The sequence below is a fragment of the Xanthomonas sp. D-99 genome (assembly GCF_017746145.1).
GTDB lineage: Bacteria > Pseudomonadota > Gammaproteobacteria > Xanthomonadales > Xanthomonadaceae > Xanthomonas > Xanthomonas cissicola.
The window spans coordinates 1-42,868 of record NZ_JAGHWU010000017.1 but is presented as its reverse complement, the minus strand read 5'-3'; the positions used below and the strand labels follow the sequence as shown (position 1 = coordinate 42,868).

Annotated in this window: 31 protein-coding genes and 3 pseudogenes; 11 read left to right on the top strand and 23 right to left on the bottom strand. The window is 66.8% G+C overall.

Features of this window, described 5'->3' with window-relative positions; translation table 11 throughout:
• Positions 1-200, bottom strand: a 200-nt coding sequence (locus J7360_RS08745) for a transposase (RefSeq protein ID WP_059001059.1), incomplete at its 3' end; no start/stop codon positions are given.
• Positions 201-756: 556 nt separating this feature from the next.
• On the opposite strand from J7360_RS08745, the gene J7360_RS08740 reads away from it, so the two are divergent.
• Positions 757-1,380 carry an HAD hydrolase-like protein gene (locus tag J7360_RS08740; protein ID WP_007962444.1) on the top strand — a complete coding sequence of 208 codons (624 nt, stop codon included), beginning with the start codon at positions 757-759 and terminating at the stop codon, positions 1,378-1,380.
• A 149-nt stretch (positions 1,381-1,529) separates the two neighbouring features.
• Here the strand turns inward: J7360_RS08740 and J7360_RS08735 are convergent, their stop codons facing one another.
• From J7360_RS08735 to mdcA, 10 genes are all read right to left on the bottom strand, one after another.
• Entirely contained in the window at positions 1,530-2,249 is a 720-nt protein-coding gene (locus tag J7360_RS08735; RefSeq protein WP_008576608.1) for a GntR family transcriptional regulator, read from the bottom strand.
• 78 nt (positions 2,250-2,327) lie between these two features.
• Positions 2,328-3,683, bottom strand: a complete 1,356-nt coding sequence (locus J7360_RS08730) for an SLC13 family permease (RefSeq protein ID WP_057663422.1) — start codon at positions 3,681-3,683, stop codon at positions 2,328-2,330.
• An 87-nt stretch (positions 3,684-3,770) separates the two neighbouring features.
• On the bottom strand, positions 3,771-4,691 hold the full coding sequence (mdcH, locus tag J7360_RS08725; RefSeq protein WP_057663424.1) for a malonate decarboxylase subunit epsilon: 921 nt from the start codon (positions 4,689-4,691) through the stop codon (positions 3,771-3,773).
• Positions 4,688-4,921 carry a hypothetical protein gene (locus J7360_RS08720; protein ID WP_139792601.1) on the bottom strand — a complete coding sequence of 78 codons (234 nt, stop codon included), beginning with the start codon at positions 4,919-4,921 and terminating at the stop codon, positions 4,688-4,690. Before J7360_RS08720 ends, mdcH begins: the two co-directional genes overlap by 4 nt.
• A complete protein-coding gene (gene mdcB, locus J7360_RS08715) occupies positions 4,918-5,787 on the bottom strand; it encodes a triphosphoribosyl-dephospho-CoA synthase MdcB (protein ID WP_057663427.1) in 870 nt (289 codons plus the stop codon). Before mdcB ends, J7360_RS08720 begins: the two co-directional genes overlap by 4 nt.
• On the bottom strand, positions 5,784-6,425 hold the full coding sequence (mdcG, locus tag J7360_RS08710; protein ID WP_057663430.1) for a malonate decarboxylase holo-[acyl-carrier-protein] synthase: 642 nt from the start codon (positions 6,423-6,425) through the stop codon (positions 5,784-5,786). The genes mdcB and mdcG overlap by 4 nt, the downstream gene beginning before the upstream one ends.
• Positions 6,426-6,427: 2 nt before the next feature.
• A complete protein-coding gene (mdcE, locus tag J7360_RS08705; protein WP_057663433.1) occupies positions 6,428-7,132 on the bottom strand; it encodes a biotin-independent malonate decarboxylase subunit gamma in 705 nt (234 codons plus the stop codon).
• On the bottom strand, positions 7,123-8,025 hold the full coding sequence (locus J7360_RS08700) for a biotin-independent malonate decarboxylase subunit beta (protein ID WP_176214960.1): 903 nt from the start codon (positions 8,023-8,025) through the stop codon (positions 7,123-7,125). The genes mdcE and J7360_RS08700 overlap by 10 nt, the downstream gene beginning before the upstream one ends.
• A 136-nt stretch (positions 8,026-8,161) precedes the next feature.
• A complete protein-coding gene (gene mdcC / locus J7360_RS08695) occupies positions 8,162-8,479 on the bottom strand; it encodes a malonate decarboxylase acyl carrier protein (RefSeq protein ID WP_005914105.1) in 318 nt (105 codons plus the stop codon).
• A 9-nt stretch (positions 8,480-8,488) separates the two neighbouring features.
• Entirely contained in the window at positions 8,489-10,135 is a 1,647-nt protein-coding gene (mdcA, locus tag J7360_RS08690; protein ID WP_057663440.1) for a malonate decarboxylase subunit alpha, read from the bottom strand.
• A gap of 187 nt (positions 10,136-10,322) precedes the next feature.
• Between mdcA and J7360_RS08685 the strand changes: the two genes are divergently transcribed.
• Both J7360_RS08685 and J7360_RS08680 read left to right on the top strand, forming a co-directional pair.
• Positions 10,323-10,859: a PadR family transcriptional regulator gene (locus J7360_RS08685; RefSeq protein WP_209033671.1), complete on the top strand. Its 537-nt coding sequence runs from the start codon at positions 10,323-10,325 to the stop codon at positions 10,857-10,859.
• 312 nt (positions 10,860-11,171) lie between these two features.
• Positions 11,172-11,966 carry a siderophore-interacting protein gene (locus J7360_RS08680; RefSeq protein WP_057660393.1) on the top strand — a complete coding sequence of 265 codons (795 nt, stop codon included), beginning with the start codon at positions 11,172-11,174 and terminating at the stop codon, positions 11,964-11,966.
• An 82-nt stretch (positions 11,967-12,048) separates the two neighbouring features.
• Here J7360_RS08680 and J7360_RS08675 read toward each other — a convergent pair whose 3' ends face one another.
• The 4 genes and pseudogenes from J7360_RS08675 to J7360_RS08665 form a co-directional block, all read right to left on the bottom strand.
• Positions 12,049-13,320 carry a histidine-type phosphatase gene (locus tag J7360_RS08675; protein WP_057660389.1) on the bottom strand — a complete coding sequence of 424 codons (1,272 nt, stop codon included), beginning with the start codon at positions 13,318-13,320 and terminating at the stop codon, positions 12,049-12,051.
• A gap of 182 nt (positions 13,321-13,502) precedes the next feature.
• Positions 13,503-13,723 (bottom strand): annotated as a pseudogene (locus J7360_RS21640) (hypothetical protein).
• Between the two features lie 128 nt (positions 13,724-13,851).
• Complete coding sequence (locus tag J7360_RS08670; RefSeq protein ID WP_007972283.1) at positions 13,852-14,595, bottom strand: YceI family protein; 744 nt, start codon at positions 14,593-14,595, stop codon at positions 13,852-13,854.
• 231 nt (positions 14,596-14,826) lie between these two features.
• Positions 14,827-15,417 carry a malonic semialdehyde reductase gene (locus J7360_RS08665; protein ID WP_003483243.1) on the bottom strand — a complete coding sequence of 197 codons (591 nt, stop codon included), beginning with the start codon at positions 15,415-15,417 and terminating at the stop codon, positions 14,827-14,829.
• A 133-nt stretch (positions 15,418-15,550) separates the two neighbouring features.
• Between J7360_RS08665 and J7360_RS08660 the strand changes: the two genes are divergently transcribed.
• The 3 genes and pseudogenes from J7360_RS08660 to J7360_RS21360 all read left to right on the top strand — a co-directional run bounded on the left by J7360_RS08660 (position 15,551) and on the right by J7360_RS21360 (position 17,772).
• Complete coding sequence (locus J7360_RS08660; RefSeq protein ID WP_057660387.1) at positions 15,551-16,498, top strand: ELM1/GtrOC1 family putative glycosyltransferase; 948 nt, start codon at positions 15,551-15,553, stop codon at positions 16,496-16,498.
• Positions 16,499-16,541: 43 nt separating this feature from the next.
• Positions 16,542-17,266, top strand: a pseudogene (locus J7360_RS08655) (DUF2145 domain-containing protein).
• 248 nt (positions 17,267-17,514) lie between these two features.
• Entirely contained in the window at positions 17,515-17,772 is a 258-nt protein-coding gene (locus tag J7360_RS21360; protein WP_244242562.1) for a hypothetical protein, read from the top strand.
• A 108-nt stretch (positions 17,773-17,880) separates the two neighbouring features.
• On the opposite strand, the gene J7360_RS08645 is transcribed toward J7360_RS21360, so the two are convergent.
• The gene (locus J7360_RS08645; RefSeq protein ID WP_057660381.1) at positions 17,881-19,755 is read right to left on the bottom strand and encodes a S53 family peptidase; all 1,875 of its coding nucleotides are present in this window, start codon (positions 19,753-19,755) and stop codon (positions 17,881-17,883) included.
• An 863-nt stretch (positions 19,756-20,618) separates the two neighbouring features.
• Between J7360_RS08645 and J7360_RS08640 the strand changes: the two genes are divergently transcribed.
• Positions 20,619-21,170 (top strand): VUT family protein, encoded by a 552-nt coding sequence (locus J7360_RS08640; protein WP_209033669.1) that lies wholly within the window; start codon positions 20,619-20,621, stop codon positions 21,168-21,170.
• Between the two features lie 102 nt (positions 21,171-21,272).
• Here the strand turns inward: J7360_RS08640 and glnE are convergent, their stop codons facing one another.
• The gene (gene glnE, locus J7360_RS08635; RefSeq protein ID WP_209033667.1) at positions 21,273-24,098 is read right to left on the bottom strand and encodes a bifunctional [glutamate--ammonia ligase]-adenylyl-L-tyrosine phosphorylase/[glutamate--ammonia-ligase] adenylyltransferase; all 2,826 of its coding nucleotides are present in this window, start codon (positions 24,096-24,098) and stop codon (positions 21,273-21,275) included.
• Positions 24,099-24,260: 162 nt separating this feature from the next.
• Here glnE and J7360_RS08630 point away from each other — a divergent pair, with 162 nt between their 5' ends.
• Positions 24,261-24,779 carry a hypothetical protein gene (locus J7360_RS08630; RefSeq protein ID WP_007972561.1) on the top strand — a complete coding sequence of 173 codons (519 nt, stop codon included), beginning with the start codon at positions 24,261-24,263 and terminating at the stop codon, positions 24,777-24,779.
• Entirely contained in the window at positions 24,779-25,708 is a 930-nt protein-coding gene (locus tag J7360_RS08625; protein WP_022558134.1) for an SMP-30/gluconolactonase/LRE family protein, read from the top strand. The genes J7360_RS08630 and J7360_RS08625 overlap by 1 nt, the downstream gene beginning before the upstream one ends.
• Before the next feature lie 400 nt (positions 25,709-26,108).
• Here the strand turns inward: J7360_RS08625 and J7360_RS08620 are convergent, their stop codons facing one another.
• The 4 genes from J7360_RS08620 to J7360_RS08605 all read right to left on the bottom strand — a co-directional run bounded on the left by J7360_RS08620 (position 26,109) and on the right by J7360_RS08605 (position 36,031).
• Positions 26,109-28,550 (bottom strand): hypothetical protein, encoded by a 2,442-nt coding sequence (locus tag J7360_RS08620; protein WP_057660373.1) that lies wholly within the window; start codon positions 28,548-28,550, stop codon positions 26,109-26,111.
• 93 nt (positions 28,551-28,643) lie between these two features.
• The gene (locus J7360_RS08615) at positions 28,644-30,821 is read right to left on the bottom strand and encodes a hypothetical protein (RefSeq protein WP_057660370.1); all 2,178 of its coding nucleotides are present in this window, start codon (positions 30,819-30,821) and stop codon (positions 28,644-28,646) included.
• 801 nt (positions 30,822-31,622) lie between these two features.
• Entirely contained in the window at positions 31,623-32,696 is a 1,074-nt protein-coding gene (locus tag J7360_RS08610) for a 3-deoxy-7-phosphoheptulonate synthase (RefSeq protein WP_007972568.1), read from the bottom strand.
• 521 nt (positions 32,697-33,217) lie between these two features.
• Positions 33,218-36,031, bottom strand: a complete 2,814-nt coding sequence (locus J7360_RS08605; protein ID WP_057660368.1) for a TonB-dependent receptor — start codon at positions 36,029-36,031, stop codon at positions 33,218-33,220.
• Positions 36,032-36,531: 500 nt separating this feature from the next.
• On the opposite strand from J7360_RS08605, the gene xopX reads away from it, so the two are divergent.
• Positions 36,532-38,661 (top strand): XopX family type III secretion system effector, encoded by a 2,130-nt coding sequence (gene xopX / locus J7360_RS08600; RefSeq protein WP_057660366.1) that lies wholly within the window; start codon positions 36,532-36,534, stop codon positions 38,659-38,661.
• A 117-nt stretch (positions 38,662-38,778) separates the two neighbouring features.
• On the opposite strand, the gene groL is transcribed toward xopX, so the two are convergent.
• Together groL and J7360_RS08590 are read right to left on the bottom strand one after the other, a co-directional pair.
• The gene (gene groL / locus J7360_RS08595) at positions 38,779-40,419 is read right to left on the bottom strand and encodes a chaperonin GroEL (protein ID WP_017155924.1); all 1,641 of its coding nucleotides are present in this window, start codon (positions 40,417-40,419) and stop codon (positions 38,779-38,781) included.
• 138 nt (positions 40,420-40,557) lie between these two features.
• Entirely contained in the window at positions 40,558-40,845 is a 288-nt protein-coding gene (locus J7360_RS08590; protein WP_057660365.1) for a co-chaperone GroES, read from the bottom strand.
• Positions 40,846-41,273: 428 nt separating this feature from the next.
• Between J7360_RS08590 and J7360_RS08585 the strand changes: the two are divergent.
• Positions 41,274-42,848 (top strand): annotated as a pseudogene (locus J7360_RS08585) (endonuclease); the annotation flags it as partial.
• Positions 42,849-42,868 lie beyond the last annotated feature (20 nt).

The window sequence follows — 42,868 nt, the reverse complement described above, 5'->3', positions numbered from 1 at the left end:
TTGAGCCGGCGGTTCTCCTCCTCCAGCTCCTTCATGCGCGCGACCATGGACACGTCCATGCCGCCGAACTTGCTGCGCCACTTGTAGAACGTCGCCGAGCTGATGCCGTGCTCGCGGCACAGCTCCGGCACGGGCGCACCGGCCTGGGCCTGCTTGAGCACGGCGATGATCTGGCTGTCGGTAAAGCGGGACTTCTTCATGGAACCTCCTCGAGAAAGGGGACGAGAAAATTCCACTTCTGGCGTCTGCTAATGGGCGGGGGGATTACCGTGCCGCACTTCGCCGAAGCCTGAGCGCAGCTGTCCTACCGACGGCGCTCACGGCCGGGTGAGCGCGGCATGGCGCGTACGTGGCATCGGCCATGCAGGCAGTGCGGGCGCTGCGGGCTTTCCTTCAGTGCCGACGACTGCGCGCCACATCGATGTCGCCGCCGACGTCGCCTGCGCGCACATGTGGGGACCTGTGTGCGTGGGTGCCGGGCGCCATCCTGGTTAGAGCGTGTGATGTCCGTTGAGGTGAGTGCGAAGCGTCCTGTGGCGCATCGAGACAAGGCGTGCGCTGCGGCCCAGGCTGGCGGCCTGGGCAAGGCGCGCTGCGGGGTATCGGCGCGCCACAGGACGCTTCCCGGCGGGTTGGCCGCCAGCGGCACGGAGCGGGCGCCACGCAGCACCCGCTCCGCACCGCTGGCGGCCAACGCATCTCATCTCAACGTGCATCACACGCTTTAGGCTATGACGCCCTGCCCTGCGCGTTGTCATGCCCGCACTGATCATTTTCGATTTCGACGGCACGCTTGCCGATTCGTTTGGTTTCTTTCTCAGCACGCAGCGGCTGCTGGCCGAACGGCATGGCTTTCGCGCGGCGCAAGCGCATGAAGTCGACGATGCCCGTCGATTAAGCACGCGCGAATTGCTCAAGGCATCGGGCCTGAGCACGTGGCGCGTCCCATGGGTGGCGGCCGACTTCATCCGGCTCATGCGCGCCGCGCCACCGGTGGCGTTGTTTCCCGGCATTGCCCACACTGTGAGCACGCTGCATGCCCGGGGCACCCGGCTGGCCGTGGTGTCGTCCAACTCCGTGGAGAACGTGCAACGCGCGCTGGGCGCAGAGTTGAGCGCCACATTTGCCGTCATCGAAGGCGGCGCGCATCTGCTGGGCAAACAACGCGCCTTGCGTCGTGTGCTGCGTGCCACCGGGCACACTGCGTCGCAAGCGGTATACGTGGGCGACCAGGTCGCCGACTGGGAAGCCGCACAGGTCGTGGGCCTGCCGTTTGCCGCGGTGGCGTGGGGCTATGCGCATCCGGACGTGTTCGCCGGGTTGGCCGGAACGCAATTGATCGAACGCGTGGAAGACCTGCTTGCGTTGAGCGGACAATAGGCGGCGGGGATGGGGGATTGGCAATCGCTGGGCATTGCCGGTGATGGGTGTCGACGTCCCGTCATCCGCCCTTCGGGCACCTTCTCCGGATTGGAGAAGGAAGCTGCGATCCCGGGGCGCGTGGTGATGCGCCCGGACAGCGCCAACGTCTACACCCCACCGACCCGCGGCAACGGCGCCGGTACGTTCAACATGCCGCCGGCCGCGACATACGCTGCCAGGGCCTGGCCCTGGCTCAACAGGTGCCCGTGCATGGTGCGCTCGGCGCCTTCGGCATCGCCGCGTCGCACGCAGTCCATCAGCTGGCGATGTTCCGCCAGCGATTGCGCCATGCGCCCGGGCGTGAGCAACTGACGGCCGCGGTGCATCTTCAAGATGCGGTGCAGATCGTGCGTCACCCGGATCAACCAGGGATTGCCGGCGTATTGCTGCACGGTTTCGTGGATCAGGTAATTGTTGCGGTAATACTCGGCCACATCGCCGGCTGCCGACGCGGCTTCCATTGCCGCATGCAGCTCTTCCAGGCGCTGCACGCCGGCCGCGTCGATGCGCTTGACCGCATCGTGCGCGCAGCGGCCTTCCAGCATCGCCATCACCGGGAACAACTGGTTGAGGTCTTCCAGCGTCAGCCGGGTGACCCGGCTGCCGCGGCCGGCATCCAGCTGCACCAGGCCTTCGGCAGCGAGCAGCTTGAGACTTTCGCGCAGCGGCGTGCGGCTGATGCCGAGTTCCTCGGCCAGGGCCGGCTCGTCGATCCACTCGCCCGGCGGCAGCGCGTAATCGTAGATCTTCTGACGCAGGCGCTCGGCCACTTCCTCGTACAGCGGCACGCGCTTTTTGGAGGCGCGCGAATCAGGAGCGAGGGTCATGGTAGGCAGGCTGTCGGCATCGGGGCGGGGCGCCCATTCTACGTGGGCGCCCCGCTGCGCTGTGGCGTGTGGCCCGCATCACAGCCAGCCCGGCACCACGAAGACCAGCCACGCTGCCAGCGGCCCCAGCAACACCACCAGGCCGCTGTAGATCAGGAAGCGGCGGAACAGGCCGTCGCGTTCTTCCTTGGCCGCCGAGGCCACCACCAGCGCGCCGTTGGTGGAAAACGGGCTGACATCGACAATGGTGGAGGACACTGCCAGCGCGCAGATCACCCCGGCCGCACCCAACTGGCCCTGCATCAGGAATGGCACCGCCAACGGAATGGTGGCCCCCAGCACCGCTGCCGAAGAGGCGAATGCCGAGACGATACCGCCGACGTAGCAGACCAGCAGCGCGCCCAGCAGCGGCATGCCGATGTGCGAGACACCGGTACCGATGTAGTCCACCGCACCGGACTTTTCCAGCACGGCGATATAGGTCACCACGCCACTGATCAGCAGCACGGTAGACCAGCTGATGCCATCTACCGCGCCCTTCTGTGCGTTGGGCGAAATCAGCGCCAGTGCCACCGCGACCGTGATCGAGACCAGGCCGACGTTGAGGTTGTAGATCAACGCAGCAACGCCCAGGCCCAGCAGGCCGATCAAGGTGATCACGCGGTCGCGGGTGATCGATACCGCCTCCAATGCCAGCGGGTCGGTGGACAGGGTGCCGCCGCCCGGCGCCACCAGTGCACCGTGCCCTTCGATCGCAAAGCCGCGGTGCGACGCCTGGTCGCCGGCAACCGCAACGTACTGCGCATCGGCCAGCGACAGCTCCTGCCGACGCATCAACTTCAGTCCACCGAAGGCGCAGAAGCAGATGATCGCCATCATCAGGTTAAAGCCCAGGCTAGTGAGGAACACCGCCATCTCGCTGACGTCCAGCCCGGCTTTTTCGACCACCTTGTTGGTGATGCCGCCATACACGCTGATCGGCGAAAAACCGCCGCCCTGCGCACCGTGGATCACCAGCAACCCCATCATCAACGGATTGATGCGGTACTGCTTGGCAAAGCGCAGCGCCACCGGCCCGATGATGACCACCGCTGCCGGCCCCAGCGCACCGAAGGCGGTCAGCAGCCCGGTAATGACGAACATCACCCACGGGATGGCGACGATGCGCCCCCGCACCGCACGCACCGCCCAATGCACCAGCAAATCGATGGTGCCGTTCTTCTGCGCGATGGCGAACAGATAGGTAATGCCGACCAGGGTCAGGAACAGGTCGCCAGGAAAGCCGGCCAGCACTTCCTTGCCCTCCAGCCCCACCCACACGCCGCCAATGATGAAGGCCAGCGCGAACGCCACCGCCCCCATGTTGATGGGCAATGCAGTGGCGACGATGAACATGATCACCAAGCCAAGAATCGTTGCAATTTGCGGGGTCATGCGCCCTCCCAGACACCTGATACGCGTACAGCACGGATGGCCGCCCGCCACCCTGGGGTCACACCGTGTGCAGCACCTGCCTGATCGTCATGCCGCGCGCTCGCACGCAGCCGCGACCCATTCGACAACACCGTGGGTGCTGTGGAATTCGTCCACCGAGCGCGCTTCGCACGCCGGCAGTAACTCGCGCGCCATCCGCGCCAATGCGCTGCCAGGACCGAGTTCGAGAAACACGCGTGCGCCGCGTTCGGCGGCTTGCACCAGCACGTCGTACCAGCGCACGGTCTGCGCGATCTGCCTGGACAACGTGTCGACCACCAGGGCGTGCGTGCCGACCGCACGTGCATCGATGCCTGCCAAGACGCGCAGCTTGGGGGCGAGAAGGTCTGCGCTTTCCAGCTCGATGGCAAAGCCTTCGGCGGCCGCGCTCAACCACGGCGTGTGCGCCGGCACGCTCACCGGCAGCAAGGTGACGCGCGCACCTTGTGCGCTGGCCGCCTCGCCAAGCGCCCGCAACGCAACGTGCGGGCCGCCGAGCACGGCGTGATCGTCGCCGTTGATGATCGCGAGCGCTGCGCCGTGCGCCTGGCACAGCGTTTCCAGGGCGCGCAAGGGCACACCGATCACCGCCATCAGCCCCGCCTGCTGCGGGCTGGCCGCATCCATCAGCCGGGCGCGCGTCGCTGCCAGCTGCAGGCAGGTGTCGGTGGACATGCTGCCGGCCACCGCATGTGCGGCAAGCTCGCCAACGCTATAACCGAGCACCAGCAGCGGCGTGGGAAGTTGCGCACACAGTGCCTGCCAATGCGCCAGCGTGCCGGCGCAGACCAGTGGTTGTGCGATGGCGTTGGCGTAGCGGCCCGGATCTGCGGCCAGTGTTTGTGGTGCGACGCCAAGCACGCGCTGTGCGCTGGCGAAGACGGCGGCCGCCGCAGGTGCGTCTGCAACACGCGCGAACATCTCGGCGAGTTGCCCGCCTTGGCCCGGGCAGAGCACGGCCAGGCTCATGCAGTGGCCTGACCGAGTTTGCAGGATTGTCGTGCGCGCACGCTGCCGTATTCAGTATTGCGCGCGATGTGCCGGCAAACCTGGACGCGGAGATTGACCGAGGGACAACGTGCGCGGTTTGTTGCGACGGCAGACAGGTCAACAGCCGTCGTGGCTGCGATCAACATGTCGCGGCCATGCATCTGAGCAGGCAACACTTGTTCTGCAGCCAGGGCGCAAGCGCGGCTCATGCCAGCTCCTGCCGATGCAGGAACCATGCACAGGCCAGCAGATCCGCGCTGCCGCCGGGGCTCAGGCGACGGGCGACGAAGCGCTGCCCGATCGCATGCAACCGCGCGCGCCACTGCGATTGGGCAATGCCGCCGTCGGCAAGGAAGGCTGCCGCCTGCGCCTTGGCGAATGTCAGGCCTTCCGGCCCGCCACGATGCAATAGATTGAGATCGTCCACCTGGGCGATGAGCTGCATCAGGGTCTGCACCAGCGCCGCTTCACGCGTGACGCCACCCGCAAGCGCGGTCCGCAGCGCAGGCAGTGCGATCTCACGCAGCAGTGGATACCCTGTCGCAGCTTGTTCGCGCACGCCACTGATGCGGTATTGCGCACGCACGCGCTGGCCATGGCTGTGCGGGTTCAACGGTGCAGCCCGCAATGCATCGCGCCAGGCGCGTACGCCATCGCAGACCTGTTCTGCCGTGGGGCGCCGCCCCTGCTCACTGCGCAGGCGTGCAGCCTGCGCAGTGAGCAGGCCCAGGCTGAAAATTGCGCCGCGATGGGTATTGACGCCACAGGTCGCGCGCAACATCGCGGACTCGACCGCGATGCCCAGCTCGCGGAGCCGTTCGAATGGCGCGTGGTCGATGCCGGCCTGGGCAATGGCGACAAAATAGCCACGCAAGGCGAACAGGCTACGCACGAACGTGGCTGCATCCATGTCGGTGTGGCTGCCGCTGTCGAACGGCGTTACCAAGCCCGGCTTGGGCGCACAGGCCAGCTCTGCATGCAGGGCGCCAACCGCCAGCCGGCCGAGCTGGTAGGCAGCATGGCGCGGCGGCGCAAGCGCACTGGCAACCCAGTGTTGCTGCAGCTGCGCGCTCATGCCGCACTCCGGACCGGAAACAGCGCAGCACGCGGCAACAGCCGGCAGTCCTGGTTGGATTTCACCAACACCTGTTGCGCGTTGCCGGCGTACTCGCGCCAGTTCACCGCGTTGTCGCCGGGCAGCAGCAGTTCGCCATCGGCACGCAGACCATGACGCTGCTCCCAGCGTTGCAACAGCGCGATCACCACATGCGCCTGCTGTGGAGTTTCGATGGACCACAACAGATCCAGATCCGATTGCGCGTGCACGTACGTCAGGCCGGTCAAGGTCTGCAACGCGAAGCTGCCGAAGACGCGCGGCTGCAATGCGTGCGCGCGGGCGTGCGTGAGCAAGCCCTGCAATGCCGGCTGCAGCGCACCGGGCGCGTGTGTCAGCACTGCATCCAGTGCCAGTGGCACGGAACAGCGCGCGACATCGGCAACGTGCGCTTGTAACGCCAGGCGCTGCTTGCCCTCGCTGGGCGGCAACGGCACACCCAGCCGCAGGGTGCCCGGTGCCTGACTGCCATCGCCACGCGCCACCACCGCTGGCAGGCCGGCCGCGAACCACCGCTGCAGCCGTGGCTGCGCGCCAGGCGTGACGGCCTGCCACTGCGCATCTTCGCGCAACCACACCAGGGCGTGGCGGCCGGCCATGCTCAGGCCTCGCCCGCAGCCACGGCGCTGGCGACATCGCGCGCCAGCGTGCGCCCGCCGCGTTGCGCGCCGCGCGCACGGCGCTGGTCGCCGTCGGCCGGGACGGCCAGTGCGTCGAGCAGCGCCTGCGCCAGATCGCCCTCCCACAGCGATTCCACCGCGCCCATGCGCACGTAATTTTCCACGCCTGGGGCGAACACCGGCGAGCTCTTGCTCAACGCCTGCAAGGTGTCGACCGATTGCTTGGTCACGCGCGCCATCGCGCGCAGATCCATAACCCGGATCTGCGCATCGGGCAACGCATGGATATGGTCGGCCATCAAGCCGAACGACAGGAATCCACCGCTGACCGATTCGCCGTAGACCAGCGTGATCAGCCGCGCGCCGCGCCTGCGTGCCAACTCCAGCGCACGTGCCAGATGTGCGAAGTAGCCGTTGATGCCGAGTAATTCATCGCGCCGTGCCAGCCGCTGCCCGGCAGTGTCGGCCAGCATCACGATCGGGCGCTGCGGGTGTGCGCGGGTACTTGCCAGGACAGTGGCAGCCAGGGCCAAGGCGTGATCGACGCCGACTTCGAGCTTGTTGGCGGTACCGATCACGGTGACGTCGCCGGCGGCGGTGGTTGCGCTGCCGGTCAGCACATCGTCGTTGCGCGCGATGGCGTGACCGAGCGGAAACAGCTGATCGAGCAAGCGGCTCAGTTCCATGGAAGGCTCCGGTCTGCGGTTGCGGCAAGAAAGGCCTCGGTATCGAGCAACGGCAGGCGCTGCGCATCGACAATGCCCTGGCGCTTCCAGATCTCCAGTCCGTCGCGGCAATCGCCGTACGCATCGATGCGCGCTGCCAACTGCTGCTGCGCATGCTCCAGCGCCTGCAATTCGGCTTCACCCGTCGCTTCGGTGAGTGCATCGAGCGTGGCCAGCGCTGCATCGGCGAAGGCATCGATACGATCGGCCACCAGCGTTTGCGCTTCGCCTAGCAGGTAGCGGTGTTTGCCGCCGGTCACGCGCCACACCAGGGCACGGTCGCGCGCGTCGAACTCTTCCACTCCACGCACGGTTTCGATCACGTCCGGGCCGGACAACGACAAGCGGCCTTCTTCGGACATGATCACCGCGCTGCAGCAGCGCGCCACGATGCCCATGCCACCGAACGCACCGTTGCCGCTGCCGATCAAGGCCAGCACCGGCACACCGGCGGCACGCGCGCTCAAGGTGGCACGCATGATTTCGGAGATGGCGATCAGCCCGGCATTGGCCTCATGCAGACGCACGCCGCCGGTGTCCAGCAGCAACAGCACCGCGGCCGGCTGCGTGGTTGCGGCGCGTTCCAGCAGGCCGGTGAGTTTGGCGCCATGCACTTCGCCCACGCCGCCGCCCATGAAGGCGCCTTGCTGCGCAGCGATCAAGACATTGCGGCCACGCAAGCTGCCTTCGCCCACCACGATGCCGTCATCGAACGCGCCGGGTGTCTCCAGTTGTGCCAGATGCGGGCTGATCAGGCGGCGCCGCGGGCCAACAAATTCGCGAAGGCTGCCGGCATCCAGCAGACCATCGATACGTTCGCGGGCATCGGCTTCGTAGTAGCTGCGCTGGGCCATGGGAACGGTGGTGCTCATGGGTGGCTCCCGACGGCATGCGTAGGAGCGCACCTGGGCGCGACCTGGGTATTACCGGCAACGCCCCTCGCGCCCGGGTGCGCTCCTACGGGATGGTTGGGGTGTGCTGGCTGGCGGCTCATGCGTCGGCTCCCTGCAGCACATCCAGCGCTTGTTCCAGGCGCAAACTCACCACCGCCGGCGTGGCGCCGACATCGTTGATGCTGATGCGCACATCGCGCAGTGGGTGACGTGCGGCGAAGTCGTCCAGCACTGCCTGCCAGATCGCGCCAAAGCCGCGTGCGGCGGTGAGGATATCGATTTCCATCGCGCCCTCGAGCGGCACGCGCTCGACCAGCACTTCCAGATTGCCGGACGCCACGACGCCGACCAGCGCGTGTTCCAGCCCGGCGCGTGCGCCACGCTGGCCATCAAAGCGATATCGCAGGGTTTCCATGCTATGCCCTTACCAATTGCGAAAACGTTTCGGCGGGTCGTACAAGCCGCCGGACCAACGCACCAGGTCCTTCACCGTGCGCGCTGCAAGCAAATCGCGCGTGGCATCGCGCGGGCGGATGCCCAGATCGTCCGGCCGCTTGATAACGCCGCGGTCGCGCAGGTTTTCGACCATGCGCCTGTCGCGCCCCAGGCCCACCGCGGTATAGCCCGACACACCGCGGATCGCCTGTTCGCGCTCTTCCGGCGTGCGGCACAACAGCAGGTTGGCGATGCCTTCTTCGGTGAGCACGTGGCTGACATCGTCGCCGTAGATCATCACCGGCGGCAGCGGCATGTTGGCGCGTTCGGCCAGTTCCCAGGCGTCGAGTGTGTCGACGAATGCCGGCGCCATGTGTTCGCGGAAGGTCTCCACCATCTGCACCACCAGCTTGCGCCCGCGTGGCATTTCGCCGGGTCTTGCGGCTTCGCGCCCGGCCTTGAGCCAGGCGTCGCTGGCATGCCGGCGGCCGCGCGCATCCGAGCCCATGTTGGGCGCGCCGCCGAAACCGGCGATGCGGTCGCGTGTGGCGGTGGAGCTGTTGCCCTGCAGATCGATCTGCAGGGTGGAGCCGATGAACATGTCGCAGGCATACAAACCGGCGGTCTGCGACAGTGCGCGGTTGGAGCGCATGCTGCCGTCGGCGCCGGTAAAGAAGATGCCCGGGCGTGCGGCGATGTACGTCTCCATGCCCAGTTCGGAACCGAACGAATGCACCGACTGCACGAAGCCCGATTCGATGGCCGGGATCAGCGCCGGATGCGGATTGAGCGCCCAATGCCTGCAGATCTTGCCCTTCAGCCCCAGCGATTGCGCGTAGGTGGGCAGCAACAGCTCGATCGCGGCGGTATCGAAGCCGATGCCGTGATTGAGCCGGTCCACGCCATATTCGGCATAGATGCCCTTGATGGCCATCATCGCCATCAACACCTGGATCTCGGAGATCTGCGCCGGGTCGCGGGTGAACAACGGTTCGATGTAATTGGGCTTGGGCGCCTGGGTCACGAAATCCACCCAATCGGCGGGAATATCCACGCGCGGCAAGGTGTCGAGGATTTCGTTGACCTGCGCGATCACGATGCCGCCCTTGAACGCGGTGGCTTCCACGATCACCGGCGTGTCTTCGGTATTGGGGCCGGTGTAGAGATTGCCGTGGCGATCGGCGGCCTGCGCGGTGACCAGTGCGATGCGCGGGGTCAGGTCGATGAAGTAGCGGCCGAACAATTCCAGGTAGGTGTGGATGGCACCGATTTCGATGCGACCTTCACTCACCAGCCCGGCCAGGCGCGCGGCCTGCGGGCCGGAGAACGAAAAGTCCAGGCGCTTGGCGATGCCGCGCTCGAATACATCCAGATGCGCGGCAAGCGACAGCACCGATTGCACCATGTGCAGGTCATGCACGCGCGCCGGATCCACCTCGGTGAGGCAACGCGCCAGGAAATCGGCCTGCTTCTGGTTGTTGCCTTCCAGGCACACGCGGTCGCCCGGCTCGATCACCGCTTCCAGCAACGCCACGACATCGTCGGCAGCCACAACACGCCCCTGCGGCGCCAGCGCGGCGGCCCGCTGCAAGCGCCGACGCCGGCTGTCGGCCCGGGTGTCCCACTGTCGACTCATGCCTGTGCCTCGCCGGGACGAGCCCGTAATGTCAAAGTAATTACATCGTAATTATGTGCGGCACGCGTGTCTAGCCGCGTTGCAGCATCCGGTTTCGGCGCCGGACAGGCGGTCAGCCGCCTGAGGCCCGAGCGCTTGTGTATCGGCAAATTTCGATATATCGTTTCTCCATGCTTCGATATATCGAATGAAACAGCGCCCTTCCGTCAGCCCAACGGTCGATCTCGATGCAGCGCCTGCCCGCGCCCGCGGTGCCGGCGCGCGCGCCCGCCCGCTGGAACACGGCGATCTGCGCCTGCTGCTGCTGGCGCTCATCGCCGAGCGTCCGCGCCATGGCTATGAGCTGATGCGGCAGATCGCCGCGCTCTTCAAAGGGTTGTACACGCCTAGCGCCGGTGCGATTTATCCGGCACTGGCGCAGCTGGAAGCCGCCGGCTGGGTGCACACCGATCTGGATGCCGGCCGCAAGCGGTATCAGGTCACTGCCGCTGGCAGCGACTACGTTGCACGGCAACGCGATGCGCTCGATGCCGCACTGGCCCGCACCCATCGGCGCGCGCGTGAGCTGATCAAGTCGCAAACGCCGGCCCCGATTCGCGATGCGATTCATCGCATCAAACACGGCTTGTTCGCGCGCCATGGGCAATGGAGCGAGACAGAGACCGCGCGGATTGCTGCATTACTCAACGCCGCCGCCGACGGCATGGAGCGCGACGACAACTGAGCCGGTGTATCGCGATGACGCCTGGGACCGGCCCGACAGCGATCTGCGAGCCGCGCAGGTCGATAGAACGACAGCACCACCCCGAGTACAGGTAAGGCGATGCACCTGCACGCGGATTCGCACGCCCGTCACCTGCCCCTGGCGGGCACTTCTTCCGCAGAGAGACGGCAAGCCCACTGCGCTGGATGACATCGCACCACCAGGGCAGGTCGCCACTTGCCACGCCAGTGACCGATCACGCATTGATTTCATAACGCTCCATCTTCTCCCGCACCGCCGCGCATCCATGCGGCACTCCAGGAATCGCACCCCATGGCTGCACACACCAATACCCAACTCCGTCGCGACCCACGCCTGCGCTCCGTGCAGGTGCGGCGTTGCGAAGCGATCACCCCGCACATGCGCCGTATCGTGTTCGGCGGCAGCGGCCTGGCCGGCTTTCAAAGTGATGCGCCGGACGATCACATCAAACTGTTCTTTCCCAATGCCGACGGCGCCTTCGTCCTGCCGACCATGACCCCGGACGGCCCGCGCTACGAAGAAGGCGCGCTGCCTTCGCCAGCACGCGACTACACGCCACGCTATTTCGATCCGCAGAGCGGCGAGTTGAGCATCGACTTCGTGTTGCACGGTGACGGCGTGGCGTCCAGTTGGGCCGCGCACGCACAGCCGGGCGACCCACTGAAGCTCGGCGGCCCTCGCGGCTCGTTCCTGGTTGCCGATGACTACGACCACTACGTGCTGATCGGCGACGAAACCGCGCTGCCGGCGATCGGCCGCTGGCTCGAAGCGATGCCCGCCGACGTGCACGCGCAGGTGTTCATCGAGATCGCCGATGCCGCCGAGCGGCAGGAACTGCTCAGCGCAGCCGAGGTGCGGGTGAACTGGCTGGAGCGCAATGGCTTCGATGCCGCCAGCAGCACCCTGCTGGAAGACAGCCTGCGCGACTATGAGCCAGAGGATGGCGATACGTTCTACTGGATCGGCGCCGAATCGATGCGCGCGCGCGCCATGCGCAAATTCCTCGAAGACCACCTGGGTGTGGACAAGGAGTGGGTGCGGGCGAAAGGCTATTGGAAGGCGCGCGGCGAGCACGGCGAGGAGTGAGTACCCTGCGTGCACGCAGCGCGCGTCGGCTCTCAACGCATCACTGCGCCGCTTCGCCCGCACATGCCGTGCATGACATGCGCTACGGCGGCACCGGCCAGGACTGCATGGCCGGCAGCGCCACTTGCACCCGGGCCGGATCGATGCGCGTGCGCAGCCAGGCCAATGCAACCGGCAACGGACACAAGGCCTGACCATGGCAGCCGGGCAAGACCAGCGTGGACGAGGCCAGCGCCTCGTCATCCAGGCGCCCGCTGCGCAACGCCGACAGGCCTGGCATCAGGGTCCGCACGCGTAGCAAGGGCGCGCCGTCGCGTTCGAGCAGGTCCAGCACCAGCGCGCCGCCGGGCGGATAGTCGTCGGGGCGATCGCTGCGATGCCACTGCACGCCGAGCAGCCCACCAAGCGTGGCCAGATTGGTGTCGTGGCCAACCAGCACCAGCAACCGCGTGGAGGACGGCGCCAGTGCCGCCACCGACGGCGTTTGCCCGACCGCGGCCTGCACGGTGGCCAGCAGATGCGCGAGCAGGTTGGATGCCGCCGCCGTGGCAACCGGTAACGGACGCTTGCTCTGTGCGAACGAGGTGTTGTGCAGGGCAATCAATTGCGCCACCGCGGCGCGATCCACCTGGCCCCAGCCCAGCTGCGCCGCATCGAAGCCTTCGACGTCTTCCAGCATCAGGTTCTCGGCCAGTCCACCGGCCAGCTTCAGGGTGCTGGCCGCGGCCGGCGAGCCGTCGCGCGTAGCCGGCTCGTAGAGCAGCCGGGCAGGCGGCGGCGCGGCGCAGCGCCCGTGCTGGCAGCCACTCAACACCGCCTGCAAGTGCGCCAGCTGCGCGCGCGTCTCAGCCTCCAGCCGCACCGGCGGTGCGGGCGCCTTGCCGCCCTCGAACAAGGCGTTGCGCTCGCCCTCCGGCAGGGCCTGATAGTGCACTGCGCAGCCCGGCGCCATGCCCTGCAGCAGCGCCTGCGCGCTGGCGTGGTTGCGGGCGGTGCTGTCGGCGATGGTGACGATCTGTTCGGTGCCCGCGCAGCCGCTGGCCGCTAGTCCGAGCGACGGCGCGAATAACGCGCGATAACGTGCGCCCAGCGCCTGCATGCCCGCCCGTCCATGCGGCGTCAGCTGGCCCGCTCCCACCGGCCAGTGCGGCCATGGCAGCGCGCTGTCGCGATCCAGCGCGCTACCGGGCTGGGTCGGCGCACGGATGCCATGCCGCACCAGCACGATGGTCAGGCGCAGGTGCGCGGTTGCTGCGGCGGTCTGTTTTGCGGAGACCGGTTTTGCCATCGGCAGACAGAGCGCCAGACCGAGCAGTGCGTGCCGCATCGTCCTGGCAAGAGAGCGATTGCGCATGGCGTGCCTCAGAACCCCGCCGACAACGCGAGCACTACCCCGCGTCCAGGCTGACCGACATACCGCGGTGCATGGGTGGAACGCGCGCCGGCGGTGCGTGCCGCGCGTCCGGACATCGCGGTGGCGCAATGGCTGCCCCTGCAGGAACAGCAGCAACAATCTACCCAAGCGCACGACAAGCATCACCGGTCCAGAAAAATGCGCCCAGCCTGCGTGGCCCGGATGACGTGTGGATGACAGCCGCCAAATGCGTTGCCGCGCGGTGCGCCCGGCCGTTGATTCGCGGCGATGGCGATGGCGCGATCTGCGAGACGGCGACGCGGCATCAGGCCACCTGTTTGCCCATGCCACGGTCAGCGTGGTCCACGCTGCCGGCTATGCGGTGAGCGGCGGCGTTTGCCAAGACACGCGCCCGACACGCTGGCGACCCCAGCATGACCTCGCCACACCCGACGGAGTCGCATGTGGTCATCCCCCTCAACGACAAAGGCCCGCCGAAGCGGGCCCTTGCCTGGACAGCAGCCAGACCGCTTACTTGGCTGCGGCATCCTTTGCCGCAGCATCGCCGGCCTTGGCCTGCAGGGCTTCGGTGGTGATACGGATCTTCACTTCGTCGCTGACGTTCGGGGCGTACTGGCCCAGGCCGAAATCGCTGCGCTTGATGGTGGTGGTGGCGTCGAAACCGGCGGCCGGCACCTTCTTCATCGGGTGCTCGCCGGCACCGTTGAGGGTGACGTCCAGCACGACCGGCTTGGTCTGACCCTTGATGGTCAGGTCGCCCGTGACGGTCAACTTGTTGGTGCCGGCAGCTTCCACCTTGGTGCTCTTGAAGGTGGCGGTCGGGAACTTGGCCGCGTCGAAGAAGTCACCGCTCTTCAGGTGTTCGTCGAACTTGGCGGTGAAGCTGTTCAAGCCGGACAGCGGCAGGGTGACCTGCACGGTGGACTTGGTCACGTCGGCCGCGTCGTACACCAGGGTGCCGTCGACATTGCCGAAGTGCGCGCTCGGGTTGGAGAAGCCGAAGTGGCTCCACTGCGCCAGCACGTCGGTATGCGACGGGTCCAGGGTGTAGGTGCCCGATGCCACTTCCACGGCCGGGGCGGTCGAGGCGGCAGCCGCCGGTGCAGGTGCCGGCGCAGCAGCGGCGTCGGCCGGGGTGGTGGCCGCCGCCGGGGTTTCGGCAGCCGGAGCGGCAGTGTTCTCGGCCGGCTTGGAGCAGGCGGCAATGGCCAGGGTCAGGGCGAGCGGCAGCAACAGCTTGTGGGTGGTCTTCATTGGAACTCCATGGGATGAGAGACGCGTCGGATCAACGCGGGTGGGACAGATGCAGACGGACGAGGACTGCAGGAAACGCAAGACACCATGTACGTCGACCCGGCGAGCCAGATCAAGCGGTCGGCCGGCGAACGGCCAACTGCGTCGCTTGAACGTGGCAGGCACACGCAGTGTGCGGGGCCGATGCGCGCCGTCCACGGCGCTGTGCCGCAGCCGGAACGCATGCACCGCCTACTCGAAACGCGCCGCTTCGTCGAAGCTCAGGCGCGGCGAACGCGGGAACAGCCCGGCCGGATCGCCATAGCCGAGATTGACCAGGAAGTTGGACTTGATCGGCGTGCCGGCAAAGAACGCCGCATCCACCTTGGCGTTGTCGAAGCCGGACATCGGGCCGGCATCCAGTCCCAGCGCACGCGCAGCCAGGATCAGGTAAGCGCCCTGCAGCGAGCCATTGCGGAACGCCGATTCGGTGCGGCCCTCGCGCGGGCCGTCGAACCAGCTCTTGGCGTCGGCATGCGGGAACAGGTACGGCAGCTTCTCGTGGAAGTCTTCGTCGTGCGCCACGATCACCGTCACCGGTGCGGCCAGCGTCTTGGCGGCATTGCCCTCCGACAGCGCCGGCTTGAGCTTGGCCTTGCCTTCGGCGCTGGTCACGAACACAAAGCGCGCCGGACAGCTATTGGCCGCGGTGGGCCCCCACTTCACCAGCTCATACAGCTCACGCAGTACCTCGTGGCTGACCGGCGTGTCGGCAAACGCATTTTGCGTGCGGGCGGTGCGGAACAGCTGATCCAGTGCGGCGGCGTTGAGCGAGTCGGACATGAGCACTCCAGAGGAAGGGTGGTGCGACGGTAGGTTGCGGCGTCGGCGCCAGTGTGAAGACCCGCAGTGTAGAGTGGCGCGATTGCCGCCACACGCGTTCAATCTGAAACAAATCTATGTCGGATCTGAAACGATGGGGCTGACCTGGGCACTGAGCGACGGCCGTGCCGGCAATGCGCGCCAGGCCGAGGCGCTGGCGCGTGCATTGCAGCCCGATGCCTACCAGCCCCTGCACCTGCAGCCCAACGCGCCGTGGCGTTGGGCGGCGCCGCGGCGGCTACCCGGCGCACGGCGGGCGTTTGGCGCGCCATTTGCCGGGCAACTGACGCAGCCCCCGGCGCTGGCCATCGGCTGCGGCAGGCAGGCGGCGCTGGCCACCCGGTTGCTGCGTGCCCACGGCAGCCGCAGCGTGCAGATCCTGGATCCGCGGCTGGATCCGCGGCACTGGGACCTGCTGGTCGTGCCCGAGCACGATGCACTGCGCGGCAGCAACGTACTCACCCTGCTCGGCAGCCTGCACCCGGTGGACGATGCGTGGCTGGCGGCCGGGCGGGCGGCCTTTCCCGCACTAGGCGGCTTGCCCGGCCCGCGGCTGGCCCTGCTGGTCGGTGGGACCACCGACCAGGTGCCGTGGACGCCACAGGCGCTAGCGGCGCTGTGCACGCGCTTGAGCGCCCAACTGCGCGCGCTGGGCGGCAGCCTGCTGATCACCACCTCGCGCCGCACACCGGACGATGCAATCGCAACGCTGCGCGCGGCCTGCGTCGGCCTGCCGCATCTGCTGTGGTGCGACGAACGCGATGGGCCCAACCCGTATGCCGGCCTGCTCGGCTGGGCCGATGCCATCGTGGCCAGCGCCGATTCGGTCAACCTGCTCTCCGAAGCCTGCGCCACCCGTGTGGCGGTGACCGCCGCGTTCGGCGACCAGGCACGCGGGCGCGTGGGCACCTACCTGCAGGCATTGCGACAACGCCAGCGTTTGCACCCGGTAGATGAAGTTCTCGCCGGCGCTGTCGATATCGTGGCAGTGCGCGAAACCGAGCGCATCGCCATGCAGGTGCGCGCGCGCCTGCTGGCATGACCCAAGGCCCGTCAGCGGGCCACTGAGACCAAGGACGCTTCGCATGACAGGGACAATCAACGCGCGATGGATGCGGCACACTCAGCGCCGGGCGATCGCGCTGCTGCTACTTGCCGCGTTACCGCTGGCGGCCACCGCAGCAGCACCGCGTTGCGTACCGCGCTACCCATCACCGCAAGCCACCGCTGCGATGTTCGACCTGGCCACCTCCACCGCGCAGGCACTGGATGCGTTGCCCGACGCCAAGGTGGTGCTGCTGGCGCGCGGCGGCCAGGACCTGAGCCGCTATGGCCTGACCTGCGCGTGGGCGTTCCCACCCGGGCACTGCAGCAACGTCTGTACGCGCTATTGACTGGCAGCGGCGATCTCGCCCACCGCCTGCATGAGACGCGCTACAGCATCGTGGCGTATCCGTTTTCCACCGACTATCAAAACTCCAACCAATGGGGGCTGGAAGTGCTGGCCGTCGCGCTGGCGGCCGACGCGCAACCGGCAGTCGCCATTGCCAACCGCCGCGATGCACAGGCATGGCTGCGCACCGCGCGTTACCACCCAAGCATCCTGCATCTGGATTTGAGCCAGCGCATCGGCGCGCGCTTTGTCGCCGCCAATGCGGCGGTCACCGATCACCCTGTGGGCGAACGTGTGTCGGGCAACTATTCGGTAATCACGGTCGAATCGGTGTTCGACTTTCTGCATCAGCGCGACGCGGTCGACAAGGAACTGTCGATTGCACGCGCCGCCCCTACTCCTGGAGAAACGCCATGATGCACGCCCGTACTTTTCTCGCTGCCAGCGCGTGCCTGTTCGCCGCCTTGACGTTGCCTTGCGCACACGCCGGTGAAGCGACCACACCCGGCGAAAGATCCGAGTTCTATTCGGCGCTGTCCCTAGCCATGCCAGTGCTGATCGCGTCCGGTGTGTTTGCCTCCGTCGTTGCCGGACCACTCACTGCATCGAGTGAAATGGCCGCGTCACGTCGTAAGGCGCACGCAGGCAAGCTGCCGCCAATGCGCGTGCAAGCCGTCGACACCCTGCCCGCGGGTGCGCGTCAGGTGCGCCTGCAGGACCCGCAACAAGCCGAGAACACCGCAGTGCTGCAATGGCAGGCACGCCAGGACGACCCCGCCGCAGGCTTCCACGTCGGCGACATGGTGACGTTCCAACCCAGCCCGGTCGGCAGCGGCTGGACCGTGCATGCGGAACAAGGCCGGGCGTTGGCGTTCGTACCGACAGAAGCGGCTGCCGCCTACAGCAGCAGCCACATTTGGTGACATGCACGCCCTGCGCCGCAGGCCGAGACCACGTCTGATCGACCACAGCGTGATCGTCGTTGCATCGGCGGCGTTGCCGCGACGCCGATGCCTCCAACCACGCTTGGTTTACGGATTGCTGGGGGAACGCGGAATGCCTGCGGGCGCCGCGTCCAGCGCGCCGATCATCAGCCGCACGACCGGGGTTCCCAAGCCGGTGGTGTAGTTGTACTTGCCGGCGATCGGCACGTCGTTGCTGACGACCCCGTTATTGCCGGGGATGCCGCGGTGGTAGGCCTCCGGTCCGTTGGCAGCCAGGCGATACAGGTAATCGTTGAGATTGCCCTGCCGGCCCTGCTTCTGCACCAGCAACGCGGCCACGCTGGCGAACTCCGGCGCCGCCACGCTGGTGCCGATCACCTTGGTGATGGCACCGGCCACGTAAATGGACACCGAGCTGGTGCCCTGCTGACAGGGATGCACGGCGATCCCAGGGCAACCACCGACCAGCATGCCAACATCGGGCAATGCGCGCATCGAGGTGCGCGTGCCGCCCAGCGCGCGCAGCTGGTATGCCGGACGCTGGAACAGCGCGCTGACGCCGCCACCGGCACCCCAGTAGCCGCCGCTGAGCAGCGCGCCGACGCCATATGGGTCCTCGGCCTGCAACGGGTCGGCAAACGCGCTTTCGCTGAGGTAGCTCGAATCCAGGCTGCCCTTCTTGTAGGAAGTGAGCAGGTTGCCACCACCGACCGCGGTCACATACGCATCGGCGGCGGGCCAGTGCACGCTGGGGACGTAGCGGCCGTTCTTGCCGTCCACCAGGTATTGCGTGTCCGGGCAATCCAGGCCGGCGTTGTCGCCGCTGGAGGCGACGAAGCTGATGCCCTGCGCGTTGCCTTGCTTGAAGACCGAATCGAACAGGCCAAGGATGGAGGTGGCGTCATTCCCGTTGTAGGCCGCGGTGAAGACCTGTTCGCAGAACCCGAACGAGGAGCTGACCACGTCGGCCTCATTGTCCTGCACGATCTGTCGGTAGCCGGCCAGGAGGGAATCGATGGAGAGATCGGGGATCACGTACAGCAGCACGTGCGCGCCCGGTGCGCCGCCAAGCGCCATGTCCACATCGAGTGTTGCCTCGCGCACCGCAGCGCGCTTGCCGTCCTGCACCCCGGGCTTGGCACCGGCCACATAGCGGCGTGCATACAGTGTCGGATTGGCATGGTTGCCGGCATACCGGCTGAAGCGCTCGTGGTCGAACATCGCGGCGATGTCCGTATCCAGCACGTCGCTGCCGATCAAGACGGCGATCGTGCTGCCGCTACCGTCGAGCCGCTGTTGCTTGCCTGGCGCGCCAATCATCGTCTGGTAGGAAGGATAGCCGTAGGCCTGCTTGAGATCGTTGTACCAATAGCTGGTGGTGCCATCGCCGGAGCGGTTGCCGGGCTCGCCGGCCAGCATGCGCGAGTCCATGCGTGCCGTCGGCATCCCGTGGCTCAGTCCGGTGACGGCGACACCGTTGGCACGCAGCGCGGCCGGCAGCTGCAGCGGAGCGGCAGCCGCCAGGCGCACCTGCTGGCCGGCCTTCAGATCAGCGACCAACGGCGCGGCAAACAGCCGCTCCACGCTGTCTGCATTCGCGCTGACATGCAGGGTTGGCCCTTGCTGCACCACGGTCATGTGTGCGGCCTGCAAGGCAGCGCGCACCTGCGCGAGCTGCGCAGGCGCCGGGCCAAACCGCCGCTGGAATTCGGACGCCGACAGCCACTTGTGGTACTGCGGCGACAGCGGGTCCTGGATGTCGGCCAGCAGCGCATCCAGCGCCACCTGGTCGCGTGATGGCAGATGCACGTCGAAGGACACGGGCGCAGCGCGCAAGCTCGCCGTCATCGCGTCAATCCGGGCATCTGGGACGGTTGTGGCAGCGTTGGCGCTGCCGAAGGCGAACAGCGAAGCGGACAACACGGCAGCCAGCAGCGGCCGACAGCGGATGCGAGTAAGCATGGATCTCTCCGGGGGCACAGCAGTGAGCGAGGCCGAATGGCATCGCAGGGGCATGCACGACCGCTCGCGACCAACGGCGCGACCATGTCGACACGGAAACAGGAAGCAGGTACCGGCTGCGAGCGATGGCCGCGCTGGCTGAAATCCACACAGCTGGCCGCTGCCACGGACCACGGCAAGGCCGAGCGCTGCCAGCGCACCAGCGCGACACTGCGCATTCGGCAGCTATCGCCATCGGCATCGGCAGGTCGCGGGGCTTGCAAGGGCTGCCATCAATCAGACGACGGGGTCGGGAGCCGGGACGATACGTGCGATGTCTACGGCTGAAATGCCGGCGGGCGAGATTGTGTCGCCACCAGCGAGGTGCGCCAGCAGGTGCCGCTGCATGCCAGCTCGCCGCGCGTGGATGTCCCAACGTGGGCGCCGTTGTCGCGAGCGCCTGCAAGCGCCCACTGCGCGCACATGCGCACGCTCACGCCAGCATTTCCGACGTCGAGGCCTGCCGCCCGCTTTGCGATCACCATGTGCTGCCGGTGTCGCCGGTGAGGCGTCCTGTGCACACCTCACCGATGACGACCCGACGTCGTGGCGCAGGCGTGCCCCCCGTTCTGCACATCGCATGCCGACGATGCCGCCGCGCGTATGCGCCGCCACGAACGCCAGCGCACACGCCGTTGGATTGCGGCCGCGATGTGCGCACGGGCCCAATCGGTCGCCGCCGGCGATACAGGCACGGTCCGGCGGCAGGCGCCTGCGCAATACGGTCATCGCGCACCGGCGCCGTGGCCGGCGAGCGCATCGCTGCGCTGGTCCATCCCTGCCGTCGAAGAGATAATTGCGCGCCCACTCAACACCGTGTCGCCATGCGTCTTGCCTCGCCACCTGTAGTCGCCCCGCTCACCGCCCGTGCATTGATCTGGGCGGTGCTGGCAATGGGCGCGGTGGTCCTGCTGTCCAACATCCTGGTGCAATACCCGATCAACGACTGGCTGACCTGGGGCGCGTTCTCCTACCCGCTGGCGTTCCTGGTCAGCAACCTGATCAACCGCCGCTTCGGCCCGCGCGCCGCGCGCCACGTTGCCTGGTGCGGGTTCGCGCTGGCGGTGCTGCTGTGGATCTGGCTGGCGACGCCACGCATTGCGGTGGCCTCGTGCAGCGCCTTCATCGCGGCGCAATTGCTGGACATCAGCGTGTTCGACCGCCTGCGCGACGGCAGCTGGTGGCGCGCGCCGATCGTGGCCACCACCTGCAGCGCCACCCTGGATACCACGATCTTCTGGAGCATTGCGTTTGCCGGCGCGAGCCTGCCGTGGGTCAGCTGGGCCGCAGGCGATCTGGCGGTAAAACTGGGCATGGGCGTGTTCCTGCTCGGCCCGTTTCGCGCCCTGCTGTGGCGGAGTGCGCCGCGTCGGTAGAACGCAAGACGCTCATGGGTGCGTTGCCTCCGCCAGGACAGCAAGGCACCGTTGCTGCCGTTTGCTGCAGCTGCATCGAAAGCGGCGTACTCACCCGTGCACTTACAGCGCTGTTTCATCCTTGCCCAGCGGAAACGTCAGGCCCTGCCCACGTGCTGCGTTGAAGATGATGCCGCGCGCCTGCTGGATGGCCGGCGTGGGCGCGATCAGGCGTGGGCGGCGGTCCAGCGTGCAGCTCAGGCCGGCATCGACCAGCGTTGCATGCGCCTGATGCAGCGATGCGGCGCTCTCGTCCGGGAGCCAGTGCGTGCGCGCCAGTGCGTCGATCAACGCGGGCGTGTCGCAGGCATCCAGCAGCTGCGGCTGCAGCGCTGCCAGGCCGAGCACGCCGGCCTGCAGCACGAATTCCAGATCCACCAGGCCGCCAGCGCCTTGCTTGAGATCCAGCCGGCCGGCATCGCTGCGATCCAGTTCGGCGCGCATGCGTGCACGCATCTTGCGCACGTCCTCGTGCAATTGCGCGGTGTCGCGCACCCGCATCAGCGTATCGCGACGCACGTGGGCAAACGCGTCGCAAAGCGCCGCGTCGCCGGCCACCGCGCGTGCACGCACCAGGGCCTGATGCTCCCAGGTCCAGGCGCGGTCGCGCTGGTATTCGCGGTAACTGGCCAGCGAGGACACCAGTGCGCCCTTGCCGCCATCCGGGCGCAGTCGCACATCGATGTCGTACAGCCGGCCGGCGCCGGTCTCGGCAGCCAGCAATGCCATCACCTTCTGCGCAAGCCGCGCAAACCAGCGCCCGGCGTCCAGTGGGCGCTTGCCATCGGAGGCGTCCACCTCGGGCGGATGATCGTACAGAAACACCAGATCCAGATCCGATCCGAACCCCAGCTCCAGCCCGCCCAGACTGCCGTAACCGACGATGGCAAAGCTGCCGCCGGGCACGTGTCCGTGCGCGGCCAGCATGTCGCTGCGCGCCAGGTGCAGCACGGTCTGCACGACCGCTTCGGCAAGCCAGGCCAGTTGCCGGGTGCTCTCCACCGCCTGCTGGCGGCCATCCAGCGTGGCCAGCGCAATGCGGAAGCTCAGTGCAAGCCGACGCTCGTTGAGCTCGCGCAGCGCCGCTTCGGTGTCATCGATGTGCAAGGTACCGGCGCAGGCCGCGTGCAGCGCTGCGCGAACCGGCAGCGGGCCGCTGATGCGGGTGTCGAGCAATTCGTCCAGCAGCAAGGGATACGCCGCCAGCCGCTCGGCCAGCAACGCACTGCGCGAGAGCACATCGACCAGGCGGGCAAGCGCGCTGGGTTGCTCATCGAGCAAGGCCAGATAGCTGGTGCGGCGCAAGGTGGCCTGCAGCAGGCCGAGCATGCGACGCACTGCCGCGTCGGGCTGGCTGGCGCGGGTGGCTGCGTGCAGCAGTGCCGGCATCACCCGATCCAGCCGCGCACGCGCACTATCGGACAGCACGCGCACGCCGGAAGACTGCGCGAAATCGGCCAGCGCCTGATGCGCGCCACCGGGATCGTTCAAGCCAATCCCCGCCAACGGCGCAGCATCGCCGTCCGGCAGCGCGCGCCAGTAATCGGCAAGCGCGTCCGGTGCGGTGGCGCGCACGCGCGGGGCCAGCAGCTCGGCAAATTCCGCCGCAACCCGCGCGCGCTGCGGCGCCAGCGCGTCCAGCAGGGCCGACCAGTGCGCGTAACCCAGGCCCAGCGCAATGCGCTCGCGATCCAGCGGCGCCTGCGGCAATGCGTGGGTCTGCGCATCGCGCAACATCTGCAGGCGATTTTCCAGCCGGCGTAGAAAACGATACGCCGTCGACAGCGCCTGGCCGTTTTCCTGGTCGATCTGGCCTGCCGCCACCAGCGCCTGCAGCGCGGGCAGCAGCCGGCGTTCGCGCAGGCTCGGCTCGCGTCCGCCGCGAATCAGCTGCAGCGATTGCGCCAGAAACTCGATTTCGCGAATTCCGCCGGGCCCACGCTTGATGTCGTCCAGACGATCGTGCCGCGCCACTTCGGCGGTGATGGCTGCTTTCATTTCGCGCAAGCCATCCAGTGCGGTGAAGTCCAGATACCGCCGGTAGACGAAGGGGCGCAGCGTTTCCAGCCAGGCTTCGCCGGCGTCGATATCGCCAGCCACCGCGCGCGCCTTGAGCCAGGCGTAGCGCTCCCAATCGCGACCTTCGCGCTGGAAATACTGGTCCATGCCGGCGAACGACAACGCCACGCGTCCGGCGGTGCCGAACGGACGCAGGCGCAGATCCACGCGATGGCTGAAGCCGTCGGCCGTGGTTTCGTCCAGCAACCTGGCCAGCTGCTGGCCCAACCGTGCGAAATACTCTTCTGCCGCCAATGGACGCGCGCCATCGGATTGGCCGCCCTGCGGATAGGCGTAGACCAGATCCACGTCCGAGGAAAAATTCAGCTCGCCACCGCCCAGCTTGCCCAGCCCGAACACCACCAGGCGTTGCTCGCTGCCGTCTGCAGCAACGACCTGGCCGTGGCGGGTGTGGAACTGCTGCTCCAGCGCGTGCAGGCCGCATTGCAGGCAGTGCTCGGCCAGCTGGGTTGCGCCGGCCAGGGTGGCCTCGACGCTGTCCAGACCGAGCACATCGCGCCACACCAGGCGCGTGGACTCGGCGCTGCGATAGCGTCGCAATTGTGCAGGCCACAGCTGCGGCTGCGCCGGATCGAGCTGTGGCAGTGGCAGCGGCGGCGGATCCGGTTGTGCCAGGTGCTGCAGCAACGCCGGTTGCCGCGCCAACGTATCGAGCGCGAACTCGCTGGCCAGTGCCACCTGCGCAAGCTGCCGATCGAACGCGCCGCCCGGCCACGCCTGCTCGACAGGCAACGATTGACGGACACGCGCCACGGCCCGCTCGATCAGGGCGGTGAGCGCAGGAGACATGGAAGCGGTCGGCATTGGCATGACCGGATTTTGGCATCCCTACCGCGCAGGGAGTGCACGCATGCGCGACAGCCCGCACTGCGACTGCAACAGGGCGTGCAGCATTTCGCCGCTTTGAACATCTCGCTTACGCAGCCCTGACGAAACCCATGCTGCACTGCGGCTTTCGCACGAGGTCCCGCCATGTCGCCCACCACCTTGCCTGCCCACCTGCTGCCCTCGCAGATCCCGCTGGAAACCGATGGCAACGATCCTGCACTACCGCCCAGCCTGCCCTTTCTGCATCTGTGGACCGGGCCGGATGGCAACAGCCGCCTCAACCTCTCGCAGTTGCCCGGCTTCGGCAGCAAGAGCGTGGGTGGCGGTGCGGCACCGCAGTGGTTACGGCCGTTTCCGGGCGAGGTGCTGGGCATCCAGTTCGCGGTGCTGCCGGTGGGCTGGGTCGGCGATTGGCATGAGAGCCCGCACCCGCAATGGGTGATTCCGTTGCGTGGCCGCTGGTTTATCGAAACCGGCGACGGCACCCGCGTGGAGATGGGTCCGGGCGATATCCACTTCGGCCAGGATCAGGGCACCTCCGATCGGCGTGGCCACCGCTCCGGCCAGTTGGGCGATACGCCCTGCCTGCAGATGATGGTGCAGTTTGCGCAATCGCCAGGAGCGGCCACCGCGCATCCGTTCGGCCATCCGGCGCCGCGTTGATGGACCGCCACTGCCGCCTTCGCGCGCCCGGCGCCGCCCAGCCGGCAGAGTGCCCGCCACCCACCACGCACCACGCCGCGCTGGCAGCGCGGCTGGGCAACGCGCGCCTGCAGACCCTCTACGACCAGGCCACCTGGAGCGAGGGCCCGGCCTGGTGGGAGGCACAGCGCACGCTGGTGTGGAGCGATGTGGTCGGCCGCCGCGTGCTCGGTTGGCGCGAAGACGGCGCGGTGGACGTGCTGCTGGATGCCACCGCCTTCACCAATGGCAATGCGGTGGATGCGCAGCAGCGACTGGTGCACTGCGAACACGGGCGCCGCGCGATCACCCGTAGCGATGTGGATGGCCGGGCGCATCTGCTGGTCGGGCGGTTCGAGGGCAAACGGCTCAATTCGCCGAACGATCTGATCGTGGCGCACGACGGCGCGATCTGGTTCACCGACCCGCCGTTCGGGCTGCTCAAGCCCAGCCAGGGCTGCCCGGGTCCGCAGGAACTGGACCATCATGGCGTCTACCGGCTGCCGCCCGATGGCAGCGCCCTGCAGTGCATGGCCAGCCTGGATCACCCCAACGGGCTGGCGTTCTCCCCCGACGAACGTGTGCTGTACGTGTCGCAGACGCCCGAAGGTGGCCCGACCACGCCGGAGATCACCGCCTTCGACTGGCGCGATGGCGCATTGCACAACCGGCGCCGCTTCGCGGTGGTGCCGGACGGCCTGCCGGATGGCTTTTGCGTGGATCGCCAGGGCTGGCTATGGAGCAGTTCCGGCGCGGGCGTGTGCATCTTCGACAACGACGGCCACCGGCTCGGTCTGGTGCCGACCCCGCAGACGGCGTCCAACTGCACCTTCGACCTGGAGCAACGGCGGTTGTTCATCACCGGCGGCAGCACGCTGTGGCTGCTGGAGTTGCAGATAGGAACGGCATGACAGGCCAGGCGGACGCGGCCGGTGATCGGTACGGCATGGGTCGCTCGTACGAATAGTTCCGAGCACGCGTACACCTCCAGCAGCATGATCGCTTGCCGGGGTTGGGGCGGCTCCAAGCCATGCGAGTGCGCTCGCCGCGATGCGCGCGGCGGCTACCGCCTATGGCACGCGCTTCGTCTGCGGCGGATCTTGCGCGGGGTTGGCGCTTGACCCGGCAAATCGCCAGGCATAAAAAAGCCCGCTTGCAGCGAACTGCCAGCGGGCTTTGCTCCCTCCCCCACGTCGGGATGCAGGATCATAGTGCGCGCCCCGAATCGGACTTGCACGCTGCACTGCAAAACAACACCAGGCAGTACAGAACTGGTGCTTTTTCTTCACCCCAGCGCGTGCGATGCAGGCGTCAGCGCAATAGGTCCGGCTGCGCGCGATACCACTCCGGCGCGCGTAGCAGATGCCATTCGGGCGTGTCGCCACGCAAGCCCACTGCCGCGCTCAGCATTCCCCAGCGGGCCAGCAGACTGCCGCTGCGTCGATTGCCCTGCAGGCGCAGGCGCGCATCGACCTGAAAGCGTTCGTTGCGTGCCTGCAACCGATCGACGATGACCGTCTCGCCTTGCCAGTGTGCGCGTGCGGTCAGTTGCGCCTGGCCTGCATCCACCAGCCGGAGCATCCAGTTCGGAAGCGAGCGGTCGCGCGCATACAACGCCACCAGAAATGCCAGATCGCGCACCTGGATGCGTACACGCCCATCCACACCCACCGGTTGTCGCCATTGCATGCGCGCACCGTCCAGCACGATGCGCGCCCACCAGCCATCGCGATGCTGTCCATCCGGGCCGGTGAATCCGACATTGCGCAGCTGGATGCTGCTGGCATCGAGACTGAACTGTTCGGCGCGCAGATCGCCGCGCTGCAGGCGCAGATCCGCATCCACATCGCCGCGCAACGCCAGGCCGGCAAACTGCAGCCGCGCTGCACGCGCCCCGATGCGCAAACCGCCCTTGCCGATGCGCCCACCCGGCTCGATCTGCAGATCGCCGCTGAGCACGCCGTTGCCGCCATCGAAGCGCAGTTGCTGCTGCGGCAGATAGCGGTTGTAGGCACGCAGATCCGGCACGCGCGCATTGGCGAACACCAGGTGCGCGCGCGTGGCATCGCGCAGGCTGGTCAGGTTGCGCGCATCGGCGCGCGTTTGCAGATCCAGGCGCAAATCGCGGCCTTGCACGAACGGGCGCGTGGGTGCGTCGCTATGCGCGATCGAAAACTGCTGCATCTGCAGTGCAAGCGCCGGCAGCAACTGTCCGTTGGCATCGGCGTCCACGCGCAGATCGGCGCTGGCCTGGCCGGCGATCGCGTGCCCCATCACGCCCACCTGCGCTTGCACGTGCGGGACCTGCAGGCGGCTGCCGGCGCCGAGCTGGCCGCGATCGATCCGCAGATCGGCATCGACCAGGCCCTCGCCATCCAGGGTCAGCCAATCCACATCCGGAAACAGCGCAGCAATCCAGCTCAGCGAAGACAATTGCCAATGCAGCCGCGCATGCCCGGAGGTGCGCGGCAACAGGCTGCGCATGGATTGCACTGGCAATTGCCTGCCTTGCACGCGCACGTCGGCGTCCAGCGTCAGTCCGGCATCGGCCGGCTCGGGCATGCTTACCGTCAGCCGCATGTTCTGATCGACCTGTAACTGCGCCGTCAACTCGCCCAGCAATGCGGCCGACGCGCGCGTGCTGTCGTGCAGCGGCGCGCGCCAGTGCAGTTGACTCCCGGGCTGCAGGGCACCGCGTATCCAGCGCAGCTCGCCATCTGCACGCCCCTTGCCGGGACGCGTCGCCAGCGTGTGCCGGCCCTGCGCATGACGGGCGACATCCAACGCTGCGGTGTCGCCATGCACGGCGATCAGCGCATCGGTGAGCTGCAGCACCGCGTGTCCACTTGCCTGATCCGGTGTATGCCGCGCGATGCTCGCTTCGATGCGCAGCTGCCCATTGCGCATCATTTCATCCTGCCCCCACCGCACGCGCGCCGATTCGAACACCGCACGTGAGGGGAAGATTTCCATCGGCCCGCCACGTAGTTGTTTGAACAGACCCAGTTGCAGTTGGCCCTGCCCTTCGATGTGCAGCTGACGCAGCGACACGGCCTGCACCTGCTCGGCAACGATGCGGTCGAACTGCAGGGTCCAGGCGGCTGGTGGGATGGGTGCGCTGGCGTGCGCGTCGGCGCGCTCGGCTGATGGCGGCGTCCTGGTTGTGGGCGTTGTGGGCTTCGCGTTGGTTGCAGTGGTTGCGCGCAGATCCTGCGCGGGAGGCTGCGTCGTCGCCGTTTTTTCGACATCGGGCGTTACTGTAGGCGCCTCCTCGTTCGCTGGAGCGGCCGGCGTATCAGCAACGCCCTTCATCGGAACAACGGCAACCCGCGCCGCTTGCGTCGCCGCAGGCGATGGCGTCGCCACCGTCCCGGGCGTCACGACTGCAGCCTGAAGACCGCCACGCACGCCGCGCGCGTGCAACTCCGGCACCAGCAGTTGGCGGTGCAGCAATGGCAGCAGCCGAATCTGCCCGCTCATCCGCTGCGCACTGACATTCCAGTTCGTGCGCGTCCAATGGCCTTGCAGATCGACATCCCACAGCACCACATGCCCCGGCCACCAGGTCAGCGCCGGGCCCCATTGCATCGTGAACTTATCGGGCGAGCGATTCAGCGCAGCCGGGCCAAGCGGCGTGTTGAGCAACAGATTGCCCAGCAGCACATAGCTTGCGTACAGCGCGACCAGTGCCACTAGCGGCCATCGCAATACACGCGGCAAGGCGCGCCAGCGGGCGCGAACAGGCATCGTCATGACGGCAGGCTCCTGAAAACCGCGCACGCGGCTGGGCACAGTGTGCCAAGCCAGCCGTGAGCAGAACGCAGCACGATCACGCCGGCGGCTGCATCACTTGGTTTTGGAGACCGGCGGCAACAGCCCGGGCCGCGCGTCATACCACTCGCGTGCGCCGGCCAGATGCCACTGCCGCTGCTTGCCATCGAGTTCGATGCCGGCACCCAGCACACCCCAGCGCAGATACAGATCGCCGCGCCGCTGCGCATCGTTCAAGGCCAGCCGCGCACGCAGCGACAAGCGCGCATTTTCCGCATGCAGGTCGTCGATCAGCACCTGCTGCTTGCGCCAACGCACTCGACCAGTGGCATCCAGTTCGCCCGAATCCAGCAAACCCAGCACCCAGCGCGGATAGTCGGCGCGCTGGGCGAACACCGCGAGCAGTGGCGCGATATCGCGCAGTCGAAGGGCTGCGTCGGCATCCACCTGGAACGGTGCTTCGGCCTGGATCGTACCGGCACCCACCTGCAAGTCGCCCCACCAATTTGCATCGGCGCCTTCATCCCCCACGCGCATATTGCGCAGGCGTATGCGCGTGCCGCTGAGGTCGAAGAACTTGTTCTTGAAATCGGCGCGCTGCAGCGTTGCCCGCAACTCGGCATCGCCGCGCATCTGGACGCCCGCCAACGCCAGATGCGCGCCCTGCCCGCGCAGGTTCGCATGCCCATTACCGACCTCGCCAGACGCATTGAGCGCCACATCGCCGGTCAGGCTGCCGCGACCGCCGAGCAGGCGCACGTTGTTGCCCGGCAGGTAGCGGTTGTAGGCGGTGAGATCGGGCACACGCGCATCGCTGAAACGCAGCTGTGCCTTGAGCGTGTCGCTCAGGCGGGCCAGCTCGGCATCGCCATGCATGGCCAGTTGCAGATCGCGGCCATCCAGCAAGAGCTGTTTGGGCGCATCGCGCGGCGCCGCCTTGAAGGTGGGAATGCTCACATCCAGATGCGCCTGCGCCGTGGCGGCATCGTCGATGCGCCCGTGCGCCTTGGCAACGCCGGCCAGGCGCGTGTCGAACACCTGCGCCACGGCCTCCACGCGTGGAATATCCAGCGTGCTGCCGGCACTCAGACGGCCCTGTGCAAGGCGCAGGTCCGCTTCGACCAGACCGCCGCCCTCCAGCTGGAACCACGGCTTGCGCACGAACAGCTCGGCGATCCAGTTCAAGGATTCGAACTTCCAGCGCCCACGCACCTGCCCCGACAGACGCGGCAACAGCTGCGCCGGCTGTTCGAACGGAACACTGCGCCCGGCGATGCGCAGATCGGCGTGCAGCTCGCTGCCGGTCTTCTCGTCGCGCGGTAGCCGCGCCTGCACGCGGATGTCCTGCGCTACGTCCAGTTGCAGCGCGAGCATGCCGCGGTCGGTGGCGCCCACGCCGGCCAGCAACGGCAACCGCCACACCGCACGGCTGCCTGGCTGCAGCGCGCCGCTGGCCAGGCGGATATCGGCCTCCACGCGCGCTGCCGATGGCCCGCTGCCGATGTCCACATGCGGCGCGCCGGTATCGATCTTCAGCGCCACGGAATTGGCCTTCAGCTGTAGCCGGGCGGCGGTGATGCCGAGCTTACGCAGCCCCGGCGCCTGGTCGCGGTAATGGCGTGGAAACTGAAACTGCGCATCCAGCTGCGCACTATTGAACACCTGCACCCCGTCGTAGCTGACCACTGCATCGGTAAAGCCCGCTTCGGAAGGAAACAGTTCCGACGGCCCGCCCTTGAGTTGCTTCAGAAAACCGACCTTGCCGTGCCCTTGCCCGGCGATCAGCAATTTGCCCAGGCGGGCACTGCGAATGCTGTTGCTGGTGATTGCGTCGAAGCGCAACGTCCAGCCTTGGTTGCCCCGCGGTGGCGGCGGAATGGGCGTATCGGAGGTTTCCACTTCTGCGCTCACGCCGGTGGCATGCAGCCACGGCAGGCGCACTTCGCGCCGAAACAAGGCCAGCAGGGCGATACGCGCATGTGCGCGGTCGGCGTGAAAGACATACACCGTGCGGTTGGCCTGCCCGCGCATGCGCACGTTCCAGGCGATGACCTCGCCCGGGAACAGCGTCAGTGCCGGGCCGGTCTGCATGGTGAACTTGTGCGGCTGCCGATTGGTGCTGGCGTCGAACAGCGGGGTATTGAGATAGAGGTTGCCGGCCAGCAGATACAGCGCGTACAGCGCCAACACGATGCCCACTGCACGACGCCACGGCCGTGGCCAGCGCTGGAAGCGGTCGCGAAGTGAGGGCATGGGCGCAGGCAGGAAAGAGTCTGCCGCCACTATCCCGGTTGCGCTGACCGCGAAGCGTGAACAAGGCTGGTGCCGTTGCGGGAATTGGGAATCGGCTGCGAGCTTGGAGATGGGCGGCCGGCCAATGCCCAGTGCTGCGAACATCGCAATCCCGGCAGTGCTGCACTGGCGATACGCTGAACCGCTGCGATTACGCAGTCCCGGCGTTTAACGCTTCTCGAACTTCATTGCTGCGCACGACATGCAGCGACATCGCAGGGTCACGTGCCGGGCGGATAACGGTCCTGCCCGCTCGCTCCATGTGACAGGAAGGCTCTCTCCCCCTGCTGTCGCTGAGCGAAACGGGCCATCACTGGGTGGTGTCCAATCCGTCGGGCCGGCTCCCTGCGCCGGCCCGACGTTCTTGGTCTGCCGCGGCCGGCGAGACGCCTGCACGCACGGCCAAACCGATCGTTGTATCTGTTGGTCGTCGCTGATGGCACCGCTGCGCGCCATGTTGGACGTGCTGCACCTGCGCGACAGCGGCGCACCAGCCAGCCGTCTCGCCTGGGGTGAGTACTGGCTCGAGCGTCTAGCGCACCCACGTCATTGCCTGCGCAGTGACCGATGCCTGCTGCACCGACGCACGTGCCAGCTGCAAGATCCTTCCCATTGGCAAAGGTGGCGCATAGCGCCGAATCAGGGATGCGCGACGCCTCACGCTCACTGCAGACCAGACACGCGCTGCCTGGCAGTGATTTGGAGTGGGCGACGCCCCATGCAGCATCAGCACGTGTTCTGCCGATGCTGCTGCGCCGCAACTCACGCAGCCTCGGCAATCTTGCGCATGCGCCGTGCACGCACTGCGGTCGCCAGGCGTTCCAGCACCTGCACCGAACTATCCCAGCCGATGCAGCCGTCGGTAATGCTCTGGCCGTAGGTTAGCTCGCACCCCGGCAAGAGGTCCTGACGCCCACCGACCAGGTGGCTTTCCACCATCACCCCGACGATGCGCGTTTGGCCGTTTTCCAGCTGATTGGCGATGTCCTCGACGACCTTGGGCTGGTTCTCGGGATTCTTGCTGCTGTTGGCGTGGCTGGCATCGATCATCAGGCGCGCGGGCAGGCCGGATGCATTGAGCACCTGGCTGGCCGCTTCCACGTTGGCCGCATCGAAGTTGGGCTGTTTGCCGCCGCGCAGGATCACATGGCAATCCGGATTGCCCGCCGTCGCTGCCACGGCGGTGTGTCCGTCCTTGGTCACGGCCAGGAAATGATGCGGATGCGAGGCCGCGCCCACCGCGTCCACCGCAATCTTGACGTCGCCACCGGTGCCGTTCTTGAAGCCCACCGGGCATGACAGCCCCGATGCCATCTCGCGATGCACCTGGCTCTCGGTGGTGCGTGCGCCGATTGCGCCCCAGGCCACCAGGTCGGCGATGTATTGCGGCGAAATGATGTCGAGAAATTCCACGCCGGCCGGCAGGCCGAGATTGTTGATATCGCGCAGCAGGCCACGCGCCACGCGCAGGCCCTTGTTGATCTGGAAGCTGCCGTCCAGGTCCGGATCGTTGATCAAGCCCTTCCAGCCGATGGTGGTGCGCGGCTTTTCGAAGTACACCCGCATCACGATCTCCAGCGCATCGCCGAACTGATCGCGCAACGGGCGCAGGCGCTGCGCGTACTCCATCGCCGCAACCGGGTCGTGGATCGAGCATGGCCCGATCACCACGGCCAGGCGATCGTCGCGCCCGTGCAGGATTTCGTGCAGCGCGGCGCGCGCGTTGGTCACGGTTTCGGAGGCGCGCTCATCGCAGGGCAGCAGCGACAGCAGCTGCGCAGGCGGTGCGAGGGCTTCGATCTTGCGGATACGCAGGTCATCGGTGACGGGCGGCATAACAGTGTCTCGGTGGGCGGGGTTGCATCAGGGAACCAGGCGCGGCGGCAACAAAAAAGCCGCCAGGTGTGCGCTGGCGGCTTTTCGGGAATGCTGCTGAAGTGTCCTTCAGGGTGAGCGCAATCCTTCCTCCGCCAGCGGCATCGGAAAACCGTAGTACCAAAAGTAAAACTGGCTGCGGGGTGCGTTCATGGGATGCATTGATACCACGCACTTTTGCGCGTTGCCACTGTTTCATCGGCAACGGACCGGGCACAGGTGGAAGCGAACGCCCCTCCACTGGCTCCGGCACACCCACGCGTTGAAATGCATGCGGCCGCAGCGGTGAAGTCGGCACAGGTTCCCGCGGCGGCCGCCAATCCAACGGGTGACGATGGCGCTGCCGCCAATCGGCGCGATGCAAACAATCGATGACGCGCTGATCGAGCTGGTCGTCTCGCCAGGTCCTGCGGCCCTGCCGGAAGCAGTGCAGACACCAGACGCCCGCACGCCACCGTGGCGTGCGCAAGCGCCGCGCTCGCTCAAAACGTAAACACATATTCCGCCGCCACTTCGCGGCCGATCGGGTTGAACAGCGTGGTGTTGTAGAAGCCGTACCCGTAGAAGCGTTCCTTGTGGTCGTAGCCCACTTCGTTGAAGACGTTGTTGACGTAGACATTGACCTTGGCGTGGTCGGTGATCTTGTAGCCGGTGCTCAGGTTCCAGTAGATCGCCGGGCCCACGCGGCCGAAGTAGCGCTTGCTGGTTTCGCCCAGATGCACATTGCCGGTGTCGGTCACCAGGCACGCATCGGAGGCGCTGGGTTGATAGCCGTCGTCGAAGCGTTCGCAGGTGCCCCAGTTGACCGCGCGCATGGAGCCGATCCGGCGGAAGTACACGGTCCAGTCCCAGGGGCCGCCGTTGTCCCAATGCACGCTGCCACGCACGCGGCTGCGCACGCGTTCGTCGCGGCGGTTTTCGTCGCTGTCGGTGCGGTAGATCTGCTCGCGATAGGCGATCAGAGTGTTGTAGTCCAGCGACAGCTGGAAGTTGCCCCAGCCTGCGGTGGCAAGGCGATACTTCAGCGACGCATCGATGCCGGAGGTTTCCATCTGCGCCAGGTTGATCGGGCCGCGCTCGATGCTGGCGATGGTGCCGTCTGCATTGCGCATCACGCGCGAGGTGATGGTGTCGCAATAGCCCGCGCCGCCGGGGTTGTTCCAGGTGCCGCCGCTGATGGTGGTGCCGGTACGGCAGCCGGCTTCGGCCGACAGGATCTCGTCGCGGTCCAGGTCCTTGATCATTTCCTCCAGCTGGATGCGGTAGTAATCCACGCTCAACGACAGCCCTTGCGCGATGTCCCACACCACGCCACCGGTGAACGAGCGGCCGGTTTCCGAGCGTAAGTCAGGGGTGCCGCGACGATTGACGTCCACCGTGTAGAAGATGTTGTTGTTCTCGTCGTTGCAGCCGCCGGTCAGGTACGCGCCGGAGGAAATGCAGCGGTACTGATCGATCACCGTCTGGTTGGTGGAGCTGGGTTCGCCCAGCACGTAATGCATGTCCGGCGCGCGGAAGCTGGTGGCCACGGTGCTGCGCACCAGCAGGCTCTCCGCCGGCCGCCATTCCAGGCCCGCGCTCCAGGTGGTGTCGCTCTGCGTGCCCACATCGGTGGGGATGGCAGCCGAAGAACGGTAATTGCCGTAGCGGTCGTAGCGGCCGGCCACATTCGCGCTCAACGTGGAGAGCAACGGAATCTGGAATTCCAGACCGGCCGAACTGCGCATGCGTTCGCCACCGCCGCTGTCCACCACATCCACCGGGTAGCACTCGTTGGCACAGGGATCGGGAGAGAGTTGATAGCCCTGCTTTGCCACTTCGGCCACGGTGGCGAAGCGGATCGGCCCGGCCCAGCCCTGCACCACATCGCCGCTGACGCTGAAACTGGCTTGATTCACCCACGAATAAGCCGAATTGTGCGATTTGGCGACCAGCGCGTCGTACTGGTCCGACGATAACGGCGTGTACAGGCGCGCTTCGTTGATCGCATAGATCGGCGTGCCATCGGCGGCAGTGCCGAGGGAGCTGCCGAGGAAGTAGTCGGTCGCGCGCGCGGTGTCCACGGTGCGGATGTATTCGTCGACGGTGTAGCGCGAGCGGCCTACGCTGAACTCCCAATCGAAACGGTCGGCCCACACGCCGCGCAAGCCGGCGCTCAGATCCCAGGACTGCTCCTTGTTGTAATTGGCAAGCCGGTCCCAGCCGCCGGCTTCGCGCCGGGTGAGCTGGCGGATCAGGTTCAACGAACGCCCGGTGGCCGCGTCCTGGAACGGGCCCAGATACGCGTACGGCGGGTCGTAGGTCCAGCGGCCGACGCTGCGGTTGGCGGAGAACGTGGCCCAGGCCTCGGTGTGTTCGCCGAACTTCCAGGTGCCGTAGAGATATGTCGAATAATCCTCGCTGCCGGTGACCAGGCCCCAGTCGCCGTAATCGCGCGCGACGCCGCAGTAATCGCCGGCATTGGTGAGCGCGCCGGTGTTCTGGTTGTAGCTCAGCCGCTGCCCGTCGATGAACTCGCCGCCGAAGCGCGCGCAGGTGCCGGCAGGCGGCGCCAGGCGCTCGTTGGTGTTGGCATCGATCAGGCTCAAGCCAGTGAACGGATTGAAGCCGTACAGGCGGTTCTGGCCGGTCCAGTTGGAGTAGGACATGTCGTCCGAATCATCCATCTGTGGGCGATCGCGTCCGCTCAACGGGTCGCGCCGGGTGGCCTGCAGCGCGTAGGTCAGGCTCCAGTTCTCGCCGGTGCGCCCGCCGGCCCAGGACACATCGAAACTGTCGCGCCCACCTTCGGTGGCGGTGCCGCCACGCAGGCGCACCTGGTCGCCCTGATAGTCGCGCTTGAGGATCACGTTGATCACGCCGGCCACGGCGTCCGAGCCGTAAATCGCCGACGCACCGCCAGTGAGGATGTCGATGCGCTCCACTGCGGCGGAAGGAATATTGCTGTAGTTGGAGAAGTTGCTCTCGCCGCCGTAGGGCAGCGGGTAATCGGCCACGCGATGCCCGTTGACCAGCAGCAGCGTCCGCCCCGGCCCGAGGTCGCGCAGATTGATCGGCGAGGCGTTGGGCGTATGCGAGCCCCACTGCGTATCGGCTTCCACCGAGCCCTGCTGATTCATGCTGTTGAGCACGTCGTAGACGGTGGCAAAGCCTTCCTGCTGGATCTGCTGCGCACTGATGGTGACCACCGGTTGCGCACCTTCGACCTGCGCGCGCTTGATGCGCGAACCGGTGACGCTGACCGCATCCAGCGTGGAGGTGGCGCGCGTGGCATCGGGTTCGGTTTGCTGGGCCATGAGCGGCGGCGCGCACGCAGCAGTCACGGCAAGGGAGACGGAAATCGACAAGGCAAGGCGATGACTGCGGCAGTTCATAAGATCCCCGGGAGAGGCCGGACGCGGCCGGCGTGGCAGTGCACTGCAACGACGCCTGCCAGCGATGCGTGCACCGCTGCCCCTTGTCCGATGGCCCCCCGACCGCTCGGCGCAAACGCCTGCCCAGCGACGCTAAGGCTGTGATGACATCGGTGTCAACAGGTGGTGACAGAGTGTGACGGCGAACGACGATGCGGCGGGCTGGGGGTGCCTCCACCACGATTTCTGCGCATCCAGCGCACTCGACCCTGCGCAGATTCAACAGGTCATGCGATCACAAGTTGCCACCGTCCTGCCTGGTTGGTTCTTCCTGCAACGCAGGAGTTCGCATCGCGTTATGCCGGCCGGGCAGGCTTGTTCGAATGATGCATGTGCGCCAGCCAGTACCCGCTGGCCGCTCCCTCCCATCAAGGAAACCCACCATGGAGATCAAGAAACAGCAAAGCGCAGGCCCCTCTTCCCTGGCGCCATTGCACGACACCCTTACCGACAACGCTCCGGTCGCCGACGCCACGTCGCCGACGCAAACGCCGCTCCACCCCAGCTTGTCGGCGCTCACTCCGCGCAGCCGTTCGCGCGCGTCCGCCGCCGACTCCGAGCACGGCGCTTCGCCGATGCCCTCGCACGACGCTGAACCGCCAGCCCATTCACCCGAACGCGCCGCCGGCCCGTCCACCGCCCCCTCGCTTGCCGCCCGCGCAAACGCTGCATTGGCAAGCGGCGTGCAGCAGGCTTACGCTGCGGTATCGAAGGGGGCGTCCGATCTCTGGTCGCTGGCGGATCTGCGCACCATGCTGCAGATCCATGCGGACGATCCTGCATTCCTGCAGATGGTGCGTCACACCGACCCTGAACAGCACGCGCCGCACAGTCTGGCCGCGTGCCGCCAGCAGATCACCCAGCTGCGCGATGTCATCGAAGCGGCAACCGGTCTGGAAGCACGCTTCCGTCAGCAATTGCTCGGCGACATCAAGGCCGTGGAAGACGCGCTGCAGCCGCTGGAGCACGACACACCTGCGGCCGGGCGGGCGCTGAAGTCGCTGGTCAACCTGGTCAATCTGTGGCCTCTGGTCGTTCCCAGTCCGTTTCTGGGCAACCAGGTCAAGACCTTCGCCTATTCCATCGCTGCGGCAACCAAGGGCGTGATGACGCTTTCGGCCTCTGCGCTGCGCCCCACCGCCGACGGGCTTCCGTTCCCGCTGATGGGCGGGCAGCTGGGGCGCGACGCCAATGAGATGCACTTCTACGCCATTTTGCTCAACGGATTGTTCCTCACCACCGAACTGCCCAAGAAATTCGGCAACCCGTCCATGCGGCACCAGGCCGAAGCAGTGGAAAACAACCTGGGATTTGCCGCGGCCGCATCGACCGCGTGCGCGGCAATGGTGCTCACGCCCTTCCTCTGGAACAGCCTCAACGTGCTCGGCAATCGACTGCAACACAAGGTGTCGCATCTGGGTGCCGGCATTGCAGAAAGCTACGGTTTTCAGAGCCAGGCGCAGCGGTTGCGTGCACGCCTGACGCCCGGCCAGATCAGCGCGCAACTGCGCACGCAACTCAACGAGATCTGCGCTGCTCTGGAGAACGGCCGAGAAGCGTTTCAACAGGCACGTCGCGCGTTCACCGACCCGAGCCAAGGGCACGAGCTCACCCGTACGCTCAATGCCCAGTGCACGCACCTGCTGGAGACGCTGGACCAATGCAGCAAGCGACTGAGCACTGCGCTACAAGTGGACCAGAACCAGAATCAGGCCCAGCCAGCCACCATCCCGCGCCAGGTCACCAACCACGACATTGCCCCCAAGCTGGCATTGGCGTTGCTGGGAGCCGGAGTGACCGGGCTAACGGTCTACCTGATCCAACCGGATCGGATCGGCACGGTCGACCTGGTTGCCGACTCCATCCTTGTCACGACCGTGATGATGCAGTCGGCGCTCAACGCACATGCGACCCGCCAGGACGCAATGGAGCGCTTCAAGGCCATGTGCTCCGGCAGCTTGGTGATGGCGCTGGCCCTGGGCGTGGAGAAACTGTCCAAGACCTTGGCAGACAAGAGCCTGATCGAATCCTCGTCGGCATCGCCCTACTACGCCGGCGCGATCATGTCGCTGATGTCGATGACCATGCCGGGCCCGATGGCGCGTGGCGCAGAGCTGGCGATGAACTGGGGCGGCGCGCAGGTCATGCGGGTGTTCAGAGGGCCCGACGGCACCACGCTCGCAACCCGTATGCCGTCCTCGCCCGAGGAGCTCATCCAGCACGTGCAGGACACCGCCAGATATGTGCAAAGCCTGTCGCCGGACCAGGCGCAGGAGTACGCGCAGACCGTTGCCGATAGCGCCCTGCAGGGGATCGAGGACGCCGGCGCGCAGGCGCAGACCAGGCCCAGCAGCAGCGTCACGATCACCGAGATCGACGACATCGCCGATATCGAAGAGACGAACGACGACGCTGCGTTGGCCGCAGCCAGCGCCTCGCCTGAGCAACGCTCGCCTGCGCACGCGCATCGGTCGCCGGATCAGGCCGCAACCAGCACAGCGCCTTCGTCCTGACGGGACGAGCGCCGGTCATCGGCAACTGCCGCGTGCATGCGCAAGCGTGAGTGACGCGCATAAAAAACCCCGCCGTTTGGCGGGGTTTTTTTAACGCAACAGCCGAAGTGGCGTGGATTAGAAATCCATGCCGCCCATGCCGCCCATGCCACCGCCGGCCGGCATCGCCGGCTCGTCCTTCTTCGGTGCATCGGCCACCATGGCTTCGGTGGTGATCATCAGGCCGGCGATCGAGGCGGCGTTCTGCAGTGCCGAACGGGTCACCTTGGTCGGGTCCAGGATGCCGAACTGCACCATGTCGCCGAACTCGCCGTTGGCGGCGTTGTAGCCGTAGTTGCCGCTGCCTTCCTTGACCTTGTTGAGGATCACGGACGGCTCTTCGCCGGCATTGGCCACGATCTCACGCAGCGGGGCTTCCATCGCGCGCAGGGCGATCTGGATACCGTGGGTCTGGTCTTCGTTGGCACCCTTCAGCTCGCCCACGGCCACCAGCGCACGCACCAGGGCCACGCCGCCGCCCGGGACCACGCCTTCTTCGACGGCTGCACGGGTGGCGTGCAGGGCGTCTTCGACGCGTGCCTTCTTTTCCTTCATTTCGATTTCGGTCGAGGCGCCGACCTTGATCACTGCAACGCCGCCGGCCAGCTTGGCCACGCGTTCCTGCAGCTTCTCACGGTCGTAATCGGAGGAGGTGTCTTCGATCTGGGTCTTGATCTGGCCCACGCGCGATTCGATCGCGGCAGTGTCGCCGGCGCCATCGATAATCGTGGTGTTTTCCTTGGAGACCTGCACCTTCTTGGCGCGGCCCAGGTCCTTGATGGTCGCCTTCTCAAGCGCCAGACCCACTTCTTCGGAGATCACGGTACCGCCGGTCAGCACGGCCATGTCTTCCAGCATCGCCTTGCGACGGTCGCCGAAGCCCGGTGCCTTGACGGCCACGACCTTGACGATGCCGCGGATGGTGTTGACCACCAGGGTCGCCAGCGCTTCGCCTTCGACTTCTTCGGCCACGATCAGCAGCGGCTTGCCGGCCTTGGCCACGCCTTCCAGCACGGGCAGCAGGTCACGCACGTTGGAGATCTTCTTGTCGTGCAGCAGGATGAACGGGTCGTCCAGGTCGGCCGACTGGCTCTGCTGGTTGTTGATGAAGTACGGGGAGAGGTAGCCGCGGTCGAACTGCATGCCCTCGACCACGTCCAGCTCGTTTTCCAGGCCCGAGCCTTCTTCAACGGTGATCACGCCTTCCTTGCCGACCTTCTGCATCGCTTCGGCAATGATGTTGCCGATCGACTCGTCCGAGTTGGCCGAGATGGTGCCGACCTGGGCGATCGCCTTGTCGTCGGTGGTGGGCTTGGAGATGTTCTTCAGCTCGACAACCGCAGCCTTGACGGCCTGGTCGATACCGCGCTTGAGGTCCATCGGGTTCATGCCGGCGGCCACGGCCTTGGCGCCTTCGCGGATCAGGGCCTGGGCCAGCACCGTGGCGGTGGTGGTGCCGTCGCCGGCGTTGTCGTTGGTCTTGGAAGCGACTTCCTTGACCATCTGCGCGCCCATGTTCTCGAACTTGTCAGCCAGTTCGATTTCCTTGGCGACGGAGACGCCGTCCTTGGTGATGGTCGGGGCGCCGAAGCTCTTCTCGAGCACGACGTTGCGGCCCTTCGGGCCCAGGGTGGCCTTCACGGCATTGGCAAGCACGTTGACGCCACGGACCATGCGGGTACGTGCGTCTTCACCGAAACGAATGTCTTTAGCAGCCATTGGTTGTTACTCCGGAAATTGGGAATGGGGAATCGGTCAATCAAGGGCGGATATCGGGGCTGGGCGGGATGGCGAGGGCGCTGGCCGCTCTACCGATTCCCAATTCCCTACTCCCGATTCCCGGCGCATAGCGCCTGATCAGCTGATGACGGCAAGGATGTCGTCTTCGCGCAGCACCTTGTACTCGACGCCTTCGGACTTGTAGCTGCTGCCGGCGTACTGGCCGTAGATGACCTTGTCGCCAACCTTGACCACCGGCGCGCGCAGGCTGCCGTTGTCCAGCGGCTTGCCGGCGCCGATCGCGACGACTTCACCCTTGGTGGACTTTTCCTTGGCGGAGTCCGGAATCACGATGCCGCCGGCGGAAACTTCGTCGGCTTCGATCGGCTTGACTACAACGCGGTCGTGAAGCGGCTTGATGCTCATAGAGAAGACCTCTTAAGTGTTTGATTGGCCTGGAAATTATCGGCGATGTTAGCACTCGCAAATGACGACTGCCAGCACAGCGCGCGGGAAAAACCCGACAGAGCGGGTGCGGGCCAGAGATTGTGCTGCGTGGGCGGCTTTCAAGGCCTGGCGGCAAAAATTTTTCGACAGCGGCGGTCTCGGCCAGAGGCCACTGCGAGTGCGGCGCGGGCCCAGGGACAATGCACGGCCATGCCTGTTGACCGCGATTGACGCGCTGCCGATGGCCCAGAACCGGAAGGCATGCCGGGGCGGCGGCGCTGAATGCCTTGCTGCCCCCGCAGGCCCGCGCGTTTCCGCCACGCTCTAGAAATGGAACCAGGTTCCATCGCTTGTCTTGCGCGCGCCTTACAGTCGGGAACGCATTCCCCGATCACAAGGAGCTGTCGATGAGGTTGCCGTCCCGTTTCGTGTCCCTGCGTTGCACCCTTCCGCTGGCCTGCGCGTTTGCGCTCGGCGCCACCTCCGCCAATGCCGCGGTCTTCATCAACGAACTGCACTACGACGACGCGGGCGCCTCCGGCGACAGCGGCGAAGGCGTGGAAGTGGTGGCCACCGCCGGCGAATCGCTGAGCGGCTATCGCATTTACCTGTACAACGGCGCCGCCCCCGGTGCGGCAGTGGTGTATGCCAACACGGCGGTGCCGGCAGGCACGGTGGTGAGCTGCGGCAGCCAGGTGCGTATCGCCACGGTGAGCTACGCCAGCAACGGCGTGCAGAACGGCCCCAACGATGGCGTGGCGCTGGTCGACCCCAACGGGCAGTTGGTGCAATTCCTCAGTTACGAAGGCGCCATCACCGGCAGCGGCGGTCCGGCGGCCGGCGTGACCAGCCAGAACCTGCCGGTGAGCGAGAGCAACAGCACCGCGGTCGGCAGTTCGCTGCAACTGACCGGCACCGGCAGCAGCGCGGCCAACTTCAGCTGGGCCGGCTCGGCGGCGCAGACCTTCGGCGCCTGCAACCGCGGCCAGACCTTCGCCGGCAGCGACGGCGGTGGCAGCACCGGTGCGCCCACCATCAGCAGCACCACACCGACGCAAGGCGCCACCGGCTTCCCGGCCGCCGGCGATCTGGCCGTGGGCTTCAGCGAAGAGGTGACGCTGGGCAGCGGCGCGTTTGCGCTGAGCTGCGCCAGCTCCGGCAACGTGGCACTGACATACCCGACCAGCGGCACCCGCTTCACGCTGTCCACCAACACTGCCCTGGTCGGCGGCGAGCGCTGCGCGTTGGCCATCACCGCCAGCGCCATCCGCGATGCCAGCGGCCTGAGCCCGGCCGCCAACCAGTCCATCGCCTTCACCGTGGCCACCGCCAGCGGCGGCGCCGGTTACTACGCGCGGGTCAATACCGCCAACGCCAGCCAGCTGCGCTGCTCGCTGCACGCCACGATCAAGGGGCACACGGTCTACCCGTACAGCGGCAGCGGCACCAGCACCTGGATCATCTTGGAAATGGCCGACGAGGATCCCAACAACAGCGGCCGCATCCTGGACGCCTACCGCAACCGCAGCTACGCCAAGGTCAGCGACCGCGCCGGCACCGGCAGCGGGCTCACCTACAACCGCGAGCACACCTGGCCCAACTCGCTGGGCTTCGGCAGCGCCACCGGCGACCGCGGCCTGCCGTACGCGCCCTACACCGACACCCACATGCTGTACCTGACCGACACCAGCTTCAACGCCGACCGCGGCAACAAGCCCTATGCCACCTGCACCAGCAGTTGCGGCGAGCGGGTGACCGAGGTCAACGACGGCAGTGGCGGCGGCAGCGGGCGTTACCCGGGCAATTCCAACTGGGTCCGCACCCCCGACGGCAACAGCGGCACCTTCGAGGTGTGGGGCCGGCGCAAGGGCGACATGGCGCGCGCGGTGATGTACATGGCCATCCGCTACGAAGGCGGCCTGGATGCGACCACCGGGCAATCCGAGCCGGACCTGGAGCTCACCGACGACCGCAGCAAGATGGGGTTCTAAGCCGGAACCGC

Bases quoted from the DNA above. Each gene is read 5' to 3' on its own strand.
- J7360_RS08640 (WP_209033669.1), top strand. From the start codon at position 20,619: ATGCGTCTTGCCTCGCCACCTGTAGTCGCCCCGCTCACCGCCCGTGCA.
- J7360_RS08590 (WP_057660365.1), bottom strand. From the start codon at position 40,845: ATGAGCATCAAGCCGCTTCACGACCGCGTTGTAGTCAAGCCGATCGAA.
- J7360_RS08620 (WP_057660373.1), bottom strand. From the start codon at position 28,550: ATGACGATGCCTGTTCGCGCCCGCTGGCGCGCCTTGCCGCGTGTATTG.
- J7360_RS08735 (WP_008576608.1), bottom strand. From the start codon at position 2,249: ATGACCCTCGCTCCTGATTCGCGCGCCTCCAAAAAGCGCGTGCCGCTG.
- groL (WP_017155924.1), bottom strand. From the start codon at position 40,419: ATGGCTGCTAAAGACATTCGTTTCGGTGAAGACGCACGTACCCGCATG.
- J7360_RS08660 (WP_057660387.1), top strand. From the start codon at position 15,551: ATGGGGCTGACCTGGGCACTGAGCGACGGCCGTGCCGGCAATGCGCGC.
- J7360_RS08630 (WP_007972561.1), top strand. From the start codon at position 24,261: ATGTCGCCCACCACCTTGCCTGCCCACCTGCTGCCCTCGCAGATCCCG.
- J7360_RS08605 (WP_057660368.1), bottom strand. From the start codon at position 36,031: ATGGCCCAGCAAACCGAACCCGATGCCACGCGCGCCACCTCCACGCTG.
- J7360_RS08665 (WP_003483243.1), bottom strand. From the start codon at position 15,417: ATGTCCGACTCGCTCAACGCCGCCGCACTGGATCAGCTGTTCCGCACC.
- J7360_RS08680 (WP_057660393.1), top strand. From the start codon at position 11,172: ATGGCTGCACACACCAATACCCAACTCCGTCGCGACCCACGCCTGCGC.
- xopX (WP_057660366.1), top strand. From the start codon at position 36,532: ATGGAGATCAAGAAACAGCAAAGCGCAGGCCCCTCTTCCCTGGCGCCA.
- J7360_RS08645 (WP_057660381.1), bottom strand. From the start codon at position 19,755: ATGCTTACTCGCATCCGCTGTCGGCCGCTGCTGGCTGCCGTGTTGTCC.
- J7360_RS08625 (WP_022558134.1), top strand. From the start codon at position 24,779: ATGGACCGCCACTGCCGCCTTCGCGCGCCCGGCGCCGCCCAGCCGGCA.
- J7360_RS08670 (WP_007972283.1), bottom strand. From the start codon at position 14,595: ATGAAGACCACCCACAAGCTGTTGCTGCCGCTCGCCCTGACCCTGGCC.
- mdcC (WP_005914105.1), bottom strand. From the start codon at position 8,479: ATGGAAACCCTGCGATATCGCTTTGATGGCCAGCGTGGCGCACGCGCC.
- mdcH (WP_057663424.1), bottom strand. From the start codon at position 4,691: ATGAGCCTGGCCGTGCTCTGCCCGGGCCAAGGCGGGCAACTCGCCGAG.
- J7360_RS08700 (WP_176214960.1), bottom strand. From the start codon at position 8,025: ATGGCCCAGCGCAGCTACTACGAAGCCGATGCCCGCGAACGTATCGAT.
- J7360_RS08685 (WP_209033671.1), top strand. From the start codon at position 10,323: ATGAAACAGCGCCCTTCCGTCAGCCCAACGGTCGATCTCGATGCAGCG.
- J7360_RS08615 (WP_057660370.1), bottom strand. From the start codon at position 30,821: ATGCCCTCACTTCGCGACCGCTTCCAGCGCTGGCCACGGCCGTGGCGT.
- J7360_RS08610 (WP_007972568.1), bottom strand. From the start codon at position 32,696: ATGCCGCCCGTCACCGATGACCTGCGTATCCGCAAGATCGAAGCCCTC.
- J7360_RS08740 (WP_007962444.1), top strand. From the start codon at position 757: ATGCCCGCACTGATCATTTTCGATTTCGACGGCACGCTTGCCGATTCG.
- mdcA (WP_057663440.1), bottom strand. From the start codon at position 10,135: ATGAGTCGACAGTGGGACACCCGGGCCGACAGCCGGCGTCGGCGCTTG.
- J7360_RS08720 (WP_139792601.1), bottom strand. From the start codon at position 4,921: ATGAGCCGCGCTTGCGCCCTGGCTGCAGAACAAGTGTTGCCTGCTCAG.
- J7360_RS08675 (WP_057660389.1), bottom strand. From the start codon at position 13,320: ATGCGCAATCGCTCTCTTGCCAGGACGATGCGGCACGCACTGCTCGGT.
- mdcB (WP_057663427.1), bottom strand. From the start codon at position 5,787: ATGAGCGCGCAGCTGCAGCAACACTGGGTTGCCAGTGCGCTTGCGCCG.
- mdcE (WP_057663433.1), bottom strand. From the start codon at position 7,132: ATGGAACTGAGCCGCTTGCTCGATCAGCTGTTTCCGCTCGGTCACGCC.
- glnE (WP_209033667.1), bottom strand. From the start codon at position 24,098: ATGCCAATGCCGACCGCTTCCATGTCTCCTGCGCTCACCGCCCTGATC.
- mdcG (WP_057663430.1), bottom strand. From the start codon at position 6,425: ATGGCCGGCCGCCACGCCCTGGTGTGGTTGCGCGAAGATGCGCAGTGG.
- J7360_RS08730 (WP_057663422.1), bottom strand. From the start codon at position 3,683: ATGACCCCGCAAATTGCAACGATTCTTGGCTTGGTGATCATGTTCATC.